This window comes from Streptomyces sp. NPDC005303 (assembly GCF_040607335.1).
Lineage (GTDB): Bacteria > Actinomycetota > Actinomycetes > Streptomycetales > Streptomycetaceae > Streptomyces.
This window is the reverse complement of sequence record NZ_JBEXGM010000027.1, coordinates 1-55,931: the sequence shown is the minus strand read 5'-3', so window position 1 is coordinate 55,931 and position 55,931 is coordinate 1. Positions and strand designations below refer to the sequence as shown.

Here is a 55,931-nt window from a genome sequence, read left to right as displayed (position 1 = left end):
ACACGGGCCCCGCTCCCCCGCTGGAACGTCGGCCGGGTCACGCTGCTCGGGGACAGCGCGCACGCGATGGTGCCCTTCCAGGCCCAGGGCGCGGCCCAGGCGATCATGGACGCGGCCGTCCTCGGCGACTGCCTCACCGGCACGGCACCGGACGAGGTGCCCGACGCGCTGGACCGGTACGTCCGCCGGCGGGCCCCGGCGGCCACGACCGTGCAGGCGAGCTCCGCCCGCGCCGGCGACGACTACCACCTGCCGGACGGTCCCGAGGCCGACGCCCGCAACGCCCGTATGGTCGCCCTCGCGGCCGAGAACAGGTTCGGCCCGCACTCGGCCGCCTGGCCGGTCGACGTCCTGACCGACGGAGAACCATCCGCCCACTGATCACCCGCGGCCGTCGCCCAGCCTCCGGCCCTCCGAATGTCCCCGCACGCCCCTTGGCTCGGCCCGCCCCATGCCCAACACTGAGCCGATGACGCAGCGTGTGGAGCTCGCGACCGTGATGGACCGGCTGACCGTGGACGCACTCGTCACCGACTACGCCGTGGCCGTGGACGACGGCGACTGGGAGGCGTACCTAGGACTGTTCACCTCCGACGGGCGGGCCGACTACCGCTCGGCGGGCGGGGTCGAGGGGGACGCGCGGCAGGTCGCGGCGTGGCTCGCGGAGAGCCTGACGCTGTTCTCGATGCGGCAGCACCTCATCGTCAACCGCCGCGTCCGGTTCGGCACCCTGGACCAGGACACCGGCGACACGGCCCGTGTCCAGGCCGACTACATCAACCCCATGCGCCTCTCCGACGACTCCCCCTCCACCGCCCCCGACTTCGTCTGCGGCGGCCGCTACGCGTTCACCCTGCTGCGCACGGACGACGGCTGGAGGTTGCACGAGGTCGTCGTGCGGGAGAAGTGGCGGCGTCTGCCGGACCCCCGGCCCACTCCTGTGATCAACTGAGCGGACACCCTCGGGTGGTCAACCACACGCACACTGGTCACCCGTACGGGGTAGGAGGCGGCGTATGAACCTGTTCGGCCACTGGCTCGCCTCCCCGTGGCGGCGCTCGACCGTCGCCGTGCTGGCAGGCGCCCTCCCCGTCCTGGCGTTCCCCGCACCGTCCCTGTGGTGGTTCGCCTATGTCGCCCTCGTCCCCTGGATCGCGCTGATCCGCTCGGCTCCCACGGCGAAACGGGCGGCGTACGACGGCTGGGCCGGCGGCTTCGGGTTCATGGTGGGGATGCACCACTGGCTGCTGCCGAGCCTGAGCGTGTTCATCTTCGTCATCGGCGCCCTGCTCGGCGCGCTGTGGGCCCCGTGGGGCGCGCTGGTACGGCACTTCCTGGCCGGGACGGCCGGGACGCCCTCGCGCGGCCGGATCGCCGCCGCCCTCGCCGTACTGCCGTCGGGCTGGCTCGGCATCGAGCTCGTCCGCTCCTGGCAGGGGCTCGGCGGCCCGTGGGGCGTGCTCGGCTCCAGTCAGTGGGAGGTCGAACCGGCGCTGCGGCTGGCCTCCGTCGGCGGGGTGGGGCTGATCAGCTTCCTGATCGTGGCCGTCAACGTGGCGGTCGCCGTGCTGGTCACGGTCCGTGAGTCCCGGGTCCCCGCGGTGGCGGGCCTGGTCGCCGGCGCCGCCGTGACCTCGGCGGCCTGGATGTGGTCCCCGCGTCCCGACACGGGAGGCAGCACCCGGATCGCCGTCGTCCAGCCAGGTGTCATCGACGGCCCCGACCGGCGCTTCGCCCGCGAGGAGCAGCTGACCCGCGACCTCGCAGGGCAGCACGTCGACCTGATCGTGTGGGGCGAGAGCAGTGTCGGTTTCGACCTCGGGGACCGGCCCGACCTGGCGAAGCGGATCGCCGCGCTCTCCGCGGAGACCGACGCCGACATCCTCGTCAACGTGGACGCCCGCCGCTCCGACAAGCCCGGCATCTACAAGAGTTCGGTCCTGGTCGGCCCCGACGGGCTCACCGGCGACCGCTACGACAAGATGCGCCTGGTCCCCTTCGGCGAGTACATCCCGGCGCGCTCGCTGCTCGGCTGGGCCACCTCGGTCGGCAAGGCGGCGGCCGAGAACCGCAGGCACGGCTCCGAGCAGGTCGTGATGAACGTCGGCCACGGGCTGAAGGTCGGCCCGATGGTGTGCTTCGAGTCGGCGTTCCCCGACATGAGCCGTCATCTCGCAGAGGACGGCGCCCAGTTGCTGATCGCCCAGTCGGCGACCTCGTCCTTCCAGAACAGCTGGGCCCCCGAGCAGCACGCGTCGCTGGCCGCCCTGCGCGCCGCCGAGTCGGGACGCCCGATGGTGCACTCGACGCTGACCGGCGTCTCCGCCGTCTACGACGCGAGCGGACAGCGCGTCGGACAGTGGGTCGGCACCGACGCCAGCACCTCGCGCGTGTACGACGTACCGCTGGCGACCGGGACGACGCCGTATGTCCGCTTCGGAGACTGGCCGGTGCACGCGGCCCTGCTGGTCCTCGCCGTGTGGTGCACCGGCCGGCTGGGCAGGCGGTTCAGGCGGTCCGCTCCTGAACCGCTCGTACCACCCGCTCGCACAGCTCATGGGTCGCCAGCGCGTCCCGGGCGCTGAGCACCTTTCCCGCGCGCACGGCGTCGAGGAAGGCGAGCACCGCCTGCTCGATGCCGCGCTGCCGGGCCACCGGCACCCAGTCGCCGCGCCGCCGCACGGTGGGCTGGCCCTTGTGGTCGACGACCTCGGCGAGATTGAGGACCTGCCGCTTGGTGTCCTGTCCTGACACCTCCAGGATCTCCTCGGCCGAGCCGCTGAGCCGGTTCATGACGCCGAGCGCGGTGAAGCCGTCCCCGGCGAGCTGGAGCACGACGTGGTGCAGCAGGCCGTCCTCCACGCGCGCGCGTACCGTCACGTCGTCGACCGGCCCCGGCACCAGGAACCGCAGGGTGTCGACGACGTGGATGAAGTCGTCGAGGATCATCACGCGGGGCTCCTCCGGGAGCCCGATCCGGTTCTTCTGCATGAGGATGAGCTCGCGCGGGTGCTCGGCGCACTGCGCGTACCCGGGGGCGAACCGCCGGTTGAAGCCGACGGCCAGACTCACGTTCCGCTGTTCGGCGAGCTCCACCAGCCGTTCGGAGTCGGCAAGTTCGTAGGCGAGCGGCTTGTCGACGTAGGTCGGGACGCCCGCCTCCAGCAGCCGCGCCACGATCTCGGGGTGCGCGGTCGTCGGCGCGTGCACGAAGGCGGCGTCGAGGTCCTGGGCGAGCAGGGAGCCGAGGTCGCGGTGACGCTGTCCCTCGGGAAGGCGGAGACCGTCGGCGACCCGGGCCAGCGTCGCCGGTGTGCGCGTCTGCACGTGCAGTTCGACGTCGGGCAGGCCGCCGAGCACCGGCAGATACGCCTTCTGCGCGATATCACCGAGTCCGATGCAGCCGACCTTCACGTGGACTCCTCAGGTTGTCCGGGCAGGGCCCTGCCGGAAGCATACGGCGGCCACGGCGGGCTTCCGGTCGGCGACCGGGAATTCGCTGGTGGTCAGGGGCGGGGTGGGCCAGGATGCGAGCATGACGACGCAGCGCGCCGAACCCTCGACCACCGCCGACGAACGCAGCATGCTGGAGGGCTGGCTGGACTACCACCGGCAGACCCTCGCCCTGAAATGCGAGGGCCTGACCGACGCCCAGCTCAGGACCGCCTCGGTGGAGCCGTCCGCACTCTCCCTCATGGGCCTGGTGCGGCACATGGCGGAGGTGGAGCGCAGCTGGTTCCGCCGGGTCCTGGCCGACGACGACGCCGGGCCGATCTACTACAGCGAGGCCGACCCGGACGGCGAGTTCCGTCTCACCGAGGCCGACACCTGGCAGGAGGCGTACGGCACCTGGCAGGCCGAGATCGACAGGAGCCGGGAGAACGCGGCCCGCTTCGGCCTGGACGACACCACCGTGGGCAAGCACCGCCGGACCGGAGAGCGGTTCAACCTGCGCTGGCTCTACACCCACATGATCGAGGAGTACGCCCGCCACAACGGCCATGCCGACCTGATCCGCGAGCGCATCGACGGCGCCACCGGCGACTGACGTCAGCACCGGCAGGCATGAGCACGCCGTACGGGGACGGAGATCACCCGTGCGGGGCAACCTCCGCCCGTCCGCTGTCGCCGAGGTCGCCCGAACCAGCAGAGTGACGCGGGTGCATCGAACCACGACTACCGCAACGCTCCTGGTCACCGTGGCTGTCTCGGCCCTCACCGGCTGTGTGACGGTCCAGCGTCCACCCGTCTCAGGGCTGCCGACGACGGCACCGTCGCAGCTGCCGGGACCGGGGGACGCCCGTCCGGAGGGTCAGGCGGAGCCGCAGATCGTGCAGGCCCCCGCCCAGGAGGCGCTGTCCATGATCAAACCGTCCCCCTCCGCGAAGCCGGGCGGAACCGTGCCCCGTGACAGGGCACCTGGGAGCGCGGCGGCCCCCGCGCGGCCGCAGGACCGACAGCCGGCACACGCGCATCCGGCGCACCCGGAACACTCCGCGCGCCGGGCACATCCGCAGCCGCGGCACCCGGACGACCCGCACCACCGGCAGCCGCGCGTAGAGATCCCGGACGTGGCCGAGTCGGTCCCCCGGTCCGTTTCCAAGTCCGTTCCCAAGGGAGCGAAGGACGTCTGCGCGCTGGGCAGGAAATACGGTCGCTGGCAGGAGGGCAGCCCTCAGTCGGTCATCTGCGACCAGACCTACGGGCGTTGAGGCCCGCGGGTCTCAGGGCCGCTGCCGCGGCGGCGACCACCGTCCGTCACCGGATCCCCCTTCGCCGAGACGCGACTCCAGCCTGCTGATCGCCGCCCGCACACCGTCGCTGTAGCTGTCCTCCCCCAGGGCGTCCGCCGCCCTTCGAGCCTGGCGCAGATGAGTGCGGGCGGCGTCCGCGCGGGCGAGCCGCACATAGTCGGCGGCCAGGTTGAGGTGCAGCGTGGGATACAGGGCGCGCACGGCGAGCGCGTCCTCGTGCCGGGCCGGCCGGTCGTGGGCGAGCTCCTCGGCGGCGGTCAACGCCCGGAGGTCCCAGGCGAGTTCGTCGCAGGGATCGTCCTGGGCGTCGGCCATGTAGTGCGCCAGGGTGCAGCGGTGCAAGGGGTCGCCGTCCTCGCCGATCTCCGCCCACAGGGCCAGGAAGCGGTGGCGGGCCTCCTCGCGGTCCCCCGCGTGACACAGCATGACGACCTGCCCGATCCGTGTCATCACGGCATCCGGCGCCGTCTGCTCCTGTCGCTCCGTCAAAGCGTCCTCCGGGCCTTCGTCGGCTTTCGTCGCTGTCCCCCCGACGCTAGGGCCTGTCCGACGGATCATGTCGGCGGCGCGTGGCCGGGTACGCCCATCTGCGGCACCGCCGTCGGGTGCCGGCTCCGCCACACCGGGCTGCGTTGGTGGGGGGACGGGGGACTCCGGTCGCGTCGCCGGCACTCCGCCGCACGGCTGCCCCACCATCCCCCCGCGCAGCACAGCGCACAGGGCCCGGGAGCCGGTTCGCCCCTCTGGAAGTACCGTGGCCCCCGCCTCCGTCACCCCGGTCGGGCGGGACCGGGCCGGTCGGTGCGGCACCGGCCCGGAGGAGAGGTCAGCCGAGGTTCGGGATGGTCCAGTCGATGGGGTCGTGGCCCTGCTGGGCGACCGCCTCGTTGATCTGCGTGAACGGGCGGGAGCCGAAGAACTTCTTCGCCGACAGCGGGGAGGGGTGCGCGCCCTTGACCACCACGTGCCGGCTCTCGTCGATCAGGGGGAGCTTCTTCTGCGCGTAGTTGCCCCACAGCACGAAGACCGCCGGGTCGGGCCGCTCGGCCACCGCGCGGATCACCGCGTCGGTGAACTTCTCCCAGCCCTTGCCCTTGTGCGAGTTGGCCTCTCCGGAGCGGACCGTGAGTACCGCGTTGAGCAGCAGGACGCCCTGCTGGGCCCACGGCATGAGGTAGCCGTTGTCCGGGATCTCCAGGCCCAGCTCCTCCTTCATCTCCTTGTAGATGTTCCGCAGGGAGGGCGGGGTCTTCACACCGGGGCGGACCGAGAAGCACAGGCCATGTCCCTGGCCCTCGCCGTGGTACGGGTCCTGACCGAGGATCAGGACCTTCACCTGGTCGTACGGCGTCGCGTCGAGGGCTGCGAAGACCTCCTCGCGGGGCGGGTAGACGGGGCCCTTCGCCCGCTCGTCCTCGACGAACTCCGTCAGCTCCTTGAAGTAGGGCTGCTGCAGCTCGTCGCCCAGAACCCCGCGCCAGGACTCGGGCAGCATGGCGGTGTCGGTCACGTCAATTCCTCACGATGTGCGGTCACTTGCAGACTTCAGAACCTACAGGCGGCCACTGACAATCGCTGCTACCAGCTGGTCTTCCAGTACAGCTCCCACATCGTCATCATGGTCGCCGGGTCGATGACCTTCTCGAGACCGGCGATCTCCTCGTTCGCGGCCACGTACTGCTTGCCCTGCCACAGCGGCACCAGCCGTGCGTCGTTCACGAAGACCTGCTGGGCTTCCTCGATCTGGGGCCCCACGGCCCCGCGGTCGCTCTCCGCGCGCGACTCCGGCAGCAGTTTGCCGGTGATCTCGGGGGCGTCGTAAGGGGTGCCGAGGGCGTTCTGTTTGCCCACGAACGGCGCGATGAAGTTGTCGGCGTCGTGGAAGTCGGGGAACCAGCCGCGCCCGAACACCGGGTACTCACCCTTCTGGTAACCCTCGACGTAGGTCTTCCACGGGCGGCTCTTGAGGGTGATCGTGAACAGGCCGGAGGCCTCCAGCTGCTTCTTCAGCTCCTGGAAGGCGGGCTTGGTCGTGGAACCGTAGCGGTCGCTGGTGTACCAGAGGGTCAGCGGGACGCGCTCGGTGATCCCCGCTTCGGTGAGGTACTTCTTGGCCTTGGCCACGCTGGGGTCGCCGAAGTCGTCGAAGAAGCTCGTGGTGTGGCCGGTCAGTCCGGCGGGGACCATGGAGTACAGCGGCTCGACGGTGTCCTTGTAGACGTAGTGCACGAGCGCCGGGCGGTCCACGATCTGGGCGACGGCCTTGCGGACCGCGGGCTTCGCGGACCACGGGTCGCGGGGGTTGAACACCAGGTAGCTGATCTCGGTGGTGGGGTTCTCGATGAGCTGGAGCCCCTCCTTCTGCTGGTTGACCTCGATGTCCACGGTGTCGGAGGCGCCGAGTCCGCGGTAGACGACCGAGATCTCCTTGTCCTTGAGGGCCTTGACCATCTCGTCCGACTGCTTGAAGTAGCGGATGGTGACGGCCTGGTTCTTGAGGTCCGCTATGCCCTTGTAGTTGTCGTTGCGGACGAGCTCGGCCTTCTCGCCCTCCTGGAAGGAGTCGAGGCTGTAGGGCCCGGAGCCGCTGATCTTCCCGTCCTTGCGGATGGCGGTCGCGGAGTACTCCTCGGGGTCCACGATCGACATGGCCGGTGTGGTGAGCACCAGGGGGAAGGTGGCGTCGGGCTGGCTGAGGTGGAAGACGACCTCGCGGTCGCCCTTCGTCTGCACCCGCGACAGCGTTCCCAGCAGGCCCGCGGGACCGCCGTTGACGTTGATCTTCTTGATCCGGTCGAACGAGTACTTGACTGCCTTGGCGTCCAGGGTGTGCCCGTTGGAGAACTTCAGGCCTTCGCGCAGCGTGCAGCTGTACACCGTGCTCGACGAGTCCGTGAACTCACAGTGCTCGGCGGCGTCGGGCTCGGGGTCGGACACACCGGGGGAGTAGTTCAGGAGCGTCTGGTAGACGTTGCGGAACAGCTCCCAGGAGTTGTCCCAGGAGGCCGCGGGGTCCAGCGTGGCCGGGGCGCTGGTGGTCCCCACGACGATCGACTTCCCGCTGTCGGAGGAGTCCGAGGAGAACACGCCACATCCGGCCACCGTGGATATGGACACGAGCGCCGCGAGAGGCGGCAGGTATCGGTTCCGCTTGAACACGCGCTTGCTCCTCGAGATGCCGTGCCGAGAGTCGGCAAAACATACCGCAGCGCCACGCACACTCAACCGGTTCGTCCACAGGCAGCTTGATCATCTCACCGGTGATGACCCTGTGATGACGATGTGAGGCTTTTGTGCGTCGACACGGGCGCCGTCGATGTCAACGAAGCGCCCGTGCCGAGGCGACGAGGGTCAGCCCACGCCTGCGTTGAGGAAGATGCCGCCGTCCACGACGAGCGTCTGGCCGGTGACCCAGTCGGACTGCGAGGAGGTGAGGAAGGCCGCGGCACCGCCGATGTCGGAGGGCACCCCGAGCCGGGCCAGCGGGTAGGACGCGGCGGCCTCCGCCTCCCGACCCTCGTACAGGGCCTGCGCGAACTTGGTCTTGACCACGGCCGGTGCGATCGCGTTGACCCGCACCCCCGGTGCGAACTCGTGCGCGAGCTGCTGGGTGAGGTTGATCATCGCGGCCTTGCTGACGCCGTAGGCGGCGATGAAGGGCGAGGGCGCGATGCCCGCGACGGAGGCGATGTTGACGATCGCGCCGCCGTTGTCCTTCTGCCAGGCGTGCCAGCTCTTCTGCGCGAAGCCGAGCGCGGAGATCACGTTGGTCTCGAAGACCTTGCGCGCCACGTTCAGGTCGAGGTCGGCGATGGGCCCGAACACCGGGTTGGTACCGGCGTTGTTGATCAGGTAGTCGACGCGGCCGAAGGCGTCCATGGCGCGCTCGACGGCGACCCTCTGGTGCTCCTCGTCGTGCGCCTTGCCGGCGACGTAGACGGCGCGCTCGGCGCCGAGCTGCTCGACGGCCTCCTTGAGCGCGTCCTCGGTGCGGCCGGTGATGACCACCCGGTCACCGCGCGCGACGAGCGCCTCGGCGACGCCGTAGCCGATGCCGCGGCTGGCGCCCGTGATGAGCGCGACCTTGCCCGAAGGCTCGGGAAGTTGCGAAGTCATGGTCCCGTTCCCCTAGTCGAGTGGTCCGCCGGCGACGTACAGCACCTGGCCGGAGACGAATCCGGCCGCCTCGCCGGTGAAGAAGGCGATGGCGTTGGCGACGTCCTCGGGCTCGCCCACGCGCGCGACCGGGATCTGGGTGGCGGCCGCGGCCTTGAACTCGTCGAAGCCCATACCGACGCGCTCGGCGGTCGCGGCGGTCATGTCGGTGGCGATGAAGCCGGGGGCGACGGCGTTGGCGGTGATGCCGAACTTGCCGAGCTCGAAGGCGAGGGTCTTGGTGAAGCCCTGGAGACCGGCCTTGGCGGCGGAGTAGTTGGCCTGGCCGCGGTTGCCGAGCGCCGAGGACGAGGACAGGTTGACGATCCGGCCGAAGCCCGCGTCCACCATGTGCTTCTGGACGGCCTTGGTCACCAGGAACGAGCCCTTGAGGTGCACGTTCAGGACGGTGTCCCAGTCCGACACGCTCATTTTGAACAGGAGGTTGTCGCGGAGCACGCCCGCGTTGTTCACGAGGATCGTCGGCGCGCCGAGCTCCTCGGCCACGCGCGCGATCGCGGCCTGCACCTGCGCCTCGTCGGAGACGTCCGCGCCGACCGCGATCGCCCGGCCGCCGGCCGCGGTGATCTTCTCCACGGTGTCCTTGCAGGCGGCCTCGTCGAGATCGATCACGGCGACCGCGCGGCCCTCGGCCGCCAGTCGTACGGCGGTGGCGGCGCCGATGCCGCGCGCGGCGCCCGTGACCACGGCCACCCGCTGCTCAGTGCTGGACATTGCTGGTTCTCCTCGCCCTTGAGAAATCGCCCTGGGAAATCGACCTGAGAAAGTACGGCCCGTCTGGTGAGCGACCGCTTAGTACCTTCAGTAGACGTGACGCTAGAAGCCATGGCACGCGGTGTCAACGTCACACGAGCCGGGTGTGATCCATTACCTGACCAGCAGGTCGAGCAGACGCTCCGGTTCGGTGGCCGGATCAGTGGTGAGCCCGGTGTGCACGGGGCCCGGCTGGACGACGGTGGAGCGGGGCGCGATCAGCCAGCGGAAGCGCTGTCCGGCGTCGTCACGCGCGGCCTGCCCGGCCGCCTCACCCCCCGCGCAGACCCCTTCGACGGCCTGGAGCACGGCCCGCACACCGGCCACGTCCGCGTCCGGGTCGAGCGCCCGCAGCCGGGCCTCGTCCAGGTGGGTGCGCACCCCGACGTAGGCCTTGGCACGGCAGTACACGAGCACCCCGGCGTTGATGGACTCCCCGCGCTCGATCCGGGGCACGACCCGGAGCAGGGCGTACTCGAAGACGTCCCGTTCGCTGCTCCGGCCGCCCCTGATGATGTGGCGCTCGACCACGCTGCCGGCCATGTGGATGTGGCGCTCGCTCACTTGTCCCCCTCGATGCCGGTGATGTGTTCGTGGACCGCGGCGGCCCGCAGGAGCAGGGGCCGGGCGTACGCCCTTCTCAGTTCGTCCGGGGTGCCGAAGCCGGGCTCGTCCGCCAGCCAGGCGTCCGGGATCTCGGCGGTGACCTCGGCGAGCAGGTCCTCGGTTACCCGGGGGGCCAGTTCGGCGGCGGCGGTGGCGAGATCCGGCGCGAAGGGCTTCAGGACGTGGTCCGAGGCGTCGTAGGGACGGGCGGCGGACTTCTCGGCGCCGGGCCAGTTGTGCTGCCAGATCATGGTCGCGCCGTGGTCGATGAGCCACACCTCGCGCTGCCACCACAACAGGTTGGGATTGCGCCAGGAGCGGTCGACGTTGTTGACCAGCGCGTCGAACCAGACGATCCGGCCGGCCTCCTCGGGGCTCACCGGGAAGGCGAGCGGGTCGAAGCCGAGCGCTCCGGAGAGGAAGTCCATGCCGAGGTTCGTGCCGCCGCTGGACTTGAGAAGCCCCTGCACCCGCTCGTCGGGCTCGCCGAGCCCCAGGTCCGGGTCCAGGTCCAGCGTCAGGAGCCGCGGCACCCGGAAGCCGAGCCGGCGGGCGAGTTCCCCGGCCACCACCTCGGCGACCAGCGTCTTGCGGCCCTGGCCCGCGCCGGTGAACTTGATGACGTACGTCCCATGGTCGTCGGCCTCGACGAGCCCCGGCAGCGAGCCGCCCTCACGCAGGGGCGTGATGTAGCGGGTCGCGATGGCTTCCTTGAGCATCGCCCCAGGTTACTGGGGGGTGTCTGAACAACCGGCACTCCGGGGCCGTACCTCTGGGCAGTTCACATTCCGTGGAAGGGGACGTCAGCATGGCCAGCGAATCGATTCATCCCGCATCGGCCCCCAGTCGCCGGGTCGTCGTGGCGGCGGTCGGCGCGGCGGGGCTCGCCCTCACCTTGAACGCGTGCGGGTCCGAGGACGACCCCTCTCCGGCCGCGTCGGACGCGGCCGGAGCCGGGGCAGGGGCCGGCAGTGCGCTCGCCAAGACCTCGGACATCCCCGAGGGCGGCGGCAAGATCTTCAAGGACTCGGGCGTGGTGGTCACCCAGCCCACGGCGGGCCAGTTCAAGGCGTTCTCGTCGAAGTGCACGCACCAGGGGTGCGCGGTGTCGGGGATCACCGACGGGGTCATCACCTGTCCGTGCCACAAGAGCGAGTTCTCGGTGGCCGACGGCAGCGTGAAGAAGGGTCCTGCGACCCAGCCGCTTCCCGAGGAGAAGATCACCGTCAGCGGTGACTCGATCTCGCTCGCATGAGATGTCATCCGCGGCGGGACCGCTGGAGACAGGCGAGCACCTCCTCGGTGGTCGCGAGGGTGGCGACGAGGGCCAGCGTGTGACGGATCATCGCCGAGGTGTAGTCGGAGGGCACCCCGGCGACGGCGTCCGTCACCACCACGGCGTGGTAGCCGCGGTTCACGGCGTCGAAGACGGCGTTGGGCACCGCCACGTTGGCGGAGACCCCGGTCGCAATCAGGGTGCGGCAGCCGAGGTTGCGCAGCAGCGCGTCCACCTCGGTGCCCTGGATCGGCGACAGGCCGTGCAGCCGTCGTACGACGAAGTCCTCCTCGCTCACCTCGATCGGGGCCGCCACCCTTACCGCGGTTGTGCCGGAGAGTTGCTGGACGGGCAGGCGTTCGGCGGCGCTGAAGAGGCGGGCGTTGCGGTTCGCTCCGCGCCCGTCCGGACGGCGTTCGGCGATCGCGTGGATCACCTGTACCCCGCTGTCGCGCGCGACGGCGACAAGTCGGGCGATGTTGGCGAGAGCGCCCGAGGCCCGTGCCGCGCGGGCGAGTTCGGGCAGGGCGCTCTCCGGTCCGACGACGCCCTGCTGGCACTCGACGGTGAGGAGGACGGTGGTTGCGGGATCGAGCAGTTCGCTGAGTCGTTCGTACGACGGCACGGTTCCCCCTCGTCGCCGGTGGTCCGGAGCCGGTGACAGTAGCCACCATTGCGTGGAGACGGAAGACGACCCATCCTTTTCTGACGTGATGTCAGAGGATCTCTCCTCTGACACGACGTGAGAGAAAGAGGGGGACGCATGACCGTCACTCAGCGCCGGGGCCGGAAGATCATGATGACGCCGGGCGAACTGGACGAGTTCCTCACCAGTCAGCGCACCTGCCGGGTCGCCACGGTCTCCGCCGACGGCGCTCCGCATGTGAGCACGCTGTGGTTCGCCTGGGACGGCACCTCGATGTGGCTGTACTCAGTCGTGCGCAGCAAGCGCTGGACGGACCTGCGCCGCGATCCGCGGGTCGCGATCGTGGTCGACACGGGCGAGGAGTACGACGAACTGCGCGGCGTCGAGCTGTCCGGCGCCGTGGACTTCGTGGGCGAGGCCCCGCGCACCGGCGAGCTCCGCGCCGAACTCGACGTCCCCGAGACGCTGTTCGCCCGCAAGAACTTCCGTCTTGAGGAGATGCCGCACGACGGACGGCACGCGTGGATACGGCTGACCCCGGAGAAGATCGTCTCCTGGGACTTCCGCAAGCTGGGCTCGGCGTAGGCCTGCCCGGCGGACGACGCCGACCGCGGGGGACAGCGCCGCACCGGACGCCCTGACGCGTGCTCGTTGCCTCGCACCGCACGAGCCCAGGCTCAAACGGCCTTCGTCGCCGCTGACTTGAGCGCCTCGACCGCCGCCCGGATCGACGGGCGGCGGTCGGCGTCCGCGCGCCACACGGCGTAGATGTGCCGCCTGACCGACTGCCGTACGGGCACGGTCCGCACGCCCTCCGGGATCGGCCCGCGTCCGAGCCGGGGTGCCACGCACACGCCGAGTCCGGCGCCGACCAGGGCGAGTTGGGTCGGATGCTCCTCCGCGCGGTGTGCGACGCGCGGTTCGATGCCCTTGGAGCGCAGGGTGTGCATCAGCCACTCGTCACAGAACTCGTTCTCGCCCCAGGTGACCCAGTCGTCTTCGGCGAAGTCCTCCAGGTCGACCTCGCTGCGGTGCGCGTGGCGGTGGGTCGCGGGCATCGCCACGTCGGCCGTGTCGTCGACGATCGAGGCCTTCACCAGCCCCTCGGGCATGGGCAGCGGCTTGTTGTACCAGTCCAGGACGACCGCGAGGTCGAAGTCCCCGCGGATCACGGCGAGGACCGCGGCCTCCGGCTCCATCTCGCGCGAGCCGATCCGCAGGCCCGGATGCGCCGAACGCAGTCCGGCGATCGCGACCGGGAACAGCCCACGCGCCGCCGTCGGGAACGCGGCGAGCCGCAACTCCCCCACCACCTGACCGCGTTGGGCCTCCAGGTCGGACTGGGCGAGTTCGACCTGGGACAGGATGCGCGCCGCGTGGTCGGCGAGCAGGCGGCCGGCGTCGGTGAGCCGCACTCCCCGGCCGTTCTTGGCGAGGAGCTGCTGGCCGACCTCGCGCTCCAGCTTGGACATCTGCTGCGAGACGGCCGAGGTCGTGATGTGCAGACCCGCGGCGGCGCCGCTGACCGAGCCGTGCCGGGCGAGGGCGTCGAGGGTGCGCAGGCGCTCCAGGTTCAACATGTAAGCAATTCTACGAGGTATTTCGCTCTAATACTCGCTTGCGCTACGAGATCACGTGCCGGATCGTGGTCGGCATGACCACCGCGACCGCCATCGCCACGGAAGCCCCGGTTCGGGCCTCCCGGCCGCAGCCGCAACCTCGACGCCACCCCCGCGACCTGCTGCACGGCCCGCGCCCTGCTCGACCGGCGCCCGCGGCCTCCCCCGAAGGCGACTCACCTCGCCCTCACACGTAATTGCGGGCCGACGCCGGACCCGAAGTCCTGGCGATCGCGTCCGCCAGGAGCGCCGCCTCCTCTGCCGTCATGGTCGCCACCGTCACCCGGATCCCCTGCGGAGCGCCCATCCTGAAGCGGGCGCCCGGGGCCACGGCCCAGCCCGCGTGCAGCAGACGGGACACCGCCGCCGTCTCGTCCGGGACCGGGATCCACACGTTGAGACCGCTGCGGCCGTGGGCCTCGACTCCGCGTTCCGCCAGCGCGTCGATCAGACGGTCGCGGCGCTCACGATAGGCGGCCGCCACCCTCGTGGTGTCGAGCACACCGTCCCCCCACAGGTGCACCACCGCCCGTTGGGTGATGCGGCTGACCCAGCCGGGGCCCAGGCGGTGGCGGCCGTGGACGCGGTCGACGGTGACCTCGTCGCCGGTGAGGACGGCGAGGCGCAGATCGGGGCCGTAGGCCTTGGCCACCGAGCGGACGAAGGCCCAGTGGCGGGTGACTCCGGCCAGGGGGTGCAGGGGGAGGTCGACGATGCCGTGACCGTGGTCGTCCTCGACGAGGAGGATGTCCGGGTGCCGCTCGAGGACCTCGCGGAGGGCACGCGCACGCGTGGCGGTCACCGAGGCGCCGGTCGGGTTCTGGGCCCGGTCGGTGACGATCAGGGCTCGGGCGCCCGATTCCAGGGCCCGGCGCACGTCTTCGGCGCGCGGCCCCTCGTCGTCGACGCCGACCGGGACGGTACGCAGGCCCAGCGCCGGGACCAGGTCGAGGAGGCTGCCCCAGCCGGGGTCCTCCACCGCGACCGTGTCACCCGGCTTGAGGTGGGCGGCCAGGACGCGCTCGATCACGTCGAGGGATCCGGAGGCGACGGCGAGAGGGCCGTCCGGGACGCCGTCCGCGTCGAGCGCCTTTCGCGCCAGGCGCGCCAGGTCCGGGTCCACGGTCGCCTGTCCGTACAGGACCGGCTCACGGTCGCCCTGTGCGGCGGCCTTCGCGAAGGCCGGCGCCAGCGGGGGCAGCAGAGCGGGGTCCGGGTTGCCGTTCGCGACGTTCCGCACGCCTTCCGGAACCTCCACCCCGATGTACTCGCGCCCCGTGGTCGCCGGCTTCGACCTGACCCGGCTGCCCCTGCGCCCGGCGGTCTCGATGACCCCACGCTCACGCAGGGTGCGGTACGCGGCCGCGACCGTATTGGGATTCACGCCCAGCTCGGTCGCCAACTCCCTCATGGGAGGCAGCAGTTGGCCGGATCGCAGCTCTCCGGTACCCACCGCGCGCTCGACGCTCGCCGCAATCTCCGCTGCGCGCCGCCCCTCGATCCGATATTCTCCTAGCACAAAGCAGATTATGCACTAGTTCAATGGAGACAGCAATGCAGGGGACCGCCGCGACCACACCGGAGCCGCCCGCCTACGCGCCGACCGACCGCACCGTCCCGACGCGCTCCCCCGGCCGGGCCTCGTACGACAGGGAACTGGTGCACTCGATACTCGACGAGGGGTACGTCTGCCACCTCGGCTTCGTCCGGGACGGTGCCCCGGTGGTGCTGCCCACGCTGTACGGCCGGGTGGGCGAGCGTCTGTACGTCCACGGCTCGACCGGTTCGCGCCCGCTGCGGATGACCGGCGAGGCCGACCCCGGGCTGCCGGTGTGTCTGACGGTCACGCATGTCGACGCGCTGATCCTGGCCCGCTCGGCCTTCCACCACTCGATCAACTACCGGTCGGTGGTGGTGCACGGACTCGCGTACGACGTCACGGACCCCGAGGAGAAGCGCCTCGCCCTCGACGCGCTGGTCGACCACGTGGTTCCCGGGCGGGCTCGCGACTCCCGTCCCGCCAACAAGAAGGAACTGGCCGCCACCGCCGTCATCCGCCTCGACCTCGACGAGGTCTCCGCCAAGCTCCGCACCGGCGGTGTCAACGACGAGCCCGAGGACCTCGCCCTCCCCCACTGGGCCGGCGTGCTCCCGCTGCGCAAGGGCTACGGCACCCCGGTCGCCGACGACGACCTGCTCCCCGGCACCGACGTCCCGGACTATCTGGCGGTGCTGTGATGCTGATCCACCCCTGGGACGCGGCCCGTGACGACGCCGAGTGGCAACAGTGGCTCGCCGTCCACGACTTCGGGCAGCTCGCCGTCAACGGCCCTGCGGGCGAGCCGCCGTTCGTGCAGCCGCTGCACTTCGTCTACGACCCCGCGCGGGGCGAGGCCCTCACCCACCTCGCGCGGCCCAACCCGCTGTGGGGTGCGCTGGAGGCGAGTCCGGACTGTCTGCTGAGCGTCGTCGACGACTACGCGTACGTCCCGGGCCCGTGGCAGGCCGACCCGGACGGCCCGTCCGAGCACGGCACGCCCACGAGTTTCTACGCGGCGGTCCAACTGCGTTGCCGGGCCCACGTGGTGGACGACGCTGCCGAGAAGTCCGTGCTGCTGAACCAGCAGGTCGGCCACTTCCAGCCGGAGGGCGGCTCCGCGCGGGTGGCCCTGGGTGAGGCGCCGTACGGGCGGATGCTGTCGGGGATCCGCGGGCTGCGGCTCGAAGTGACCGGTGTGCGGGCGAAGTTCAAGTACGCCGGCAAGCGGACCGCGGAGGTGCGGGACCGGATCGCGGACAGGCTGGCGGACCGGGACGGACCCGGGGACGCGGCGGCACGCGAGCACCTGCTGCGGCGGCAGCGCGCCTGAGCCCAGGGGCCCTTCACGGAGAAGGGCCCCTCAGCCCGTCAGGCGGGCACGCGCGCCTCCGTCACCGCGAGCCCCGCGACCGCGCCCAGCATCAGCAGGGTGCCGAGGACGACGGCCGGAGTGAGTCGCTCTCCGAACAGCACGACGGCCGGCACCGCCGCACTCACCGGTTCGAGCAGCATGATCACGGAGACGATGGTGGGGCGGACGACCGCGGCGGCCGCGAAGTAGAGGCCGTAGGCGAGAGCCGTGGGGACGATCGCCAGGTAGGCCAGCAGAACCAGGAGCAGGGCGGGTCGGGCCGTGTGCGGGAACAGCCCCTCGGCCAGGGCGAGGGGCAGCGGACAGAGGCTGGTGACCGCGAACACCGCGACGGACGTTCCGGAGGACTCCGCCCGTGCGGCGCGGGTGATGAGGGTCATCGCACAGCAGCCGCCTGCCGAGAGCAACCCGAGCAGCACACCCAGGGGACGTACCGACGCGTCCGCGCCGCCCAGCGTCAGCACACCGAGTCCGGCGAGTGCTCCGGCGACGGCGACCGCTCCGCCGCGCCCGAGCCGGTCCCCGAGGGTGAGGCGTGCCCCGAGCGCGATGAGCACGGGTCCGGCGCCGAGGGTGACGACGGTGGCCACGGCGAGCCCGGTGGACCGTACGGCGGCGAAGTAGGCGGTCTGGAACACCGCGAGCCCGACGCCCGACGCGCCGACCCGCAGGGCCCTGCGGCCGAGCGGTTCCGAGACTGCCGTACGCGCGCGTGGCCGTACGAGACGGACCGCGAGCAGGACCACGAGCCCGGCCGCGCAGCGCCAGAAGGACAGGGACACCGGGCCCAGATCACTGGTCCGGTAGGTCAGGGAGGCGACCGCTCCGGCGGTGCCCCAGGCGGTACCGGCGACGATCAGGTAGATGAGGCCTCGCCCGACGGGCAGGCCTGAGGAAGCATGCGACACGTGTTCTCTCCGCAGTCGCGCCGAGGCGCGGAAGTTCGGAAGAGGACGCCCGCTCACCGGCGGGGTCCGCGGACTTCGTCTGCGGGCAGCACCGTTCAGCCCGGCGACGGACCGGGCGTGGTCTCCGGAGGGCCCGCCTCAGGCGGCCGGCGGAGAGACGATGCGAGTGCGCGTGTGCATGATCCGGGAGCCTAGGCGGCGTTCTCCCGGGCGGGCAACCGACTTTCGGCGCCACCGGCCGCGACCGGCTCCACGGAGCCCTTGGCCGGCGTCGAGGACTGCGCGATGAAGGCGCCCAGCAGGACGACCGCGCCGCCCACGATCTGCGGTGCGGAGAGGTGTTCGCCCAGCAGCACCCAGGCGAGGACGGTCGCGACGACCGCTTCGAGGCAGGCCACGACCCCGGCTATCGCCGGTGAGAGCCTGCGTACCGAGACCACTCCGGTGACGTAGGCGAGGACGGTGGCGATCAGCACGATCCAGCCGAGCAGCAGGCCGGCCGCGACCGGGGTGCCATTCATGTCGGCGCGCTGCGCGAGGACGGAGAAGGCCATGGTCCAGGGGCGGGCCACGACGGTCAGGACGGCGGTCCCGACGAGAAGGCCGTATGCGATCACGCCGAGCGGGTCGGGGACCTCGCCGGAGTCGCTGCCCTGGTCGGACAGGACGAAGTAGCCGACCTGGCAGCAGGCGGCGCCGAGCGCGAGGAGCAGTCCGAGGGCGTCGAAGCTCAGACCCGACCAGACTTCGACGACACAGGCCAGCCCGCCGACCGCGAGGACCACGCCGAGCGCCGCGGCGCGGGTGACCGGCCGTCGCTGCACGAACCGCACCCAGCCGAGCACCAGGGCGGGTGCGAGGTACTCGACGAGCAGGGCGACCCCGACCGGGATGCGGGAGATCGAGGCGAAGTAGAAGGCCTGTACTCCGGCCACGCCGAGCAGCCCGAAGCCGGCGAGCAGGGCGGGACGGCTGCGCAGCAGCGCGCGGTGACGGACGGCGAGGGGCAGCATCACCAGGGCGGCGCCCGCCACCCGCAGCCACACCACGTGGAGCGGATCGAGGCCTGCCTCGATCAACGGCTTGGCCGCGACCCCGGATCCCCCGAAGGCGAGCGCGGACACGAGCGCGAGGCCGAGACCGGCACCCTTGCCGTCACCGACACCGACTCCCTTGCCGTCACCGGCCGCCCTGCTGCTCTCCGACGTATGCACCGGCCCATGATGACAGGGCACGACATGAGCGTCATCCCTGTTGACTCCTGTCTCAGCGGCTGGACCGCGGCGGACCGCCCCACAGACCCCCGGGCAGGCGCTCGTCGATCCGCGCGAACACCGCCCGGGCGTCGATTCCCGCCCGGGTCAGCACCTCGACGGCCCGGGACTCGGGGTCCACCAGGATCGCCGCGAGCAGGTCGATCCCGCGGGCGGGCCCGTCGGCGCGGTGCGCGGCCCGGGCGCCGGCGTACTCCATCGCGCGCGCGGCGAGCGGCGAGAAGCCGTCGGCCGGCGTCATCACGGGGACCGCGCCGGAGTCCTCGACGGTGCCCTGCCAGCGCAGTCCGTAGCCGATGCTGCGCTGCACGAGATACCCGAGGAGGCGCGGCAGGTGGGGTTCGGTGTCGAGGACGCCGTACGCCTCGACGTCGGCGTCCAGCAGCGAGTGCAGCAGATGGGCCGTGTCGATCTGCCGGTCCCCGTCCCTCAGCGCGCGCCTGCGGGCACCGGACACCACCGCTGTCAGCTCCGCGCTGAGCCTGACGTCGTCGTCCGGACGGACCGGCGGCAGGCCGCTCTGTTCGCGGGCGGACTGCCGGGGGATACGGGGGTGCACATCCCCCACCTCATCAGCCCCGGCTCATCCGGACATCCCCGAGGGGAAGCATCTTCGCGTCCCACGGAGAGCGGAGCCCGGGGCCGGAATCTCCTCCTTACGGAGGACATCACGCCTTTATGTCCCGGTGGGCGCGCGTCGCCTTGCCGCGCGCTCCTCGCGCAACCGACACGCGGCCTCGGTCGTCCCACACAGGCGTGGAGAGCTGGAGCTGGCTGGTGGCGCTGCCGGCCGTGGACGGCAAGCAGTACGTGTACCGGGTGTACGCCCCGAAGGACGCGCTGCTCGCCGACCTGTTCTGGGAGGCATGGCACTGTCACGACCAGAGCGCGTTCCCGCGCGCGTGGGACCTGTTCGACGCGGCGGAGATACGGCGGGTGGGCTGAACGACCGCACACTTCCTGACGGTTCATCAGTATTGAATGTTGCGCCCCCTGCGGCTACTTTCCGCGGCACCACAGCCCGACACGAAGAGGTGGCCGCATGGCGGAAATCAGCGCGGAGGCACGCATCCCGGCACCCGCGGAGAAGGTCTGGGCCCAGCTCACCGACTGGTCCGCGTACGGGGAGTGGAACGCGACGCACACCAGCTTCCCCAAGGGTGGCCCGACGGTCCTCGAACCGGGCGGGACCTTCCAGGAGAACATGAAGCTGATGGGTTTCCCGGCCGAGGTCGAGTGGACCATCGACCAGGTGGAACCGGCCCGGCTGTTCGCGATCCGGGGCAAGGGTCCGATGGCCGTGAGTGTGGCCACGCGCTACACCCTGACGCCCGACGGCGACGCCACCACGGTCCGCATCGACGGCGAGTTCACGGGCGCCGCGGTCTCGCTGATGGCGGGCAAGCTGAAGGACTCCGGCACCGCCGCCCTCAACGAGTCGCTGCGGAAGCTGGCCGGGCTGGTGTCCTGACTCCCGGCCCACACGAAGGCGCCCCGGGAATTCCCTCCCGGGGCGCCTGTCGCTGCCGTAGGCCTGTGATCAGTCCTCGTCGGCGAGGATGAGGTACAGCTTCTTGCGGGCCTCGTTGATGACGGCCACCGCCTTCTCGCGCTGTTCCTTGCTGCCGGTCTTCCAGACCTGACCGAAGGCCTCCATCAGGCCGAAGCCGGCCTGCCGGATCTCGCCGAGCGCCTCGAAGTCGATGCCGCGGGAGGCTTCCTCCCAGGGCGCGTCGGGCCCCTCGCCGGCCGCGGTACGGCCCGCCCCGGTGAGCGAGAACAGCTTCTTGCCGCCCTCGGACTCACTGGCGATCAGCCCCTCGTCCTCCAGCAGCTGGAGGGTGGGGTACACCGAGCCGGGGCTGGGCTTCCACGCCCCGCCGCTGCGCTCGGCGATCTCCTGGATCATCTCGTAACCGTGCATCGGCCGGTCCTTGAGCAGGGCCAGGATCGAAGCCCGCACGTCGCCGCGCCGCGCCCTCCCCCTGGGTCCGCCCCGCCCCCTCGGCCCCCAGGGTCCGGGGCCGAAGCCCGGCCCTCCGAAACCGGGGCCACCGGGACCGCCCGGACCGAAGGGCCCGAAGGCACCCCGCAGGCTCTCGGGACCACCGCGGCCCCGACGACCGGCTCCACCATGTCCACGCTCGAATCCGTGGGAACGCATCGCAATCACTCCATTCCATCGTTGATCTGTCGCGATGCTTCAACGATATATCGGAACCGATCGCATGGCAAGGCTCTTCTTGTGGGAGGTATCGATGTCCGGTGTCTGCCGATCCACTCCGGACTCAGAGGATCCTGTCCGGCCCGCCCGACCTCTCAGGCGTTCCGGGCCACGGGGGCCTCGTCGTCGCTCATCGCCGAGTACACGGTCACGCCGGACGCGACGACGTCCACCTCGACGGGGCCGACGATCCTCAGCCATGCCAGCTCGGGCAGTCCGCCGAACCGGCCGACCATCTCGGCGGTCTCGGCGGGCCAGGGGCACGGCGTCCTCGGAAGGTGGACCAGGGAGATCTCGTCGACGAAACCCTCGAGACCGGAGTCCTTCGCGACCGAGACGTAGCGCACGCCGGCGAGCGAGATCACGACATCGGGTTCGTGCGGCCCCTTGCGGAGAGCGATCTCCAGGGAGTCGGCCTCGGGGAAGGCGTCGAACGCGATGCGATGGATGACATGACCGACGCACGGCGCGAGAATGCGCGCCGCGTTGGCACACCGGTTCCGGAAAGCTCCATCGGCCTCGGTCGTGTCGATCACAGCGAGAGGCTACGAGCCAGGGGTCCTCGCGTCGACCAAGTTGGCACAACAGGGCGGGCATGGCGGGCTCGGCGTCACCGTCCGGCCCTCGGCGGACAGGACCTGGCCGAACCCGCCGGGCCGGGCGAAGGTGAGGTCCGTGCGGTGCTCGCGGGGGGCGGCCCCGGTGAGGAACCGCTCCCGCGACCGGCGACCGCGCCGGGCTTCCCGGGACCGCCGGCGAGGGGCATGACCGGCTTCGGGGCGAACCTGGAGCGTCGTTGCTGCTGCGGCCGCGAGCGGATCAGGCCGCGGGAGTTCCCGGCGCTCCGCTGCGGGGAGACGCGTCGCGCCGGTCCGTGCTCTTCGGGGCGGGGGCAGTGGCACCTCACGCAAGAACGACGCCCGGGCTGCGACGTGGGTGACCGCGTCGAGACAGGACGGTCACCTCAGGGCGTCGCGCAGCGTGGTGGCCATCAGGTCGATGGCCTCCCTTCCGGCCTCCACCGGACCCGTGTGGGTGAAGTAGTGGTCGACGCCCTCGAAGACGCGGTGGGTGACCGGCACTCCGGCCGCCTCCAGGGCCTTGGCGTAGGCGTCCCCCTCGTCGCGCAGGCGGTCGTTCTCGGCGGTGATGACCAGGGCGGGCGGAAGGCCCGCGAGGTCGTCGGCGAGTCCGGGTGAGACGAGGGGGTGGGCGCGGTCGGCGGGGTCGGGGACGTAGGCGGCGGTGAAGATCCGCATGATCTGCGGGGTGAGCAGCGGCTTGGCGACGAGGGACCGCTTGGCGGCCGGGTCGGCGACCTGGTCCAGCGGTGCCGAGTCGAGGATCTGGAGCCGGGGCGTGAAGGTACCGCGTTCCCTGGCCAGGCGGCACACCGCGGCGGTCAGGCTGCCTCCGGCGCTGTGTCCGCCCACGGCGAGCCGCGAACCGTCCCAGCCGCCTGCGGCGCCGTTCTCGGCGATCCAGGCGGTGACGTCGTAGGCCTGGGTGACGGGTGCGGGGTACGGCCGCTGCGGCGCGACCGCGTAGTCGACGTTGATGACGACACAGTCGGCCGTGGCGGCGATGTAGCGGCAGATGTGGTCGTCCTGCTCGGGCCGGGCGATCACGAACCCGCCGCCGTGGAAGTTGACGTACACGGGGGCGAGGGCGTCGGTGACCGGCGGGCGGTAGACGGTGCAGCTCACCGGCCCGGCGCCGGTCTCCACCTGGAGGGTCTCGGTGCGCGCCGGGATGTCGGTGAAGCGCAGGTCCTTGTCTACACGGGAGATCACGCGGCCGAGCAGGAGCTGGATCCCCCTGGCCTTGATTGCGGAGCTGAACGGCATGACTGAGCACCCATCGCTACAAGGTTAAAATAACAGGAATCCTGATGATGGATGCTCGCCGTCGGGAGCGCAATGGGCGGAGTCTCACTCCGTCGTCGGCGCCGACCGGAGCGTCAGCGGGGTCTCCGCCGCGACGCGGGTCAGCTTCTCCGGGTTGCGGACGTAGTAGAGGCCGGTGATGCGGCCGTCCTCGACGCGGACCGCGAGGACGCCGTCGATCTCGCCGTTCACCCGCAGGAGGAGCGCCGGGCTGCCGTTGACCTGGGTGGACTCGCCGGTCAGCGTGACGGTGAACTTGGCGATACCGCCCCTGATGAAGCGGGCCACCTTGTCGGCGCTGACGATCGGGCGCGGCGCGGCCTGCTTGACGCCGCCGCCGTCGCTGACCAGGACGACGTCGGGCGCGAGCACGTCGAGCAGCCCCTGGAGGTCGCCGGTCTCGAGCGCCCGCCGGAACGACTCCACCGCCGCCCGGGTCTCGCCGGCGGAGGCCGCCCTGCGGGGCCGCCGGGCGTCGACGTGGCGGCGAGCGCGGTGGGCGATCTGGCGCACCGCCTCGGGGCTCTTCTCGACAGCGGCCGCGATCTCCTCGTAGTCGACGTCGAAGACCTCCCGCAGCACGAACACGGCACGCTCGGTCGGTGACAGGGTCTCCAGGACGCACATCAGCGCCATCGACAGACTCTCGGACAGCTCCACGTCCTCGGCCACGTCCGGCGCGGTCAGCAGCGGTTCGGGCAGCCAGGGCCCTACGTACGCCTCCCTGCGGCGGGACATGGCGCGCAGCCGGTTGAGGGCCTGGCGGGTCGTGATGCGGACCAGGTAGGCGCGCCGGTCCCGGACCTGCCCGAGGTCGACCTCGACCCACCGCAGCCAGGTCTCCTGGAGGACGTCCTCCGCGTCGGCCGCCGACCCGAGCATCTCGTAGGCGACCGTGAAGAGCAGGTTGCGGTGGGCGACGAAGGTCTCGGTCGCCGGATCGGTGGTGTGCTCGCTCATGTGTGAGTCCCTCCCCCGTCGGAGCGTGCGGATCAGGCCGCCTGCGCGGCGGTGGCCCGCGCCTCGGTCAGCTTCTGCCTGCGCTTGGCGTCCTTCGCCCACCAGGTGCGGACACCGGGCCTGCGCGCCTCGTACCCGAGCTGCCAGACGGTGCTCCGGCAGATGATCTCCTTGAGCCCGGCACCCAGGAAACCGCCGAGGAAGAGGCTGATCGCGGTGTCGTCCTTGCGCGCGAACTGGAAGATGCCGACGCGACGGCCCAGGCTGAGGCACTGGCCGGCGAACCCGACGTCGACGGTGACGGGCGGCTCGCCCGCGATCCGGCTGAGCACGGTCCGCGCGGCCTGCGGGCCCAGCTGTACCGCGGACTGGCAGCCCATCCGGTACGGCAGGTCCGACGGCGCCGCCGAGTCACCGGCGGCGACGACACGCTCGTCGTCCACGCTGGTCAGGGTCTCGTCCGTGCGCAGACGGCCCAGGGCGTCGGTGCTCAGCCCGCTGCGCGCGGCGAGGTCCGGCACGCCGAATCCGGCGGTCCAGACGGTCACCTCGCTCAGGATCTCGCGGCCGTCGTCGAGCCGTACGGCGTCCCGCGTCACGGCAGTCACCCTGGTACCGGGGCCGTCGAGGACGCTCACCCCGAGCCCGGCGAGGCGCCGCGTGACCGAGAGCCGGCCACGCGGGTGCAGGTACGGGCCGAGCACGCCACCGCAGACCAGGGTCACCGCGCGCCCCTCCTCCGCCAGTTCGGCGGCGGTCTCGATACCGGCCGGGCCGGCTCCCACGACCGTCACCGGAGCCGTCGAGGGCAGGGCGTCGACGAGGGGCCGCAGTCGCCGCGCGTCCTCCAGCGTGGCGATCGGGTGGGCGAACTCGGCCGCTCCGGGCACGTCCGGGTCGGCGCCGCCGCTGCCCACCGCGTAGACGAGGTAGTCGTATCCGAGCGCGTCACCGGCCGCCAGGCTCACGTTTCGCCCGGCCGTGTCGATCTCGGTCACGGTGTCGACGACCAGTCGGACACGCCCGGCCAGGACCTTCCGGTAGGGGACGACCGCGTCGTGCGAGCCGCCGACCAGCTGGTGCAGCCGGATCCGCTCGACGAAGTCCGGGCGCGGGTTGATCAGGGTCACGGTCACGTCGTCGCGCAGGGTCAGGCGGTTGGCCGCCATGACGCCCGCGTATCCGCCGCCGATCACGAGGACTTCGGTGCTCATGGTGTCTCCTCTGTTTCAAGGGGTTCAGCCTCGAGACACCGGGGGCGCGGTCGCTGTGACATCCTGTGATCCAGATCACTTCACCGTGCGGACAAGCGGTGGGGAAATCGGTCCAGCCACCGCGGATTGGCCTTGTCCCCGACGCGCGACCGCCCCCTACCGTCAGCCCATGCGCATCCGAATCGTCGACGCCTTCACCGACCGCCCCTTCGCCGGCAACCCGGCCGGGGTCCTGCTCCTGGACGACACCTTCCCGGGCGACGACCGGCTCCAGAACATCGCCCTGGAGGTCAACCACGCCGAGACGGCCTTCGCCCACCGGCTTCCCGCGGGCGGCGAGGCCGACTGGGCGCTGCGGTGGTTCACGCCCGCCACCGAGGTCGACATGTGCGGCCACGCGACGCTCGCCACGGCCCACGTCCTGTACAGCACCGGCGTCCACCGGGGTCCGGTGCGGTTCGCGACCCGCAGCGGGGTCCTCGTCGCCACCCCCGGCGAGGACGGTTCGATCACGCTGGACTTCCCGACGGCCCCGCTGACCGCGGTCGCGCTTCCCGACGGGGTCGCCGAGGCGCTGGGCGCCGAGCCGCTCGCCTCCTTCGACACCGGCCCGAACATCGGCGACCTGCTGCTCGAACTGGCCGACGAGAAGACCGTCCACGCCCTGCGCCCCGACCTCAAGGCCCTGGCCGCCTACTCGGAGCGCGGGATCATCGCCACCGCCCGCGCCGAGAACCCGGACCTGGGCCACGACTTCGTCTCCCGCTGTTTCTTCCCGAACGTCGGCATCGACGAGGACCCGGTCACCGGCAGCGCCCACACCGCCCTGGCGCCCTACTGGTCGGAGCGGCTCGGCCGTACGGATCTCACCGGGCTGCAGGCCTCGCCCCGCTCGGGCCGGGTCCGCACCGGGCTGCGCGGTGAGCGCACGCTGCTGACGGGCCGTGCGGTCACGGTCATCGAGGGCGAACTGCTCGCCTGATCACGCGGTCGGCAGCCAGCCCACCTTCCCGGCGAGCAGCGCGTATCCCACGAACGCCCCGATGTCGAGCAGGGAATGCGCCACCACCAAGGGGCCCACCCGGCCCCACCGCCGGTACAGGTAGACGAACACCACGCCCATGACCATGTTGCCGATGAAGCCGCCGACGCCCTGGTAGAGGTGGTAGCTACCGCGCAGTACGGAACTGGCCACCAGGGCGGTGCCCGGGGTCCAGCCCAACTGGTTCAGCCGGCGCAGCAGATAGCCGACCACGATCACCTCTTCGAGGATCGCGTTCTGCATCGCCGCGAGGATCAGCACGGGGTATTTCCACCACACGTCGGGCAGCGCCTCGGGCACCACGGTGAGATTGAAGCCCAGGCCGCGCGCGGCCAGGTAGAAGGCGATCCCCGTGCTGCCGATCACGGCCGCGATCCCGGCCCCGCGGGCGAGGTCGAACCCGGGCCGGGTGCGGTCGAAGCCGAGGGTCCTGAGGCTCTGCCCCTCGCGCAGCAGGAAGTGCGCGACCAGGGCCACGGGCACCAGGGCCGACGCGATACCGAAGAGCTGCCAGGCGAGATCCAGCCAGGGGCGGCCGGGCGCGGCCGAGGCGTTGAGGGTCGCCGCCTGGTCCTTGAGACCCCCTGGTTTGGTGACCGATCCGACAAAACTGATCAGCGCGGACACACCGCTCGCACCGAGCGAAAGCCCCAGAACGAGCAGCGTCTCGTCACGGAAGAACTTCCGTGAGAGCGCCGTCTGCGGAAAAGAATCGGCCACTGCCCCTTCCTCCGCCTGCACACCTGCCTCCAGTTGAGTAATCCAGCCTCATCCCCAACTCCGCCCCGCTAGGGTCCTTCGAAAGAACTTACGAAGATCGTGAGCACTTGCGAAGATCGTGCGCGACAGGCCGCCGGGGGGACGGACGCCGTACGGGGCGTACCTCCCACCTTTCCTGCCAGATACGGCTGTCCGGGCACGGGGAGTCGACAGGGAGGGGCACCACCGTCATGGGACGTCACAGCTTGCCCGATCAGTATGGGGCGGGCGGCAGCGACCCCCGCCCACGCGCACGCCGCCGCACCGTGGCCATCGCGACGGCTCTCGTCCTGACCGTCGCCGGCGGTACGGCCGCCGCGGTCCAGGGCGGTCTGCTCACCTTCGGCTCCTCCTGCCGCGACGAAGCCGTACGGATCGAGGTCGCCGCCTCCCCCGACGTGGCCCCGGCACTGCGCGCCGCGGCCGAGCGGGCCCATGACGAGAACCTCACCTCCGACGGGCGCTGCGTCGACATCTCGGTGACCGCGCGTGAGTCGTACAAGGTCAGGGACACGCTCGTGGCCGGCAAGGACCCCGGTGTGCAGGTGTGGGTGCCGGACTCGGATGTCTGGCTGGAGCAGATCTCCGCGGACGCGGGTGCGACGGAGGTGGCCCGCGTCGGCAACGTGGCCTCCAGCCCCGTCGGGATGGCGATGGTGCCGGCCGCCGCGAAGTCGCTGGGCTGGCCGAAGAAGACGTACGGCTGGCTCGAACTGACGGGCGCCGCCCTGCGGGACGACTCCCTCAAGCTGGGCGCAGCCGACCCGGCGCGGAGCGCCTCCGGGCTGCTCGCCCTCACCCGGCTCAGCAGTGCGGCGGGGCAGGTAGAGGACGGTGCGACGCAGGCCGCGGCCATGATGAAGTCGCTCTCGCAGCGCATCTCCGACAGCGACGGCCAGCTCGTGGAGACGCTGCCGCGGGACTCCTCGGGCACCGAGCAGGGCAATCCGAAGCGCAATCAGGCGCTCGTCCTGTCCGAGCAGGCGGCCTTCGCGTACAACTCCTCGGCGGAGTCCGGGGAGGGTCTGGACTTCTTCTACCCCAAGGACGGTTCACCGCGGCTGGACTACCCGTTCGCGCTCGTCGACGAGACACGGCTGAGCACGGACGAGAGCCGGGCGGCGATCCGGTTCATGACGTACCTGCGCAAGCCGGAGCAGCAACAACTGCTGACGGACCGGGGGTTCAGGACCTCCGACGACCAGGTGTCGGCCTCACTGGTCGCGAAGGCCGGGGGCAGGGTGCCGCAGCCGTACACCGCCGCGGCCGTCGAGCCCGCCTCCGCGACAGCGCTCCAGGAGGCCCTCGGCACCTGGACGATCACCGTGCAGAGCGCGCGGATCACCACGGTCGTGGACGCGTCCTCCTCCATGTCGGAGACCGTCCCGGGCACCGGTCGCTCCCGGATGGACGTCACCAAGGCGTCCCTCCTCCAGGCCCTCGCCACCTTCACCCAGGAGGACGAGATCGGCCTGTGGGAGTTCTCCACCGAGCTGGACGGCAACAAGGACTACAGGATCCTCGTGCCGACGGACCGGCTGGGCGACAGCACGGCCGCGGGCACGAGCCAGCGCGAGCGGCTGTCGGCGGCCTTCGGCGGCCTGGAGCCGGTGCCGGGCGGCGCGACGGGGCTGTACGACACCACGCTCGCCGCGTACAAGGCGGCGACGTCCTCCTACGCGGAGGGAAAGTTCAACGCGCTGGTGGTGCTGACCGACGGCGTCAACCAGGACCCCGGCAGCATCTCCCGCGGGGCCTTGATCTCCGAACTGGAGAAACTGTCCAGCCCGGCACGCCCGGTCCCGCTGATCGTGATCGCGGTGGGTCCCGACGCCGACCGCGCCGAGGCCCAGCAGCTCGCCGAGGCCACCGGTGGCTCCGGCCAGCAGGTCAACGACCCCGCCCAGATCCACACGGTGATCCTGAAGGCGATCGTGGCCGCGGGGGCCAAGGGCGGCAGCGGCTGATCCCGCGCTCGGCGGGGGCCCTCATCCCAGCCGCACCGGCTCCGGCAGCCCGACCGGCCAGGTGTGCACCGGCTCGCCCTGGCGCATCAGCTCGCCGTACCGCCGCGTCGTGGCGGCCAGCGCCGCCTCCCGCGACAGTCCCGTTTCCAGGGCCCGGTGGAAGGTCGCCGCCTGCCAGGACGCCCCGTTGACGCGGCGCCGGCACCGCTCCTCGATCACCCCGAGATACTGGTCCCGGTCGGCGGGCTCGACGCCCCAGGCCGCGAGTCCCGTCTCGGCCAGCGGCAGCAGTTCGTCACGTACGAGGCTCACCGCGTCGACCTCGACCGTGCCGCCGTACCGTCCGCGCCGGGGCCAGGTCATGCGCGCGTCGATGCCGTGCCGGCAGGCGGCGTCGAAGTTGGCCGCGGCCGCCTCGAAGGGCATCCGGGTCCACACCGGCCGCGACTCCTCGGCGAGGGCACGGACGAGGCCGTAGTAGAAGGCCGCGTTGGCGATGACGTCCGTGATGGTGGGGCCGGCGGGCAGCACGCGGTTCTCGACGCGCAGGTGCGGGACACCGTCGGCGATGTCGTAGACGGGCCGGTTCCAGCGGTACACCGTGCCGTTGTGCAGGACGAGTTCGGCGAGCGAGGGCACCCCGCCCTCGTCGAGCACCTTCAGCGGGTCCTCGTCGTCGCAGATCGGCAGGAGGGCCGGGAAGTAGCGCAGGTTCTCCTCGAACAGGTCGTACGCCGAGGAGATCCACCGCTCCCCGAACCAGGTGCGCGGCCGCACGCCCTGCGCCTGGAGTTCCGGCGGACGCGTGTCCGTGGACTGCTGGAAGAGCGGCGGCCGGGACTCGCGCCACAGCTCACGGCCGAACAGGAAGGGCGAGTTGGCGCCGACGGCTATCTGCACCCCGGCCACCGCCTGCGCGGCGTTCCACACATCGGCGAAGCGACCCGGGGTGACCTGAAGGTGCAGCTGTACGGAGGTGCACGCGGCCTCGGGGGCGATGGACTTCGAGGTGCAGGTGAGACGCTCCACCCCGTCGATGTCGAGGACGAAGTCCTCGCCGCGCGCGGCCACGATCTGATCGTTGAGCAGGGTGTAGCGGTCGACGTCGGAGAGGTTGGAGGAGATCAGGTCGTCCCGGTCGAGGGTCGGCAGAATGCCGATCATCACGATCCCCGCGTCGAGCTCGCCCGCTTTACGGTCGGCATACGCCAGCGAGGTACGGAGTTCCTCCGCGAGCCGGTCGAATACCCTGCCGCCGAGCCGATGTGGGGCTATGTTGACTTCCAGGTTGAACATGGCGAGTTCTGTTTGGAAATCTCGGCTTGCGATGCGTTCGAGGACCTCTCCATTCAACATCCTCGGCATACCGTCGGTGCCGACCAGATTCAATTCGATCTCCAGCCCCATCAGGTTCTTGGGGCGATCGAACCGCCGCTCCGCCAGAAGCCGCTCCAGCCCCGTCAGGCACGTTCGGAGCTTGTCGCGGTAGCGCTGGCGATCGGACAGGTCGAACTGGCCTGCCACGACCTTCTCCCCCATCGAAGGGTCCCTCCTCGCTGCGTCATGATTCAGATGGGATGATGCCCAGCCGGAACGATCGATAACGTCCCGCGGCGGCCCCGAGCCCGCTACGCTGTCGGATGTGACCGGTGGCACATTCACTCGGCATGCGGCTGTCAGCAGTTTCGAGTGCCCCGAAGAACTCGTGAAAAACGCCGACGAGAATTGGCCGACCGCTTCCGGGGCATTCCCCGAGGTCACCGCCTCGAAGTAGTCACGGTATCGGGATGATTCCCGCGTATCGCCGACCGAATGGCCCCTTGCCCGGTGCGCGGGAAACGGCTAGCCGAAACATCGCGTGAACATATGTCGTATAAACTCCGCGAACAAGGCAGAGGGTTGGCACCCGCGGTCCTGGATCCTGCCGTCAGGTGACGTACGACGGTCCTCACCCGCACCTGCGTCACCGGACCCCGGCCCCCGCCTCTCTGACCCCGTGAGCTGACAGCGTCGTCCGCCCCGCCCCCTCGCGCCACTGTGCCTGTCGAATGAGAGGCGACCCACCATGCCGCTGCATGTCCCTCCGGCTCCCGCACCAGCACTTCGCTCCGTCCTCACCGCACTCGCCTCGCCCACCGCGGTCCGCGAGGCCCGGACCCCTTCCCTGTTGCTCGCCCAGGGACCCGTCACACCCGAGCTGCCGCTGCCCGTGCACGTCCTGGACGGCACCACCACGAGGCTGACCGGGTGGCGTTTCCTGATCCGCTGCGGCGAGCGCTCGGTGGCCGCCGCCGAGACCATGCTCACCCCGGACGGCTGGGCGTTCTCGCACTTCTTCGAGGGCCCCTACATCGCGTCCACCGAGCGCGCGCTGCGCCAGGCCGAGGTGATGCAGCAGCCCTACCAACCACGCCTGCTGTCGATCCCGGGCCTGTACATGCTCGCGCTGTGGCTGCACGGCGACTGCGCGGCGGACGCCGGCACGGGCGAGCTCGCCGCCACCGACCTGCTCGTCCCGCTGGCACCTGCCCCGCCGGGCATCGCCGCCCACCGCCCGCACCGGGCCGCCGAACTGCTCCCGGTGCTGACCCATCGGGTGACTCCGGCCCCGCTGCTCGGCTCGCCCGCCTGAACCCTCGCCCAGCCCCTTCGTACCCCGCCCCGAATTCCGGGTAGCGGGGTACGACTGTGTTCGGGTGTCATTAGGGTCGTAGGAAATCCCGCAGGGATCACACGGAAAGCATTTGCTCGTACGAGCGCTCAATTGCTCGGACGAGCCGGGTGCGGGGTTGACCCCGGGTGGACTAGCCCTATTCGGTCACCTCGAACCACCCGAAGGGACAGTGCAGTTGAGATGAACCGTCCGGCCGGGTGACGCGTCTCCAACCTGTGAAGAAGTGGTGATGCGAAATCCCTGCGGATTGGCGCCCGTGGGGCAACACTGGGTTCGGACTGAGTTATCGCAACGGGGGACGTCATGACCACAACACAGCGAAAGATCCCACCAATGTGCCAGCACCAGCCACCGTGTCCCACCGCCGACTCCGCCGACCGGGAATCCGCCCGCCTCGTGGCGCACCACCCGGAACAGGGCTGGAGCCTGCTGTGCAACGGCGTTCTGCTCTTCGAGGACACCGGTGAGCTCCTGCCCGACGGTCGGGTCATCGCCCCGCACCGCCCGCTCGCGGCGGCCACGGCCGCCTGAGCACGTCCGGGCGGCCGTCGAATCGCCTGGAAACTTTGAGGGGCCGGCTCGCAGCGATCGTCTGCGCACCGGCCCCGACGCATGTCTGTGGGCGATCACTCGCTGTGATGCCTTGTGTATGGGGCTGGTTTTCCGGAAGACTCCTGGAAGTTTCGAGCTCGACGTTTACGTGGCTCGACGTTTACGTGGCTCGACGTTTACGTGGCTCGACGCTTTCGAAGCTCGATGCGTTCGAGGCTCCGACGTGGAGGTGGGCAAGTGACAGCACGCGAGGCCGACGCCGGGCCCCGGGGCAGAGTCACCATCACGGAGATCGCCCGGCAGGCCGGCGTCTCGGTGCCGACGGTGTCCCGGGTGGTCAACGGCCGGTCGGACGTGTCCCCGCACACACGCGCCCGGGTCGAGGAACTGCTCCAGCGGTACGGCTACCGCAAGCGCCCCGCGGCCCCCGGCACCCGCGCCTCCCTGCTCGACCTCGTCTTCAACGATCTCGACAGCCCCTGGGCGGTGGAGATCATCCGGGGAGTCGAGGAGGTCGCGCACGCGGAGGGTGTCGGCACCGTGGTCTCCGCGATCCACGGCCGCTCCGGCGACGCCCGCGAGTGGATGCGCAATCTGCGCGCCCGCGCCTCCGACGGCGTCATCCTGGTCACCTCGGCGCTGGACACCCTCCTCCACGACGAACTGCGCGTGCTCGGCGTCCCGTTGGTGGTCGTCGACCCGGCCGGCTCCCCGGCGCTGGACGCCCCCACCATCGGCGCCGCCAACTGGTCGGGAGGGCTCGCGGCCACCGAACACCTGCTGTCCCTCGGGCATCGCAGGATCGGCCTGATCGCCGGGCCGGCCCGGCTGCTGTGCTCACGTGCCCGCCTCGACGGCTACCGAGCAGCTCTGGAGGGCGCCGGTCTCGGCTTCGACGAGGCGCTGGTCGTCCCCGGTGACTTCCGTCCGGAGTCCGGCTTCGCGGGCTGCGAGAAACTCCTCGGCCTGCCCGAGCCGCCGACCGCCGTGTTCGCGGCCAGCGACCAGATGGCCCTCGGCGCGATCGAGGCGCTGAGGCGGCGTGGCCTGCGGGTGCCGGAGGACATGAGCCTGGTGGGTTTCGACGACCTTCCGGAAGTCCGCTGGTCGGCCCCACCACTGACGACCATCCGCCAACCCCTCGCCGACATGGGCAAACTGGCCGTCCGCACGGTCCTCGGACTGGCCCGCGACCAACACCCGGACTCACCACGCGTGGAGCTGGGCACGGAACTGGTGGTGCGGTCGAGCACCGCACCCCCGGCCACGGCCTGACGAGCCAGGACGAATACCGAACCTGCTGTGACCGGGCCGTCGCCGAAAGGCGCCCGCCGGAGGCCCGAACTAGCCCCGGCGGCCCCGGCAGGACGGCGGAAGTCCGCCGCGCCCACCGAGGCCCCTCTCCCCTGCTCCCTGCTCCCTGCTTCAGTCGCCCCCTACTTCAGCGCCGCACGGATCGCGTAGTACGCCGGCTTCGGCTGGAACTGCTCGTCCCACGGCAGCGCGGCGCCCTGGCCCTCGAAGAAGGCCGGGATCCAGGAGTACTTGTCGGTGTAGTCCCAGATGGTGATGCCGACACACCGCCGCACCGCGAGACACGCGTCGGTCAAGTCGGCGTACCACTGGGCCTGCTGTGCCAGTTTCTCCTCGGTCGCGGGCAGGATCATCCGGATGTCGACCTCGGTGAGCGCGGTGTCGAGGCCCAGCTCGGCGAAGCGGCGGAGGTTGTCCTCCAGGGTGATCGGATAGCCGTACTGGAGCGCCAGATGGGTCTGGAGACCGATGCCGTCGAGCGGGACGCCCTGTGCCTTGAGCTGCTTGGCCAGGTTGTAGTAGGCGTCGCTCTTCGCCCCGATCCCCTCGATGTTGTAGTCGTTGAGGTAGAGCTTGACCTTGGGGTCTGCCTGGCGGGCCCAGCGCAGGGCGTCCGCGATGTAGCCGGGGCCGAGGGTCTTGTAGAAGACGGTCTCCCGATAGGTGCCGTCCTCGTTGAAGGCCTCGTTGACGACGTCCCAGGCGAACACCTTGCCCCGGTAGTGCCGTACCTCGGTCTGGATGTGCTTCTTCAGTACGGCCCTCAGCTCGTCCGCCGTCCACTCGCGCGAGGTGACCCAGTCGGGCAACTGGCTGTGCCAGACGAGGGTGTGGCCGCGCACCTTCTGGTGGTGCGAGCGGGCGAGGTTCACGATCTCGTCGCCGTTGGTCCAGTCGAAGACCCCCTGCTCGGGTTCGGTGGCGTACCACTTCATTCCGTTGCCCGGCGTGATCTGGTCGAACTCGCTGCCGAGGATCTTCTTGTACGGCTCGTCGACGAGCTCGGGGTTGTCGGTCGCGCTGCCGAAGTAGCGGCCGTGACGCTGGGCGAGGTCGGCGAGGGTGGGCGCCTTGCCGTGGGCCTGGGCGGGCGCGCCGAGCCCGGTGACCACGAGGGCGGCGGCCAGGACTCCGACGAGTCTGAGACGGTTCTTGCGCATGGGGCGACTCCTCACGTGCGGGGGCGGGGTGGGTGAGCCGTACTTTTCGGGGCGCCGCCGTCAGCCCTTCGTGGCACCGGCGGTGAGGCCGCCGACGAGTTGGCGCTCGGCGACCGAGTAGAAGGCGAGGGCGGGCACCATCGCCAGGACCAGATAGGCGAAGACACGGGCGTACTCCGCGGAGTACTGGCCCTGGAACTGCTGCACCCCGATGGGCAGCGTCCACCAGGTGTTGTCGGTGAACACCAGCAGCGGCAGCATGAAGTTGTTCCAGCTGGTGACGACGGCGAGCACCGACACCGTGCCGAGTGCGGGCCGTGCCATGGGCAGCAGCACCCGCCAGAAGAAGCCGAAGGAACTGCACCCGTCGAGGGTGGCCGCCTCCTCCAGCTCACCGGGGATCTCCCGGAAGAAGGCCCGCAGGATGATGATCGTCATCGGCAGTCCGAAGGCGGCCTGCGGCAGGATCACGCCCAGCGGGTTGTCCAGCAGGCCGAGTGAGCGCAGCAGCAGGAACAGCGGGAGCACCGCCACCGCGAAGGGGAACATCAGCCCCATCGTGAAGAGCGTGAACAGCGCCTCCCGGCCGCGGAAGGCGAACCGTGCGAAGGAGAACGCGGCGAGCGCGGACGCGGCGACCACCAGCACGGTCGTACCGACCGCGATCAGCGTGCTGCTGCCGAGCAGCCGCCAGAAGTCGCCGCCGGTCAGGATGTCGGTGTAGTTGCTGGTCAGCCAGTGCTTCGGCAGTCCGAAGGGGTTGCTGGAGAGCTCGTCGGTGGACTTGAACCCGGACAGGACCGCGTACACCAGGGGTACGACCATCACCGCGCCGACGGCGACGAGGATGACGTGCAGGGGCAGGGTCCGTGCGGTGGTCTTGCGGGCGGTCACTTGCCGTCCCCCCTCATCGTCGTGGTGGCCCCTTCGAGGTCGCGGCGGAGCACGAACCGCTGGTAGGCGAGGGCGAAGACGAGGCAGATGCCGAACATGACCACGCTGATCGCGCTGGCGTAGCCGACCTGGTAGCGCTTGAAGCCGTACTGGAACATGGTCACGGCCATGGTCTCGGAGTGGTGGTCGGGGCCGCCCTGGGTGACCACCCACACCAGGTCGAAGAGCTGGATCGAGCCGATGACGGACAGGAAGATGCTGATCCGCAGGGTGGGCGCGAGCAGCGGCAGGGTGACACTGCGGAACCGCTGCCAGGCGCCGGCCCCGTCGATGAGCGCCGCCTCGGTCAACTCCCGTGGGATGGACTGGAGTCCGGCCAGGTAGAGCATGGTGTGGAAGCCGAAGTACTTCCACACCATGACCAGGAAGAGCGTCGCCATGACGTAGGAGGGATCGGCGAACCACAGCCCGCCGACGCCGTCGAGACCCACCGCCCCGAGGACGTGGTCGGCCAGTCCGGAGTCCGGGGCGAAGACCATGCTGAACAGCACGCCGGTGATCGCCTCGGACAGGACGTAGGGCGCGAAGAACAGCATCCGGTAGACGGCCCGGCCGCGCAGCTTCTGGTTGAGCAGGACCGCCATGGCGAGCGCGAAGGGCAGTTGGAGCGCGAGGGACAGCCCCACCAGGACAAGACAGCGCCACAGGTCGCCGAGGAAGACGGGGTTGTCGAAGAGATCCGTGAAGTTGTCGATGCCGACGTAGTCGGAGGGCATGCCGAAGCCGCCCCACCGGAAGAAGGCGGCGTACAGCGCGAACAGCATCGGCAGCAGGACCATGCCGATGAACAGCACCAGGGCGGGCAGTTGGAAGCCGACCGCGGTGAGCCAGTGCATCACGCGCCGACGGCCCCGCCCCCGGGCCCTGACGTGTTCCGGGGGCGGGAGATCGGTGCCCGGACCGCTCCGCTTGTCTGCGAGGAACGTGGAGGTCATCGCGGGCTACTGCTCTTCCTTCGCGGTCTGCGTGATCGACTGGGCCACCTGCTCGGGGGACTTGGAGCCGGCGATCAGCGCGGCCACGCTGTCGTTGACCTCCTGGCCGACGGCGGGGGCGTACGCCTGGTCGAGATACAGCTGGAAGCCGGTGGCAGCCTTCAACTGGGCCTGGACGAGCTTGAGGTTGGGGTCGGTCATGGCCTTCTCCGCGTTCGGGAGCACGGGAAGGACGCTGGTCTTCTTGACCAGTTCCAGTTCGGTGGCCTCGGAGGCGAAGAACTTCAGGAAGTCGACGGCCTCCTGTGGGGCGCCCCGGCGCAGGGCGTGTCCGCCGCCGCCTCCGAACACCTCGGTGATGGCGCCCTTGCCGCCCTCGACCGCGGGGAACGGGAAGAAGCCCAGGTCGTTTCCGAGGCCCTTGCCGCTGTCGGCCTCCACGGACGGGGCCCACTGGCCCATGAGCTCCATGGCCGCCTTGCCGTTGCCGACGGCGGCCGCCTGGCCGGTGGGGGTGGAGTAGGCGGCGTTGAGGAAGCCCTTCTGGAAGGGCTGGAGGTCCACGAGTTCCTTGAGGTGGCGGCCGGCCTCGACGAACCCGGCGGCGGTGAAGTCCTTGTCCTCGCTGGCCTTCTGCAGGGCGTCGATGCCCGCGGTGCGCATCGCGAGGTAGGCCCAGTAGTACATGCCGGGCCACTTCTCCTTGCCGGCGAGGGCGATGGGCGTGATGTTCTTCGACTTCAGCTTGCTCACGGCCTCCAGGAAGCCGCCCCAGGTGGTGGGGGGTTCACTGACACCGGCCTGCTTGAAGAGCTTCTTGTTGTACCAGAAGCCGATCATGCCCATGTCGAACGGAATGCCGTAGACCTTGTCGTCGAGGATGTACGGCTCCTTGGTGACCTTCAGCAGACCGTCGGCCCACGGCTTGGTCCGGTCGGTCAGATCCTCGACGAGCCCCGCGTCGACCTGCTGCTTGAGAACGCCGCCGCCCCAGGTGTGGAAGATGTCGGGGAGCTTCCCCGAGGCGGTCAACGCCGTCATCTTCGACTTGTAGGCGTCGTTCTCCAGCTGAACGATCTTTATCTTGACCTTGGGGTTCTGTGCCTCGTACTTCTTGGCGAGGCTCGCCCAGACACTCTTCGCCGGCTCCGTGGTGGAGATGTTCCACCACTCCACCGTGGTCTTCCCGTCGGACGATCCTCCGTCCGAGTCGCCGCCACAGCCGGTCAGTGCCGTCATGCCCAGACCGGCCGCGGCGGACGCCGCCAGAAAGCCACGGCGGGACAGTGCCGGGTCGCCCATGATGCGCTCCTTGGGTACGGGACGGAGCCGTCCTTGTCCGTCCTGCGGTTCGAAAGTTTCGGAAGAGATCCAGAAAGCTTCGCTGCTGCCGCACCCTAGAGACAGCTACTAAACGGTGGCAACCCCCTGTGCATGGGGAATGTTCGCGGATTAAACAGCCAACCGGCCCCGGAGGGGCCCGCTTCGGGGAGCGGGGACCACTTGCGGTGCTCACGCTCGCCCTGCGGTACCGATCCGGGCACCCCTTTCGGCTCTCCCTTCGGCGGGAGGACGTCGAGGCGCGGGCGTCTCACGGCACTCGCGCACCGGCCCGGTGATCCGGTCCGGATCGAGCCCCAGCGCACCGGAGACGGGGGTAACCTCCGATGACCGAGCAACCGCGTCTCCGCGGCCGCTTAACCCTCCGAAATGACGAAACATTCGGTGGTACCGGCGAACATTACGAAGCAGTCGGCGCGGAGATTCCACAGCAGGCTCGGCTCGGGTCTACCCGGACGCCGTAGGGCTCGAGGCGGAGAGGTGGGACAGCACCGCCGACGGCACGCCCCGCAGGAGCACGCGCGTGCGGAGCCGGACGGAACAGCGCTCCGATGACATCGTTCCCCTGCCTCTGGGTGTTCGACCCTCTCCGGGACCGCACGCAGCACCGGCCCCTTCCCCAACTGCGCGACCACGACCCGGAGATGCCCTTCTCGCGAGATGACGCTGCGTGTCCGCCCCGATCGGCCGACCCCCGCACATCGAACGCAGAGAGCGACCCCCCGACGGGCCCGTATGCCCCTCTGACGTGCCGCAGGCCGAGTCTTAACGGAAGTTTGACGCCCCCGCGCCCGCCATCCGCAGGCCCGAGCGTCACTCTCCGCTTACGCTGATCCCGCCGCCGCCCAGGTGGCCGGATCCGAGCTGAGCCGCACCTAGGAGCACCCCCCGATGGCCGTCACCGAGCACCCTCCCCCGAGTCGTCTGCGCTCCTGGATGCTGGAGGGCCTGTCGGACATGGGCAAGGGCGGCGGCCACACGGGCCCGCACGCCGAACCCGAGCCGCCGCACCAGGGCCAGCGCTGGTACCGGGTGATGTGCCTGACCGGCGTCGACTACTTCTCCACCCTCGGCTACCAGCCCGGCATCGCCGCACTGGCGGCGGGCCTGCTCTCCCCCGTCGCCACCATCGTCCTCGTCCTCGTCACCCTGGTCGGCGCGCTGCCCGTCTACCGTCGCGTGGCCGAGGAGAGCCCCCACGGCGAGGGTTCCATCGCCATGCTGGAACGCCTCCTGTCCTTCTGGCAGGGCAAACTCTTCGTCCTGACCCTCCTCGGCTTCGCCGCCACCGACTTCCTCATCACCATCACCCTCTCCGCCGCCGACGCCTCCACCCATCTGGTCGAGAACCCCCACCTCACCAGCACCCTGCACAACCAGCAGATGCTGATCACCCTCGTCCTGGTCGCCCTGCTCGGCGCGGTCTTCCTCAAGGGCTTCCTGGAGGCCGTCGGCGTCGCGGTCGCCCTGGTCGGCGTCTACCTCGCCCTCAACGTGGTCGTGGTGATCGTCGGACTGTGGCACGTCGCCACCGCGGGGCATGTCGTCACCGACTGGTCCAACGCCCTGACCGCCGAGCACGGCAACGTCTTCGCCATGGTCGGCGTGGCGCTGCTGGTCTTCCCCAAGCTCGCGCTCGGCCTGTCCGGCTTCGAGACGGGCGTCGCCGTCATGCCGCACGTCAAGGGCGACCCCGGTGACACCGAGGAGCGTCCCGCCGGCCGGATCCGCGACACCAAGAAGCTGCTCACCACCGCCGCCCTGATCATGAGCGTCTTCCTGATCGCCACCAGCTTCATCACCACCCTCCTGATCCCGGAGAAGGACTTCGAGTCGGGTGGCCCGGCCAACGGCCGCGCGCTCGCCTACCTGGCGCACAACTACCTGGGTGGCGTCTTCGGCACGGTCTACGACATCTCGACCATCGCCATCCTGTGGTTCGCGGGCGCCTCCGCGATGGCCGGCCTGCTCAACCTGATGCCCCGCTACCTGCCCCGCTACGGCATGGCCCCGCACTGGGCCCGCGCCGTGCGCCCCATGGTCATCGTCTTCACGCTCATCGGCTTCCTGGTCACCTGGATCTTCAACGCCGACGTCGACGCCCAGGGCGGTGCCTACGCCACCGGCGTCCTCGTCCTCATCAGCTCCGCCGCGATCGCGGTGACCATCGCGGCCCGCAAGGCCGGCCAGCGGGGCTGGACGATCGGCTTCGCGGTCATCTCGGCGGTCTTCCTCTACGTCACCGTCGCGAACGTCATCGAGCGCCCCGACGGCGTCAAGATCGGCGCCTGCTTCATCGCGGGCATCATCCTGGTCTCCCTGCTCTCCCGGCTGGCCCGTGCCTTCGAGCTGCGCGTGACCAGCGTGCAGCTGGACGACATGGCGGAACGTTTCATCCGGGACATCGCCAGCCGCAAGATCCGCTTCATCGCCAACGAACCCGACAGCCGCGACAAGGCCGAGTACCGCGAGAAGATCGAACAGATCCGCGCCGACAACGACATCCCCGGCGAGGACTTCGTCTTCGTCGAGGTCACCGTCCTGGACCCCTCCGAGTTCGAGGCCGGCCTCACCGTCCGCGGCGAAGTCCTGCACGGCCGCTACCGCGTCCTGACCCTGGAGTCGTCCTCCATTCCGAACGCCCTGGCCGCCCTCCTCCTGCATGTCCGCGACATCACCGGCTGCACCCCCCACATCTACTTCGAGTGGACCGAGGGCAACCCTTTCCACAACTTCCTGCGCTTCTTCCTCTTCGGGCAGGGCGAGGTCGCCCCCGTCACCCGAGAGGTCCTCCGTGAGGCGGAACCCGACCGCGCCCGCCGCCCCCGCGTCCACACCGGCTGACCCGCGCATACCCGACATGAGGCGCATTCGCCTCTAAGTTGATGCCCATGACCCTGAGCATCCGCAACCAGCTCCCCGGCACCGTCGCCACCGTCACCCCGGGCGAGGCCATGGCGACGGTCAGGATCCGCCTCGACGGCGGTCAGGACCTCACGGCCGCGATCACCCTCGATGCCGTGGAGGAACTCGGCCTCACCCAGGGCTCCTCCGTCCGTGCCCTGGTGAAGTCGACGGAAGTCTCCCTCGCCACCGCCCGGGTCCAGGGCGTATCCATCCGCAACCAGCTCCCGGGCACGGTCACCGCTGTGGCGGCCGGCGCCGCCATGGCCACCGTCAAGATCGCCGTCGAGGGGGGCGAGCTCACCTTCGCGATCACCGCGGACGCCGCGACCGACCTCGCCCTGGCCGTCGGCACTCCCGTGGTCGCCCTCATCAAGTCGACCGAGGTGTCACTGGGGAAGGAGTAGGCCCGGCGCGACGCAAAGGAAGACGCAAAGGAAAGGGCCCCGCCGAAACGGGGCCCTCATCACCTCTGGTCAGTCCTCGTATCAGTCCTCGTACGCGTCCAAGGGCGGGCACGAGCACACCAGGTTCCGGTCGCCGAACGCCTGGTCGATCCGCCGCACCGGCGGCCAGTACTTGTCCGCGACCGACACCCCGGCCGGGAACACGGCCTCCTCCCGGGTGTACGCGTGCTCCCACGCGCCGCCCAGCGCACCGGCGGTGTGCGGAGCGTTCCGCAGCGGGTTGTCGTCGGCGTCCCACTCCCCGGAACCGACCTTCTCGATCTCCCCGCGCATGGCGATCATCGCGTCGCAGAACCGGTCGAGTTCTGTGAGGTCCTCGGACTCGGTCGGCTCGATCATCAGCGTCCCGGCCACCGGGAACGACATGGTCGGCGCGTGGAAGCCGTAGTCGATGAGCCGCTTGGCCACGTCGTCGACGCTCACCCCGGTCGCCTTGGTCAGCGGACGCAGATCGATGATGCACTCGTGCGCGACCAGCCCGCCGGGGCCGGTGTAGAGCACGGGGTAGTGCGGCTCCAGGCACTTGGCGATGTAGTTGGCGGAGAGCACGGCCACCTGCGTGGCCCGCTTGAGCCCCTCACCGCCCATGAGCCGGACGTACGCCCACGAGATGGGCAGTATCCCCGCGGAACCCCAGGGCGCGGCCGAGATCGGCCCGACGCCCGTCTCCGGGCCCGCCGCGGGCTGCATCGGATGGTTCGGCAGATACGGCGCCAGGTGCGCCCGTACGCCGACCGGACCGACGCCGGGGCCACCGCCGCCGTGCGGGATGCAGAAGGTCTTGTGCAGGTTCAGGTGCGAGACGTCACCGCCGAAGTGCCCCGGCTTGGCCAGCCCCACCAGCGCGTTGAGGTTGGCCCCGTCGACGTACACCTGCCCGCCGGCCTCGTGCACCTGCGCGCAGATGTCGGCGACGTGCTCCTCGAACACTCCGTGCGTCGAAGGGTAGGTGATCATCAGCACGGACAGCTCGTCGCGGTACTGCTCGATCTTCGCCCGCAGGTCCTCGACGTCGATCTCGCCGTCCCCGGCGGTCTTCACGACGACGACCTTCATGCCCGCCATCACGGCGCTGGCGGCGTTGGTCCCGTGCGCGGACGACGGGATCAGACACACGGTCCGCTGCTCGTCACCGTTGGCCCGGTGATACCCGCGTACGGCGAGCAGCCCGGCCAGCTCGCCCTGCGAACCGGCGTTGGGCTGCAGCGACACCTTGTCGTACCCGGTGACCTCGGCGAGCCGCTCCTCCAGCTCCTGGATCAACGTCAGATAGCCCTGCGCCTGCTCGGCGGGAGCGAAGGGGTGCAGCTGCCCGAACTCGGGCCAGGTGACCGGCTCCATCTCCGTGGTCGCGTTGAGCTTCATGGTGCAGGAGCCCAGCGGGATCATGCCGCGGTCGAGCGCGTAGTCACGGTCGGCGAGCCTGCGCAGGTAGCGCAGCATCGCGGTCTCGGAGCGGTGCTGGTGGAAGACGGGGTGGGTCAGGAAGTCGTCGCCGCGCAGCAGCGCGTCCGGCAGCGCCTCCTCGGTGGCCGCGTCCAGCGCCTCGATGTCGGCCTCGACCCCGAAGGCGTTCCACACGGCACCCACCTGGGCCCGCGCGGTGGTCTCGTCGCACGCGACGGACACGTGGTCGGCGTCGACGAGGTGCAGGTTGACGCCGTTCCGGCGCGCCGCGGAGACGATCTCGGCGGCCTTCGCGGGCACCCGCACGGTCAGCGTGTCGAAGTAGGACCCGTGCACGACCTCGACCCCACCGGCCGTCAGCCCCTCGGCGAGGATGTTCGCGTACCGGTGCGTCCGCCGCGCGATGCCCTTGAGCCCCTCGGGCCCGTGGTAGACGGCGTACATCCCGGCCATGACCGCGAGCAGCACCTGCGCGGTGCAGATGTTGCTGGTCGCCTTCTCCCGGCGGATGTGCTGCTCACGGGTCTGGAGCGCGAGCCGGTAGGCCTTGTTGCCGTCGGCGTCCACGGACACACCCACGAGCCGCCCGGGCAGGCTGCGGGCGAACTTCTCCTGCACGGCCATGTAGCCGGCGTGCGGTCCACCGAAGCCCATCGGCACACCGAACCGCTGCGTGGTCCCGACCGCGATGTCCGCCCCGAGCTCGCCCGGCGACTTCAGCAGGGTCAGCGCGAGCAGGTCGGCGGCGACGGTCACGAGCGCGCCGAGCTCGTGAGCCTGGTCGATGAGCGGCTTGATGTCCCGTACGACACCGGAGGCGCCCGGGTACTGGACGAGCACCCCGTTGATCTCACGCCCGGCGACCTCGGCCGGGATCCCGTCGCTGAGGTCGGCGACCACGACCTCAAGGCCGGTCGGCTCGGCACGGGTCTCGATCACGGCGATGGTCTGGGGCAGCACGTCGGCGTCGACGAGGAAGAGCCCCTTCTTGTTCTTCCCCATGCGGCGGGACAGCGCCATGGCCTCGGCCGCCGCGGTCCCCTCGTCGAGCAGCGAGGCGCCGGAGGTCGGCAGCCCGGTGAGGTCGGCGACCATGGTCTGGAAGTTGAGCAGAGCCTCGAGGCGTCCCTGGGAGATCTCCGGCTGGTACGGCGTGTAGGCCGTGTACCAGGCCGGGTTCTCCATGACGTTGCGCAGGATGACGGGCGGGGTGAAGGTGCCGTAGTACCCGAGCCCGATCATGGAGTCGAGCACCTGGTTCCGGTCGGCCAGCGACCGCAGCTCGGCCAGCACCTCGGCCTCGGTGCGCGCGCCGGGCAGTTCCAGCGCATCGGCGTTCTTGATCACATCAGGCACGGCGGCGGCCGTGAGCTCGTCCAGCGAGCCGTAGCCGACCTGCGCGAGCATCTTGGCCCGAGCCTCGTGATCAGGGCCGATGTGACGCTGCTCGAAGGGAATCCCCTGTTCGAGCTCGGAGAGCGGAATGCGATGGGCGGTCATTGCGGAGGCCTCCTGGTCTGACACGACCTTCGAGGGGTACCCCGGCGCGGGTACCCCGGCGGCCTCCCCCTCTGTCATCTCAACCTGAGAGCTTCACCGGCCGCCCGAAGGCCGCCGGCTTTCACCGTCGGTGAGAGCGGAAGCCGTCGACACCCGCCCTGCTTTCCAGAGTGACCTCGTCCGTGCGGTACGTGAGCCTGAGAGATTCCGGGGAGGATTTGCTCCTTCGGCGCCTCCGATGGTGTCTGGAGGACTCTCCCGCGCGGGGTCAGCAGCCGTTCGCAAGCCTACCAGCGAGGTCACCGCACGGGTCTTCGAGTGGCCGCACACCCCGATGTGCTCTTTCGTAGTGCTTACGACCGCTTCGGATGAGTTGCGACCAAGTGGAGGGCACGTGCAGACCGACATCGATCCGCGCAACCTGATCGGCCGCAAGGCGTTCGACCGCAACGGCACCAAGATCGGCACCATCGACGAGGTCTACCTCGACGACGCGACCGGCGTGCCGGAATGGGCTGCCATACGCACCGGCCTCTTCTCCCGGGACGCCTTCGTCCCCCTGGAGCCGAGCGAACTGGTCGACGGCACCCTGCACGTCCCCTTCGACCGCACCCTCATCAAGGAGGCCCCCGACTTCGGCGTCGGCCGCCACCTCTCCCCCGACCAGGAACTCCAGCTCTACCACCACTACGGCCTCCACGTGTCCACACCAGCAGCACCCCCGGACCGCGACTTCGGCAAACTGGCAGGCACGACAGACACCGAATCCTGACCGCCCACGCCAACACCGCTACGGCCCCATAGCAAAGCCGAAGCCGACCACCCGACCCACCCCACCCCGAACCAGGACCTAGGCAAACCAGCAGGCACGACAAACAGCAAACCCTGACCGCCCACGCCGACGCACCGAACACCCCCGCAACAACCGGAAGCCCACCACCCAGCCAACACCCCGCCCCCACCCCGGACCGGGACTTCGGTAAACCGGCAGACGCGAAAGACGCCGAAACCTGACCGCCCACACCGACGCCGCGACGGCCCCATAGCAAAGCGAAGCCGACCACCCGGTCCACATCCCGCCCCACCGCGCCCCAGGTGCGGGTGGCGGCACGACGGCCCACGCCGGCGCACTCGGCGTCGACCGTGAGCCCCAGGCACGCGGCGCGTCACCCCACGGCCCTCAGCCCAACGAGACGCAAGGCCCATCGCCCCGGCGCCAGCCCTGCCGGAACGCCGTGCAGCCCAGCAGATCCTCGCCCCATCCCACCACCCGCCCTAAATGCCCCACCGTCCCCTGCCCCCGCCTCACCGGACGATCCACACGACTCGCCGCCCCGCCCAGCCCCGGCAGACCCGCTACACGCCTCGTCGACCCCACCCGCGCCTCGACACGTGCTCCGCGCCCCCTCCAGGACCCCAACGACAAGAGCTCTGCACGGCCTCCAGTCACCCCCACCCCCGCCACAACCCCCACCCACCACAGCCCCGCCGACCGCCGACGGCGCTCAACTCCCACAAGGGCCACCCACGCCCGAGAAAGAACCCGTCACGGGCGGTGCGGCCCGGAACCCAGCACCTCGACCAACGGCAACGGCTCAGCCGACTCCAGCGCGGGATCATCGACAAGAAACGTCCGCACCCGCCCCGGCTCCGAACCCGGCGTCTCGAACCGCACAGTCACCCGCCCCAGCCCGCTCCCCTGCACCCACCCGTGCCCGTACTCGGCATGCCGCACGTCATGCCCGGCGACCCACCGCCGCTCGACCACCACGTCCCGCGACTCAGCAGGGACGTCGTCAGCCACCTCCTCGGCAGCGTGGTCCACGATCTTCCCTGCGGCCTGAGCGAACAGATCCTCCTGAGTGAAGTCGGCAAGCCCGGAGACCCCCACTCCCAGCAACCGCACACCCCCCGTCGAGTCCACGCCCTCCAGCAACCGCAGGGCGGCCTCCCGCACCACCGCGGGATCATCCGTGGGCCCCCGCAAGGTCTCGGACCGCGTCAGCGTCGAGAAGTCGTACCGCCGCACCTTCAGCACTATGGTCCGCCCCGACAGCCCGGCCTCCCGCAGCCTCCGCACACACCGGTCCGCCAACCGCTGCACCTCGAGCCCGACCCGAACCCGGTCGTGGATGTCCACGTCGTAGGTGTCCTCCACCGACACCGACTTCGCCTCCCGCTCCGCCACCACGGCCCGCTCGTCCCGCGCCAGCGCCATGGCGTACAGCCCGTGCCCGTGCGCCTTCCCGAGCAGCCGTACGAGCTCGTCCTCCCCGGCCTCGACGATCTCGTCGACGGTATGGATCCCGGCCCGCCGCAGATGGTCCCCCGTCGCCGGCCCCACCCCCGGCAGGGTCCGCACCGACATCGGCCCGAGCATCGCCCGCTCCGTGCCCGGCTCGATCACCACCAGCCCGTCCGGCTTGGCCTGCTCGGAGGCGATCTTCGCGAGCATCTTGGAGGCCGCCAGCCCCACCGACCCCGTGAGCCCCGTGCCGGCCCGTATGTCGGCCCGCAGCTTCGCGCCGACCAGTCGCGCGGACGCCTCGTCCCAGGCCGCTCCCCCGGCCTCCAGATCCACGAACGCCTCGTCCAGGCTCAGTGGCTCCACCAGCGGCGACAACTCCCGCAGCAGCCCCATCACCTGCTCGCTGATCGCCTTGTAGAACCCGAAACGCGGCACGAGATACGCGGCGTTCGGCGCGAGCCGTCTCGCCTGGGCCGTCGGCATCGCCGAGTGCACCCCGAACACCCGGGCCTCGTAGGACGCGGTGGCCACCACTCCCCGCGGCCCCAGCCCGCCCACGACGACGGCCTTCCCGCGCAGACTCGGCTTGGACGCCTGCTCCGCCGAGGCGTAGAAGGCATCCATGTCGAGATGCAGGATCGTGGGCGCTTTTCTCACATGTCCGATGCTGCCCTACGCCACTGACAATGCCCCGCCGCAGACGGCGGGCAGGCCTCAGACCGCCCGGTTGCGGCGCCTGGCCAGCTCGTCCGCGGGGTTGTGCCCGATGAGCGTCTCCCCCGTGTCGATGCGCTCCCCGTGCAGCTGCGACAGGGCGCTCTCGACATCCCGCCACACGACACCCACGGCGATCCCGAAGACGCCCTGGCCGCCCTGGAGCAGCGCGTGGACCTCGTCGGGCGAGGTGCACTCGTAGACCGTGGCCCCGTCGCTCATGAGGGTCATGCGCTCCAGGTCCTGGAACCCTCGCTCCCGCAGGTGCTGGACGGTGGTGCGGATGTTCTGCAGGGACACGCCGGTGTCGAGGAACCGCTTGACGATCTTGAGGACGACGACGTCCCGGAAGCTGTAGAGCCGCTGCGTCCCCGACCCATGGGCGGGCCGCACGCTCGGCTCCACGAGCCCGGTGCGCGCCCAGTAGTCGAGTTGCCGGTAGGTGATACCGGCCGCCGCGCACGCCGTAGGACCGCGATAGCCGATCTGCTCGGACGCCATGGACGTCGCCCCTCCGCTGCTCGGCACGGCCGTCGGTCGCTGCGGAGCGTGATCGGCCGCGCTGCCGTGAAGCGGGTACGGACCGCTTGCCCCGAGAGTCCGTCCGGGGGCACCCCCAGCCGTACCGTCGCCGCTGCTTCTCACGCCGACCTCCGTCCTTGACCTGCCTTCTCGACGGTAGGCAGTCACCAGGGGTGCGTCAACGATCGCCACACTCGGCACGCCGAGTGATAATCACCCTAAGAGTGGTTTGCCGTACCCCACCGCGGGGAAAGGCTAGCCGAATGCGCTCCGAACGGGCCGCAGGACGCTCTCACGCGCCGGTGGCAAATGCCAGCATTTTGGTGTCGACCGGACACGGCCGACCCGTCACGGACCGCTGATCCGCCGGATCGGCCGCCGCTGCCTCACTGGCTGCTGGTGCCGAAGTCCTCGGGGGAGATCTGGTCGAGGAACTCGCGGAACTTCTCCACTTCGTCCTCCTGCTCGTCCGGGATCGCGATACCGGCGTCGTCGAGCACCCCGTCACTGCCGTAGATCGGCGTCCCGGTGCGCAGGGCCAGCGCTATGGCGTCGGACGGCCGCGCGCTCACCTCGACGCCGCTGGCGAACACCAGCTCCGCGTAGAAGACGCCCTCACGCAGGTCCGTGATGCGCACTTCGGTGAGCTCCTGGCCGACCGCCTCCAGCACGTCCTTGAACAGGTCGTGGGTCAGCGGTCGTGCGGGGGCCATGCCCTGCTGCGCGAAGGCGATCGCCGTCGCCTCCCCCGGCCCGATCCAGATGGGGAGGTAGCGGTCGCCTCCCACTTCACGCAGGAGCACGATCGGTTGGTTGGAGGGCATTTCGACCCGGACACCTACGACATCGAGCTCGTTCACACAGCAACCCTAGGCCGTGCCCGGGACGTTTGGGTAGTCGGGCAGGAAACGGGTGACGATCCGGTGCCCGGCACCCTCAGGGCAGGCGTACGCCGAGTGCGGTCTGCACAAGTGCCGCGTGCAGCTTCACCGTGAGCCCCGCGAGTTCCTTTGCACGGGCTTCGGCGTGTGCGCGGGTCTGCGGGTTGCGGTGGCGCTTGAGCGGGGCCACCACCTGGTCCACGAGCCCGGCCTCACGGTCGGCGGCCGCCTTCATCGCCCGCAGATGGCGCGGCTCGATCCCGAACCGCCCGAGCTCCACGACGAGCGCGGCCACGGTCACCGCCTCGGCGTCGTAGGCCCCGTCCGGCAGCGGCGTGATGAGCCCGTACGACTCCCACTCCGTCAGGTCCGACTCGCCGATCTCGGCGGCGGCCAGCAGCTCGGCCCGGCCGATCCGGGCCGCGGGTGGGCCTTCGGAGACCTCCAGGACCGTTTCTCCGTCCCGCTGGCGGCCCACCGTGGGCAGCGCGACGGCCTCGCCCCGCTCCATGGCGTCCAGGTGCTCCCGGATCACCTTGAGCGGCAGATAGTGGTCCCGCTGCATTCTCAGGACGTGGCCGAGGCGCTCGACGTCCCGGTTGCTGAACTTTCGGTACCCGGAAGGCGTCCGCTGCGGCTCGATGAGTCCCTCGGACTCCAGGAAACGGATCTTGGAGATCGTGACCTCGGGAAACTCGTCGCGCAGCACGTTCAGCACTGTGCCGATGCTCATCAGCCCACTGTCCGTGGCGGCGGTGCCGTGTCCGGCACCGCCGCTCGGTGTTTGAAGCATGGACCTTCCCTGGGAGGGTCAGTAGCCCTGCTGGCTCGCGTAGAACACCAGCCGGTACTTGCCGATCTGCACCTCGTCGCCGTTGTTCAGAGCGACCGCGTCGATCCGCTCGCGGTTGACGTACGTGCCGTTGAGACTGCCCACGTCCGACACCGTGAACGAGCCGTCCTGGCCGCGGCGGAACTCCACGTGCCGACGCGAGACCGTGACATCGTCGAGGAAGATGTCGCTCTGCGGGTGACGCCCGGCCGTGGTCAGCTCGCCGTCCAGCAGGAAGCGGCTGCCCGAGTTCGGGCCGCGGCGCACCACCAGGAGCGCGGAGCCCAGCGGGAGCGCGTCGACGGCGGCCTGCGCCTCCGGGGAGAGCGCCGGCATCTGCGTCTGGCCGGTGACCTCGGAGTCGTAGGCCTCGAGTCCCGAGATGGAGATGGTGGAAGTCGTCTCCGACGGACGCTCGGGCACGGACCCGGCCCGCAGCGGGGCGCCGCAGTTGGAGCAGAAGCGGCTGTTCTCCGCGTTGCGGTTACCGCACCTCGTACACACCAGGGCTGACATAGGGGAAAACCCTCCACCCGTACTTGAGGTTGACGGCTGCCCGAAACCTATGCCGCCGGACTGGGCAGGGTCAACAGACGGCACGCCCTGACCTCCGGAAACGTCACCACCCTGACCGCCGACCTGGTCCCGGAACAGCGGGCGCTGACCCTCGGCGTCGGGCTGTGCGCGATGCCGAGCGGTCGCGTTGTCGCTACCTTCTCGCGCGCTCTTGCCGAACAACTTCGCAAACAACTTCACGGGCGATTCCCCTTGACCGAAACAGACCCGCCCGTGGGGCAGGACGAACCCTGATTGAACACACCGGTCGACCCGGACATCCTCACAACGTCCGTTGCCACCAGACAGTTTCCACCACGCACCACCCATTCGGTGCGCCGACCCCCCGCAACCTCATGCCCTGGCCGGATGCCCCCCATGCACCCCCGGTTCACTGGGAGGACGACCGAGCGTAGTCAGGCCGCTTCGCCGCTCGCAAGGCGTCCACGACGATCTTGTCCGACCGCTCGACGGTAACGGTGGCCTGCTCCTTCTCCAGAGTCTGCACCACGCCTCCAGGGATGTTCAGCGCCGGTTCCAGGTCCTGCGGATTGCCGATGACCTTGAAACGAAACGGCGCGGTGATCTTGTTCCCGTCGACGCTCACACTCTTGCCCGAGTCCGACAGATAGGTGTCGGCGACGACCCGTACGCCGTTCACCTGAATCGCCTCCGCGCCGGCCGCCCGCAGCTCCTGGATCGCGTCGAGCAGCATGTCCGCCTCGACGGTCCCCTTGTTGTCCTCGATCGTCATCGTGATGCCCGGCCCCTGAGCGGCCACCGTGCCCGCGAGGATGCCGAGTTGCCGCTCCTTCTCGACCGTCTGCTTGCGGGCCTCTTCTGCCTGGTCGGAGCTGTTCTCCAGCTCGTCCCGCTGCTTCTCGAGGCCCTGCTTCTCGTCTTCAAGACGCTGAGTACGGTCGTCCAGTTCATCGAGGATGCGTACGAGATCTTCCTGCCTCGCCCCCCGCAGCGCACTGTCGCTGTCGCTGTTGGACGCCACCTGGATGGCAAGGCCGAATCCGAGGCCGAACAGCAGCACCGCGACGATGAGTTGGGCCCGAGTCACGCGCGGCGGCCACAGCCCCTGCACCAGCCTCTGACGGCCGGTCAGCCCGGGCTCCGCAGCCGGAGTGCCGGGCTCCTCGGCAGCCTTCTCGGCAGGTGCGGCCGGGAGTTCCTCCGGCAGTTCCTTGCGCAACCCGTTGCCGGGCGTCTCGTCCTGTTCGCTCATCGGCCTCACGCCCGGAAGACGTGCCGGCGGATCGCCGCGGCGTTGGAGAAGATCCGGATGCCGAGCACGACGACGACACCGGTCGACAACTGGGCGCCCACGCCCAACTTGTCGCCCAGGAACACGATCAGCGCGGCCACGACCACGTTCGACAGGAACGACACGACGAAGACCTTGTCGTCGAAGATGCCGTCGAGCATGGCCCGCAGCCCTCCGAAGACGGCGTCGAGCGCCGCCACCACGGCGATCGGCAGATAAGGCTCGACAACCGCCGGAACCTCAGGCCGGACCAACAGTCCGGCCACGACTCCCACGACGAGGCCCAGTACGGCGATCACGATGTGCCCTTCTCAGTTCTCGGCTCTGCTGTACGTACGATCACACTCGGTGCGGCCGGCAGCCGGAGGTCGTCCTCCGCGGAGATGGCGGTCCGGATGCCGTAGTTCTCTTGCAGGGCGTGCAGATACAGCCCGTCGGCGCTGTCCTGGAACCTGGTGCTCAGCCGCTGTCCGTCCCCCACCGCAAGCACCGTATACGGCGGCACCAGGGGCTTGTTGTCGACCAGTATCGCGTCACCCGCGGCCCTGATCGCCGACAGGGCGGTCAGCCGCTGTCCGTTGATGGAGATGGCCTCGGCTCCCGACTCCCACAGCCCGTTCACGACCCGCTGCATGTCACGGTCGCGCACCCGCCCGGTGTCGGAGAACCCCGACGTCTCCCGCGGGTTCCCGTCGCCGCCACCCGTACTGGCTTCCTTGGCGTCGTTCACGACCAGCTTGACGCCCGGGCCGTGCACCTCGACAGCGCCCGACAGGATGCCCACGAGGTCGGCCTGGCCGCTGTCGCCCGTGTGCTTGAGCGCCTCTCGCTGCCGCGTGCTCACGTCGTCGCGCAGCTGGTCGACGCTCTCCTCCAGCTTGTCCGCCGTCTCGGTTTCGCGGTCGATACGGTCGATGAGCTCCTCGCGCTCCTTGGCGACGACCGGAGCGGCCACCCGCGCCTGCGCCGCCCCCACGGTGACCACGAGAGCGGCGAGCACCAGGCCCAGGGCGAGCCCCAGCCTCGCCCGCAGCGTCTTGGGCAGCCCGCCTTCACCGGCGGCCTTCTTGCGGGCCGCGGCCTCGGCGTACCCGTCGTCGAGGCTGTGGTCCATGACGTTGGTGAGCAGCGACATGGAGGCGTCCGGGCGCGACGGGCGCGTGGGGGTGCTCCGAATGGGGGGCTGCTGCGGCATGCCGCACATCGTCGCACGTCGCGGCCCCTACCTCCGAATGGCCCCATCGGCGTGCCGGACAGGCCCCCTTGGGGACACTTGTCCGGCACGCGCGCGTGCGTGGCTCAGCGGCCGGCGCTGTCCACTACCGCCGACCACTCGTCCAGCAGTGCCTGCGCGGACGCGTCATCGGGACCCTCGGCCCACAGATGCGTGACCGCCTCCGCCGGGTCCGGCAGCACCATCACCCACCGCCCGTCGGTCTCCACGACCCGGACACCGTCGGTCGTGTCGACAAAGCGATCTCCCGCTGCCTCCACGACCCTGCGCATCACCAGACCCTTGACGGCCCACGGGGTCGCCAGATCCCGCTTGAGGACATGCGCCCGCGGAATCCGCGCGTCGATCTGGCTGAGCGTGAGCTGCGTCCGCGCCACCAGCCCGATCAGCCGCACGAAGGCCGCCGCACCGTCGAAGACACTGCTGAACTCCGGGATGATGAAGGCGCCCTTGCCGTCACCACCGAAGATCGTGGACTCGTCACGTCCGACCCGTGTCAGATCGTCGGGCGACGTGGTCGTCCACTCGACCTGCGTGCCGTGGTACGCCGCCACCTGCTCGGCGATCCGCGTGGTGGTGACCGGCAGCGCCACACGGCCGCTGCGCCGTTCCGCGGCGACCAGATCGAGCATGACGAGCAGCGCCCGGTCGTCCTCGATGATCCGCCCCTTCTCGTCCACGAGGGACAGCCGCTCACCCACGGGGTCGAACCGCACCCCGAAAGCGGCCCGTGCGGAGGCCACGATCTCGCCCAGCCGCAACAGCCCAGAACGCCGAGCGTCCGCCGTCTCCGTCGGCCTGGACTCGTCGAGGCCCGGGTTGATGGTCAGCGAGTCCACCCCGAGCTTCCCGAGCAGACTCGGCAGCACCAACCCCGCGCTGCCGTTCGACGCGTCCACGACGACCTTCAGCCCTGCCTCGGAGATGCCGGTGATGTCGACGTTCCGCAGCAGCGAGCCGGTGTACGAATCGAAGACACTCGCAGGGAAGTGCAGATCCCCGATCTCGCCGGGGAACGCACGGCGGTACTCCTGCCGAGCGAACACCCGGTCCAGCTTCCGCTGGCTGCCCTGGGAGAGATCCGCACCCCGCCCGTCGAAGAACATGATGTCCACGGAATCCGGCACCCCTGGCGTGGTCCGGATCATGATCCCGCCGGCACTCCCCCGCGCGGTCTGCTGCCGCGCCACGGGCAGCGGTACGTTTTCCAGGTCGCGTACGTCGATGGCGCTGGCCTGCAGAGCGGAGATCACCGCCCGCTTCAGTGCCCGCGCGCCACGGGAGTGGTCGCGAGCGGTGGTGACGGTCGACCCCTTCTTGAGGGTCGTCGCGTAGGCGCCGGCCAAGCGGACCGCGAGCTCCGGGGTGATCTCGACGTTCAGGATGCCGGAGACGCCACGGGCACCGAAGAGATGCGCCTGCCCCCTGGACTCCCAGATGACCGAGGTGTTGACGAAGGCACCGGCTTCGATGGTCTTGAACGGGTAGACCCGCACATTCCCCTGAATAATCGATTCCTCGCCGACGAGACACTCGTCGCCGATGACCGCGCCGTCCTCGATACGGGCCGCGCGCATGATGTCGGTGTTCTTTCCGACGACGCAGCCGCGGAGATTGCTCTGCTGCCCGACATACACGTTGTCGTGCACGACGGCCTTGTGCAGAAAGGCGCCGCTCTTCACGACCACGTTCGAGCCCACCACGGTGTGCTCGCGGATCTCGGCGCCGGCCTCGACCTTGGCGTAGTCGCCGATGTACAGCGGACCCCGCAGAACGGCGTCGGGATGCACCTCGGCCCCCTCGGCCACCCATACGCCCGGGGAGAGCTCGAAGCCGTCGATCTCGACGTCGACCTTGCCTTCCAGGACGTCGGCCTGCGCCTTCACATAGCTCTCGTGCGTGCCGACGTCCTCCCAGTACCCCTCCGCGATATAGCCGTAGACCGGCTTGCCTTCCTTCATCAGCTGCGGGAAGACATCGCCGGACCAGTCCACGGGCACATCCGGGTCGACGTAGTCGAAGACCTCGGGCTCCATGACGTAGATGCCCGTGTTCACGGTGTCCGAGAAGACCTGGCCCCAGGTCGGCTTCTCCAGGAAGCGCTCGACCTTGCCTTCCTCGTCGACGATGGTGATGCCGAATTCGAGCGGATTGGGCACACGCGTCAGACAGACGGTGACGAGCGCCCCCTTCTCCTTGTGGAAGTTGATGAGCTCGGTGAGGTCGAAGTCGGTCAGGGCATCACCGGAGATGACGAGGAAAGCATCGTCCTTCAACGCCTCTTCGGCGTTCTTGACGCTTCCGGCGGTACCGAGTGGCTTCTCCTCATTGGCATAGGAGAGCTCCATTCCGAGCTCTTCACCGTCACCGAAGTAGTTCTTGACCAGTGAGGCCAGGAACTGAACAGTGACCACGGTCTCATTGAGCCCATGCCTTTTGAGCAGCCGGAGAACGTGCTCCATGATCGGCCGGTTTACCACCGGCAGGAGCGGCTTGGGCATGCTCGAGGTCATGGGACGAAGGCGTGTGCCTTCGCCTCCGGCCATCACGACGGCCTTCATGTCGGAAGCGTCCTCCTTAAAAGATGACGGTCTAGCCGACTTCACCCGTCCAGATTGTCCCGCACTTTTCTGCAGGGGGCCATCGAGCCGCTACGGCCGTGCCAATGGGCGAGTTCAGTCGGCCTCGGCGTCCGCACGGACCAGGCGGCGGACTTGGACCACATAGAGCACTCCTGCCCACCAGTACAGCGTTGTACCCCATCCGGCGAACGCCCATCCGAAAATAGCAGCGAGTGACGAGATCCATCCAGTTCCGTCACTGAGCAGTAGCAGCGGGAAGGCGTACATGAGGTTGAAGGTGGCGGCCTTGCCGAGGAAGTTCACCTGCGGCGGCGGATAACCATGACGTCTGAGGATGCCCACCATCACCAGGAGCATCAGCTCCCGCAAGAGAAGTGCAGCCGTCAACCAGATTGGCAGAATCTCGCGCCAGGTGAGGCCGACCAGAGTCGAGAGAATATAGAGGCGGTCGGCCGCGGGGTCGAGCAGCCGGCCGAGGCTGCTGATCTGGTTCCAGCGACGGGCGAGCTTGCCGTCCAGGTAGTCGCTGATCCCGCTCAGAGCGAGTACCAGCAACGCCCAGGTGTCACTCTTGGGCCCTCCGAACTCGGGCCTGAGGATCAGCCACAGGAAGAGCGGCACCCCAACGAGCCGCGCCATGCTGAGGATGTTGGGGATGGTGAGGACCCGGTCCGTCTGGACCCGGGTCTCCTGGACCTCCACCCGGGGGCCTCCTGTGGGAAACGTGCCAACGATGCCCCCTGACCCTACCTCAACGCAAAAAAGCTCTGGCTCTTGGGCTGCGTGCCCAAGAGCCAGAGCTCTAAAAGGAGTTCGGCGGTGTCCTACTCTCCCACAGGGTCCCCCCTGCAGTACCATCGGCGCTGTAAGGCTTAGCTTCCGGGTTCGGAATGTAACCGGGCGTTT

Annotated in this window: 55 protein-coding genes, 1 rRNA gene and 1 riboswitch (1 of these 57 running past the window's edge); of the genes, 19 read left to right on the top strand and 37 right to left on the bottom strand. The window is 70.1% G+C overall.

Annotation, left to right across the window (positions count from 1 at the left end; all coding sequences use genetic code 11):
• From ABZT93_RS30165 to lnt, 3 genes are all read left to right on the top strand, one after another.
• On the top strand, positions 1 to 381 hold the end of the coding sequence (locus ABZT93_RS30165; RefSeq protein ID WP_356110671.1) for an FAD-dependent monooxygenase. Its footprint begins 807 nt before the window's first position; only the last 381 of its 1,188 coding nucleotides appear in the window; its start codon lies off the left edge, out of view; the stop codon is at positions 379 to 381.
• 88 nt (positions 382 to 469) lie between these two features.
• Entirely contained in the window at positions 470 to 952 is a 483-nt protein-coding gene (locus ABZT93_RS30160) for a nuclear transport factor 2 family protein (RefSeq protein ID WP_356110670.1), read from the top strand.
• Between the two features lie 64 nt (positions 953 to 1,016).
• Complete coding sequence (gene lnt / locus ABZT93_RS30155) at positions 1,017 to 2,585, top strand: apolipoprotein N-acyltransferase (protein WP_356110668.1); 1,569 nt, start codon at positions 1,017 to 1,019, stop codon at positions 2,583 to 2,585.
• On the opposite strand, the gene ABZT93_RS30150 is transcribed toward lnt, so the two are convergent.
• On the bottom strand, positions 2,509 to 3,414 hold the full coding sequence (locus ABZT93_RS30150) for a Gfo/Idh/MocA family oxidoreductase (protein ID WP_356110666.1): 906 nt from the start codon (positions 3,412 to 3,414) through the stop codon (positions 2,509 to 2,511). The two genes, lnt and ABZT93_RS30150, sit on opposite strands and share 77 nt — an antisense overlap.
• A gap of 121 nt (positions 3,415 to 3,535) precedes the next feature.
• On the opposite strand from ABZT93_RS30150, the gene ABZT93_RS30145 reads away from it, so the two are divergent.
• Positions 3,536 to 4,048, top strand: a complete 513-nt coding sequence (locus ABZT93_RS30145; protein ID WP_356110664.1) for a DinB family protein — start codon at positions 3,536 to 3,538, stop codon at positions 4,046 to 4,048.
• Positions 4,049 to 4,199: 151 nt separating this feature from the next.
• The gene (locus ABZT93_RS30140) at positions 4,200 to 4,712 is read left to right on the top strand and encodes a hypothetical protein (protein WP_356110662.1); all 513 of its coding nucleotides are present in this window, start codon (positions 4,200 to 4,202) and stop codon (positions 4,710 to 4,712) included.
• A gap of 12 nt (positions 4,713 to 4,724) precedes the next feature.
• Here ABZT93_RS30140 and ABZT93_RS30135 read toward each other — a convergent pair whose 3' ends face one another.
• The 7 genes from ABZT93_RS30135 to ABZT93_RS30105 form a co-directional block, all read right to left on the bottom strand.
• Positions 4,725 to 5,243 carry a hypothetical protein gene (locus ABZT93_RS30135; protein ID WP_356110660.1) on the bottom strand — a complete coding sequence of 173 codons (519 nt, stop codon included), beginning with the start codon at positions 5,241 to 5,243 and terminating at the stop codon, positions 4,725 to 4,727.
• 337 nt (positions 5,244 to 5,580) lie between these two features.
• Positions 5,581 to 6,264, bottom strand: coding sequence for a uracil-DNA glycosylase (locus tag ABZT93_RS30130; RefSeq protein ID WP_356110658.1), 684 nt, complete (start codon positions 6,262 to 6,264; stop codon positions 5,581 to 5,583).
• Between the two features lie 68 nt (positions 6,265 to 6,332).
• Entirely contained in the window at positions 6,333 to 7,913 is a 1,581-nt protein-coding gene (locus ABZT93_RS30125; protein ID WP_356110656.1) for an ABC transporter substrate-binding protein, read from the bottom strand.
• 192 nt (positions 7,914 to 8,105) lie between these two features.
• Positions 8,106 to 8,870, bottom strand: a complete 765-nt coding sequence (locus tag ABZT93_RS30120) for an SDR family oxidoreductase (protein ID WP_356110655.1) — start codon at positions 8,868 to 8,870, stop codon at positions 8,106 to 8,108.
• 12 nt (positions 8,871 to 8,882) lie between these two features.
• On the bottom strand, positions 8,883 to 9,644 hold the full coding sequence (gene fabG, locus ABZT93_RS30115) for a 3-oxoacyl-ACP reductase FabG (RefSeq protein ID WP_356110652.1): 762 nt from the start codon (positions 9,642 to 9,644) through the stop codon (positions 8,883 to 8,885).
• 153 nt (positions 9,645 to 9,797) lie between these two features.
• Positions 9,798 to 10,247, bottom strand: coding sequence for a DUF3037 domain-containing protein (locus ABZT93_RS30110; RefSeq protein ID WP_356110650.1), 450 nt, complete (start codon positions 10,245 to 10,247; stop codon positions 9,798 to 9,800).
• Positions 10,244 to 11,008 (bottom strand): HipA family kinase, encoded by a 765-nt coding sequence (locus ABZT93_RS30105; protein WP_356110648.1) that lies wholly within the window; start codon positions 11,006 to 11,008, stop codon positions 10,244 to 10,246. The genes ABZT93_RS30110 and ABZT93_RS30105 overlap by 4 nt, the downstream gene beginning before the upstream one ends.
• A gap of 89 nt (positions 11,009 to 11,097) precedes the next feature.
• Here ABZT93_RS30105 and ABZT93_RS30100 point away from each other — a divergent pair, with 89 nt between their 5' ends.
• Positions 11,098 to 11,544 carry a Rieske (2Fe-2S) protein gene (locus ABZT93_RS30100; RefSeq protein ID WP_356110646.1) on the top strand — a complete coding sequence of 149 codons (447 nt, stop codon included), beginning with the start codon at positions 11,098 to 11,100 and terminating at the stop codon, positions 11,542 to 11,544.
• Positions 11,545 to 11,548: 4 nt separating this feature from the next.
• Here the strand turns inward: ABZT93_RS30100 and ABZT93_RS30095 are convergent, their stop codons facing one another.
• Positions 11,549 to 12,190 (bottom strand): cysteine hydrolase, encoded by a 642-nt coding sequence (locus ABZT93_RS30095; protein ID WP_356110644.1) that lies wholly within the window; start codon positions 12,188 to 12,190, stop codon positions 11,549 to 11,551.
• A 138-nt stretch (positions 12,191 to 12,328) separates the two neighbouring features.
• On the opposite strand from ABZT93_RS30095, the gene ABZT93_RS30090 reads away from it, so the two are divergent.
• Entirely contained in the window at positions 12,329 to 12,796 is a 468-nt protein-coding gene (locus tag ABZT93_RS30090) for a pyridoxamine 5'-phosphate oxidase family protein (RefSeq protein WP_356110643.1), read from the top strand.
• A gap of 92 nt (positions 12,797 to 12,888) precedes the next feature.
• Here the strand turns inward: ABZT93_RS30090 and ABZT93_RS30085 are convergent, their stop codons facing one another.
• Together ABZT93_RS30085 and ABZT93_RS30080 are read right to left on the bottom strand one after the other, a co-directional pair.
• Entirely contained in the window at positions 12,889 to 13,791 is a 903-nt protein-coding gene (locus tag ABZT93_RS30085) for a LysR substrate-binding domain-containing protein (RefSeq protein WP_356110641.1), read from the bottom strand.
• A gap of 226 nt (positions 13,792 to 14,017) precedes the next feature.
• On the bottom strand, positions 14,018 to 15,349 hold the full coding sequence (locus tag ABZT93_RS30080; RefSeq protein WP_356110639.1) for an aminotransferase class I/II-fold pyridoxal phosphate-dependent enzyme: 1,332 nt from the start codon (positions 15,347 to 15,349) through the stop codon (positions 14,018 to 14,020).
• Between the two features lie 35 nt (positions 15,350 to 15,384).
• Here ABZT93_RS30080 and ABZT93_RS30075 point away from each other — a divergent pair, with 35 nt between their 5' ends.
• Both ABZT93_RS30075 and ABZT93_RS30070 read left to right on the top strand, forming a co-directional pair.
• Positions 15,385 to 16,068: a pyridoxamine 5'-phosphate oxidase family protein gene (locus tag ABZT93_RS30075; RefSeq protein ID WP_356110637.1), complete on the top strand. Its 684-nt coding sequence runs from the start codon at positions 15,385 to 15,387 to the stop codon at positions 16,066 to 16,068.
• Positions 16,068 to 16,700 (top strand): FMN-binding negative transcriptional regulator, encoded by a 633-nt coding sequence (locus ABZT93_RS30070; protein WP_356110635.1) that lies wholly within the window; start codon positions 16,068 to 16,070, stop codon positions 16,698 to 16,700. The genes ABZT93_RS30075 and ABZT93_RS30070 overlap by 1 nt, the downstream gene beginning before the upstream one ends.
• A gap of 38 nt (positions 16,701 to 16,738) precedes the next feature.
• On the opposite strand, the gene ABZT93_RS30065 is transcribed toward ABZT93_RS30070, so the two are convergent.
• From ABZT93_RS30065 to ABZT93_RS30055, 3 genes are all read right to left on the bottom strand, one after another.
• Positions 16,739 to 17,650, bottom strand: a complete 912-nt coding sequence (locus tag ABZT93_RS30065) for a DMT family transporter (RefSeq protein ID WP_356110634.1) — start codon at positions 17,648 to 17,650, stop codon at positions 16,739 to 16,741.
• 191 nt (positions 17,651 to 17,841) lie between these two features.
• The gene (locus ABZT93_RS30060) at positions 17,842 to 18,864 is read right to left on the bottom strand and encodes an EamA family transporter (protein ID WP_356110632.1); all 1,023 of its coding nucleotides are present in this window, start codon (positions 18,862 to 18,864) and stop codon (positions 17,842 to 17,844) included.
• A gap of 52 nt (positions 18,865 to 18,916) precedes the next feature.
• Positions 18,917 to 19,483, bottom strand: coding sequence for a Clp protease N-terminal domain-containing protein (locus ABZT93_RS30055; RefSeq protein WP_356110630.1), 567 nt, complete (start codon positions 19,481 to 19,483; stop codon positions 18,917 to 18,919).
• A gap of 197 nt (positions 19,484 to 19,680) precedes the next feature.
• Between ABZT93_RS30055 and ABZT93_RS30050 the strand changes: the two genes are divergently transcribed.
• Together ABZT93_RS30050 and ABZT93_RS30045 are read left to right on the top strand one after the other, a co-directional pair.
• Positions 19,681 to 19,869 carry a hypothetical protein gene (locus ABZT93_RS30050; protein WP_356110746.1) on the top strand — a complete coding sequence of 63 codons (189 nt, stop codon included), beginning with the start codon at positions 19,681 to 19,683 and terminating at the stop codon, positions 19,867 to 19,869.
• A 97-nt stretch (positions 19,870 to 19,966) separates the two neighbouring features.
• A complete protein-coding gene (locus ABZT93_RS30045) occupies positions 19,967 to 20,395 on the top strand; it encodes an SRPBCC family protein (protein WP_280852777.1) in 429 nt (142 codons plus the stop codon).
• Between the two features lie 69 nt (positions 20,396 to 20,464).
• On the opposite strand, the gene ABZT93_RS30040 is transcribed toward ABZT93_RS30045, so the two are convergent.
• From ABZT93_RS30040 to ABZT93_RS30020, 5 genes are all read right to left on the bottom strand, one after another.
• The gene (locus ABZT93_RS30040) at positions 20,465 to 21,088 is read right to left on the bottom strand and encodes a PadR family transcriptional regulator (protein ID WP_356110628.1); all 624 of its coding nucleotides are present in this window, start codon (positions 21,086 to 21,088) and stop codon (positions 20,465 to 20,467) included.
• Between the two features lie 155 nt (positions 21,089 to 21,243).
• On the bottom strand, positions 21,244 to 21,684 hold the full coding sequence (locus ABZT93_RS30035; protein WP_356110626.1) for a hypothetical protein: 441 nt from the start codon (positions 21,682 to 21,684) through the stop codon (positions 21,244 to 21,246).
• Positions 21,685 to 22,107: 423 nt separating this feature from the next.
• On the bottom strand, positions 22,108 to 22,995 hold the full coding sequence (locus tag ABZT93_RS30030; RefSeq protein ID WP_356110625.1) for an alpha/beta hydrolase: 888 nt from the start codon (positions 22,993 to 22,995) through the stop codon (positions 22,108 to 22,110).
• A gap of 84 nt (positions 22,996 to 23,079) precedes the next feature.
• Entirely contained in the window at positions 23,080 to 23,994 is a 915-nt protein-coding gene (locus ABZT93_RS30025) for an RNA polymerase sigma-70 factor (RefSeq protein ID WP_356110623.1), read from the bottom strand.
• Between the two features lie 32 nt (positions 23,995 to 24,026).
• The gene (locus ABZT93_RS30020; RefSeq protein ID WP_356110622.1) at positions 24,027 to 25,208 is read right to left on the bottom strand and encodes an FAD-dependent oxidoreductase; all 1,182 of its coding nucleotides are present in this window, start codon (positions 25,206 to 25,208) and stop codon (positions 24,027 to 24,029) included.
• A 169-nt stretch (positions 25,209 to 25,377) separates the two neighbouring features.
• On the opposite strand from ABZT93_RS30020, the gene ABZT93_RS30015 reads away from it, so the two are divergent.
• Positions 25,378 to 26,190 carry a PhzF family phenazine biosynthesis protein gene (locus ABZT93_RS30015; RefSeq protein ID WP_356110620.1) on the top strand — a complete coding sequence of 271 codons (813 nt, stop codon included), beginning with the start codon at positions 25,378 to 25,380 and terminating at the stop codon, positions 26,188 to 26,190.
• Here ABZT93_RS30015 and ABZT93_RS30010 read toward each other — a convergent pair whose 3' ends face one another.
• Entirely contained in the window at positions 26,191 to 26,991 is an 801-nt protein-coding gene (locus ABZT93_RS30010; RefSeq protein WP_356110619.1) for a type II CAAX endopeptidase family protein, read from the bottom strand.
• Between the two features lie 209 nt (positions 26,992 to 27,200).
• Here ABZT93_RS30010 and ABZT93_RS30005 point away from each other — a divergent pair, with 209 nt between their 5' ends.
• Positions 27,201 to 28,976: a substrate-binding and VWA domain-containing protein gene (locus ABZT93_RS30005; protein ID WP_356110617.1), complete on the top strand. Its 1,776-nt coding sequence runs from the start codon at positions 27,201 to 27,203 to the stop codon at positions 28,974 to 28,976.
• A gap of 21 nt (positions 28,977 to 28,997) precedes the next feature.
• On the opposite strand, the gene ABZT93_RS30000 is transcribed toward ABZT93_RS30005, so the two are convergent.
• Positions 28,998 to 30,515: a glutamate-cysteine ligase family protein gene (locus ABZT93_RS30000; RefSeq protein WP_356110616.1), complete on the bottom strand. Its 1,518-nt coding sequence runs from the start codon at positions 30,513 to 30,515 to the stop codon at positions 28,998 to 29,000.
• Between the two features lie 526 nt (positions 30,516 to 31,041).
• Between ABZT93_RS30000 and ABZT93_RS29995 the strand changes: the two genes are divergently transcribed.
• The 3 genes from ABZT93_RS29995 (at position 31,042) to ABZT93_RS29985 (ending at position 33,477) form a co-directional block, all read left to right on the top strand.
• The gene (locus tag ABZT93_RS29995) at positions 31,042 to 31,608 is read left to right on the top strand and encodes a hypothetical protein (protein ID WP_356110614.1); all 567 of its coding nucleotides are present in this window, start codon (positions 31,042 to 31,044) and stop codon (positions 31,606 to 31,608) included.
• A gap of 375 nt (positions 31,609 to 31,983) precedes the next feature.
• Entirely contained in the window at positions 31,984 to 32,181 is a 198-nt protein-coding gene (locus tag ABZT93_RS29990; protein WP_020123464.1) for a DUF5999 family protein, read from the top strand.
• A gap of 258 nt (positions 32,182 to 32,439) precedes the next feature.
• A complete protein-coding gene (locus ABZT93_RS29985) occupies positions 32,440 to 33,477 on the top strand; it encodes a LacI family DNA-binding transcriptional regulator (protein ID WP_356110612.1) in 1,038 nt (345 codons plus the stop codon).
• A gap of 161 nt (positions 33,478 to 33,638) precedes the next feature.
• On the opposite strand, the gene ABZT93_RS29980 is transcribed toward ABZT93_RS29985, so the two are convergent.
• From ABZT93_RS29980 to ABZT93_RS29965, 4 genes are read right to left on the bottom strand one after another with little or no spacing between them, the layout of a single operon-like run.
• Positions 33,639 to 34,676: an endo-1,4-beta-xylanase gene (locus tag ABZT93_RS29980; RefSeq protein WP_356110610.1), complete on the bottom strand. Its 1,038-nt coding sequence runs from the start codon at positions 34,674 to 34,676 to the stop codon at positions 33,639 to 33,641.
• Between the two features lie 60 nt (positions 34,677 to 34,736).
• Positions 34,737 to 35,570 (bottom strand): carbohydrate ABC transporter permease, encoded by an 834-nt coding sequence (locus ABZT93_RS29975; protein ID WP_356110608.1) that lies wholly within the window; start codon positions 35,568 to 35,570, stop codon positions 34,737 to 34,739.
• Positions 35,567 to 36,565, bottom strand: a complete 999-nt coding sequence (locus ABZT93_RS29970; RefSeq protein ID WP_356110606.1) for a sugar ABC transporter permease — start codon at positions 36,563 to 36,565, stop codon at positions 35,567 to 35,569. The genes ABZT93_RS29975 and ABZT93_RS29970 overlap by 4 nt, the downstream gene beginning before the upstream one ends.
• Positions 36,566 to 36,571: 6 nt before the next feature.
• A complete protein-coding gene (locus tag ABZT93_RS29965; protein ID WP_356110605.1) occupies positions 36,572 to 37,867 on the bottom strand; it encodes an extracellular solute-binding protein in 1,296 nt (431 codons plus the stop codon).
• 930 nt (positions 37,868 to 38,797) lie between these two features.
• On the opposite strand from ABZT93_RS29965, the gene ABZT93_RS29960 reads away from it, so the two are divergent.
• Positions 38,798 to 40,750, top strand: a complete 1,953-nt coding sequence (locus tag ABZT93_RS29960) for an amino acid transporter (protein ID WP_356110603.1) — start codon at positions 38,798 to 38,800, stop codon at positions 40,748 to 40,750.
• 47 nt (positions 40,751 to 40,797) lie between these two features.
• Positions 40,798 to 41,217 carry a TOBE domain-containing protein gene (locus ABZT93_RS29955; protein WP_356110602.1) on the top strand — a complete coding sequence of 140 codons (420 nt, stop codon included), beginning with the start codon at positions 40,798 to 40,800 and terminating at the stop codon, positions 41,215 to 41,217.
• An 81-nt stretch (positions 41,218 to 41,298) separates the two neighbouring features.
• Here ABZT93_RS29955 and gcvP read toward each other — a convergent pair whose 3' ends face one another.
• Positions 41,299 to 44,184 carry an aminomethyl-transferring glycine dehydrogenase gene (gcvP, locus tag ABZT93_RS29950; RefSeq protein WP_356110601.1) on the bottom strand — a complete coding sequence of 962 codons (2,886 nt, stop codon included), beginning with the start codon at positions 44,182 to 44,184 and terminating at the stop codon, positions 41,299 to 41,301.
• Positions 44,185 to 44,359: 175 nt separating this feature from the next.
• A riboswitch (glycine riboswitch) is annotated at positions 44,360 to 44,455 on the bottom strand.
• Between the two features lie 123 nt (positions 44,456 to 44,578).
• Here gcvP and ABZT93_RS29945 point away from each other — a divergent pair.
• Complete coding sequence (locus ABZT93_RS29945; protein WP_356110600.1) at positions 44,579 to 44,956, top strand: PRC-barrel domain-containing protein; 378 nt, start codon at positions 44,579 to 44,581, stop codon at positions 44,954 to 44,956.
• 774 nt (positions 44,957 to 45,730) lie between these two features.
• Here the strand turns inward: ABZT93_RS29945 and ABZT93_RS29940 are convergent.
• From ABZT93_RS29940 to rrf, 11 genes are all read right to left on the bottom strand, one after another.
• On the bottom strand, positions 45,731 to 47,089 hold the full coding sequence (locus ABZT93_RS29940; protein WP_356110598.1) for a DNA polymerase IV: 1,359 nt from the start codon (positions 47,087 to 47,089) through the stop codon (positions 45,731 to 45,733).
• A gap of 57 nt (positions 47,090 to 47,146) precedes the next feature.
• On the bottom strand, positions 47,147 to 47,791 hold the full coding sequence (locus ABZT93_RS29935; RefSeq protein ID WP_356110596.1) for a MerR family transcriptional regulator: 645 nt from the start codon (positions 47,789 to 47,791) through the stop codon (positions 47,147 to 47,149).
• A 263-nt stretch (positions 47,792 to 48,054) separates the two neighbouring features.
• A complete protein-coding gene (locus tag ABZT93_RS29930; RefSeq protein ID WP_004002801.1) occupies positions 48,055 to 48,528 on the bottom strand; it encodes a bifunctional nuclease family protein in 474 nt (157 codons plus the stop codon).
• Between the two features lie 76 nt (positions 48,529 to 48,604).
• Positions 48,605 to 49,342, bottom strand: a complete 738-nt coding sequence (locus ABZT93_RS29925) for a MerR family transcriptional regulator (protein ID WP_356110594.1) — start codon at positions 49,340 to 49,342, stop codon at positions 48,605 to 48,607.
• A gap of 18 nt (positions 49,343 to 49,360) precedes the next feature.
• Positions 49,361 to 50,266: an FHA domain-containing protein gene (locus ABZT93_RS29920; protein WP_356110592.1), complete on the bottom strand. Its 906-nt coding sequence runs from the start codon at positions 50,264 to 50,266 to the stop codon at positions 49,361 to 49,363.
• 61 nt (positions 50,267 to 50,327) lie between these two features.
• Positions 50,328 to 51,170, bottom strand: coding sequence for a DUF881 domain-containing protein (locus ABZT93_RS29915; protein WP_356110590.1), 843 nt, complete (start codon positions 51,168 to 51,170; stop codon positions 50,328 to 50,330).
• 5 nt (positions 51,171 to 51,175) lie between these two features.
• On the bottom strand, positions 51,176 to 51,508 hold the full coding sequence (locus tag ABZT93_RS29910) for a small basic family protein (RefSeq protein WP_003988855.1): 333 nt from the start codon (positions 51,506 to 51,508) through the stop codon (positions 51,176 to 51,178).
• The gene (locus ABZT93_RS29905) at positions 51,505 to 52,413 is read right to left on the bottom strand and encodes a DUF881 domain-containing protein (protein ID WP_356110588.1); all 909 of its coding nucleotides are present in this window, start codon (positions 52,411 to 52,413) and stop codon (positions 51,505 to 51,507) included. The genes ABZT93_RS29910 and ABZT93_RS29905 overlap by 4 nt, the downstream gene beginning before the upstream one ends.
• A 95-nt stretch (positions 52,414 to 52,508) precedes the next feature.
• Positions 52,509 to 55,004, bottom strand: a complete 2,496-nt coding sequence (locus tag ABZT93_RS29900; protein WP_356110586.1) for a mannose-1-phosphate guanyltransferase — start codon at positions 55,002 to 55,004, stop codon at positions 52,509 to 52,511.
• Between the two features lie 114 nt (positions 55,005 to 55,118).
• A complete protein-coding gene (locus tag ABZT93_RS29895) occupies positions 55,119 to 55,727 on the bottom strand; it encodes a CDP-alcohol phosphatidyltransferase family protein (protein WP_053852216.1) in 609 nt (202 codons plus the stop codon).
• A 109-nt stretch (positions 55,728 to 55,836) separates the two neighbouring features.
• Positions 55,837 to 55,931 (bottom strand): 5S ribosomal RNA (gene rrf, locus ABZT93_RS29890); the annotation flags it as partial.

Excerpts from the sequence above, each read along its gene's own strand:
- ABZT93_RS29955 (WP_356110602.1), top strand. The coding sequence starts at position 40,798 with ATGACCCTGAGCATCCGCAACCAGCTCCCCGGCACCGTCGCCACCGTC.
- ABZT93_RS29965 (WP_356110605.1), bottom strand. The coding sequence starts at position 37,867 with ATGGGCGACCCGGCACTGTCCCGCCGTGGCTTTCTGGCGGCGTCCGCC.
- ABZT93_RS30090 (WP_356110643.1), top strand. The coding sequence starts at position 12,329 with ATGACCGTCACTCAGCGCCGGGGCCGGAAGATCATGATGACGCCGGGC.
- ABZT93_RS30085 (WP_356110641.1), bottom strand. The coding sequence starts at position 13,791 with ATGTTGAACCTGGAGCGCCTGCGCACCCTCGACGCCCTCGCCCGGCAC.
- ABZT93_RS29920 (WP_356110592.1), bottom strand. The coding sequence starts at position 50,266 with ATGGGTGGTGCGTGGTGGAAACTGTCTGGTGGCAACGGACGTTGTGAG.
- ABZT93_RS30100 (WP_356110646.1), top strand. The coding sequence starts at position 11,098 with ATGGCCAGCGAATCGATTCATCCCGCATCGGCCCCCAGTCGCCGGGTC.
- ABZT93_RS30070 (WP_356110635.1), top strand. The coding sequence starts at position 16,068 with ATGCTGATCCACCCCTGGGACGCGGCCCGTGACGACGCCGAGTGGCAA.
- ABZT93_RS30045 (WP_280852777.1), top strand. The coding sequence starts at position 19,967 with ATGGCGGAAATCAGCGCGGAGGCACGCATCCCGGCACCCGCGGAGAAG.
- ABZT93_RS30040 (WP_356110628.1), bottom strand. The coding sequence starts at position 21,088 with ATGCGTTCCCACGGATTCGAGCGTGGACATGGTGGAGCCGGTCGTCGG.
- ABZT93_RS30005 (WP_356110617.1), top strand. The coding sequence starts at position 27,201 with ATGGGACGTCACAGCTTGCCCGATCAGTATGGGGCGGGCGGCAGCGAC.
- ABZT93_RS30015 (WP_356110620.1), top strand. The coding sequence starts at position 25,378 with ATGCGCATCCGAATCGTCGACGCCTTCACCGACCGCCCCTTCGCCGGC.
- ABZT93_RS30030 (WP_356110625.1), bottom strand. The coding sequence starts at position 22,995 with ATGCCGTTCAGCTCCGCAATCAAGGCCAGGGGGATCCAGCTCCTGCTC.
- ABZT93_RS29960 (WP_356110603.1), top strand. The coding sequence starts at position 38,798 with ATGGCCGTCACCGAGCACCCTCCCCCGAGTCGTCTGCGCTCCTGGATG.
- ABZT93_RS29905 (WP_356110588.1), bottom strand. The coding sequence starts at position 52,413 with ATGTGCGGCATGCCGCAGCAGCCCCCCATTCGGAGCACCCCCACGCGC.
- ABZT93_RS30075 (WP_356110637.1), top strand. The coding sequence starts at position 15,385 with ATGCAGGGGACCGCCGCGACCACACCGGAGCCGCCCGCCTACGCGCCG.
- ABZT93_RS29915 (WP_356110590.1), bottom strand. The coding sequence starts at position 51,170 with ATGAGCGAACAGGACGAGACGCCCGGCAACGGGTTGCGCAAGGAACTG.
- ABZT93_RS30160 (WP_356110670.1), top strand. The coding sequence starts at position 470 with ATGACGCAGCGTGTGGAGCTCGCGACCGTGATGGACCGGCTGACCGTG.
- gcvP (WP_356110601.1), bottom strand. The coding sequence starts at position 44,184 with ATGACCGCCCATCGCATTCCGCTCTCCGAGCTCGAACAGGGGATTCCC.
- ABZT93_RS30020 (WP_356110622.1), bottom strand. The coding sequence starts at position 25,208 with ATGAGCACCGAAGTCCTCGTGATCGGCGGCGGATACGCGGGCGTCATG.
- ABZT93_RS29900 (WP_356110586.1), bottom strand. The coding sequence starts at position 55,004 with ATGAAGGCCGTCGTGATGGCCGGAGGCGAAGGCACACGCCTTCGTCCC.
- ABZT93_RS30000 (WP_356110616.1), bottom strand. The coding sequence starts at position 30,515 with ATGGGGGAGAAGGTCGTGGCAGGCCAGTTCGACCTGTCCGATCGCCAG.
- ABZT93_RS30145 (WP_356110664.1), top strand. The coding sequence starts at position 3,536 with ATGACGACGCAGCGCGCCGAACCCTCGACCACCGCCGACGAACGCAGC.
- ABZT93_RS29970 (WP_356110606.1), bottom strand. The coding sequence starts at position 36,565 with ATGACCTCCACGTTCCTCGCAGACAAGCGGAGCGGTCCGGGCACCGAT.
- ABZT93_RS30105 (WP_356110648.1), bottom strand. The coding sequence starts at position 11,008 with ATGCTCAAGGAAGCCATCGCGACCCGCTACATCACGCCCCTGCGTGAG.
- ABZT93_RS29990 (WP_020123464.1), top strand. The coding sequence starts at position 31,984 with ATGTGCCAGCACCAGCCACCGTGTCCCACCGCCGACTCCGCCGACCGG.
- fabG (WP_356110652.1), bottom strand. The coding sequence starts at position 9,644 with ATGTCCAGCACTGAGCAGCGGGTGGCCGTGGTCACGGGCGCCGCGCGC.
- lnt (WP_356110668.1), top strand. The coding sequence starts at position 1,017 with ATGAACCTGTTCGGCCACTGGCTCGCCTCCCCGTGGCGGCGCTCGACC.
- ABZT93_RS29995 (WP_356110614.1), top strand. The coding sequence starts at position 31,042 with ATGCCGCTGCATGTCCCTCCGGCTCCCGCACCAGCACTTCGCTCCGTC.
- ABZT93_RS30120 (WP_356110655.1), bottom strand. The coding sequence starts at position 8,870 with ATGACTTCGCAACTTCCCGAGCCTTCGGGCAAGGTCGCGCTCATCACG.
- ABZT93_RS30025 (WP_356110623.1), bottom strand. The coding sequence starts at position 23,994 with ATGAGCGAGCACACCACCGATCCGGCGACCGAGACCTTCGTCGCCCAC.
- ABZT93_RS29925 (WP_356110594.1), bottom strand. The coding sequence starts at position 49,342 with ATGCTTCAAACACCGAGCGGCGGTGCCGGACACGGCACCGCCGCCACG.
- ABZT93_RS29980 (WP_356110610.1), bottom strand. The coding sequence starts at position 34,676 with ATGCGCAAGAACCGTCTCAGACTCGTCGGAGTCCTGGCCGCCGCCCTC.